Source organism: Sphingomonas antarctica, from assembly GCF_965137005.1.
Taxonomy (GTDB): domain Bacteria; phylum Pseudomonadota; class Alphaproteobacteria; order Sphingomonadales; family Sphingomonadaceae; genus Sphingomonas_O; species Sphingomonas_O antarctica.
Genome location: NZ_CBCRXM010000009.1, coordinates 1 through 55020, shown reverse-complemented (window position 1 = coordinate 55020; position 55020 = coordinate 1). Strand labels below are relative to the sequence as shown.

General features: G+C 64.4%; 58 protein-coding genes and 2 riboswitches (1 of these 60 only partly in view). Of the genes, 26 read left to right on the top strand and 32 right to left on the bottom strand.

What is annotated here, in order from left to right:
* The 5 genes from ccmE to ACM9ME_RS10335 form a co-directional block, all read left to right on the top strand.
* Positions 1-335, top strand: the 3' portion of a protein-coding gene (gene ccmE / locus ACM9ME_RS10355; RefSeq protein WP_415643383.1) for a cytochrome c maturation protein CcmE. The gene continues 97 nt to the left of window position 1, outside the view; 335 of the gene's 432 nt are visible here — the last part of the coding sequence; the start codon falls outside the window, past its left edge; its stop codon occupies positions 333-335.
* Positions 332-2254: a heme lyase CcmF/NrfE family subunit gene (locus ACM9ME_RS10350; RefSeq protein WP_415643382.1), complete on the top strand. Its 1923-nt coding sequence runs from the start codon at positions 332-334 to the stop codon at positions 2252-2254. The genes ccmE and ACM9ME_RS10350 overlap by 4 nt, the downstream gene beginning before the upstream one ends.
* Positions 2251-2766, top strand: a complete 516-nt coding sequence (locus tag ACM9ME_RS10345; protein WP_415643381.1) for a redoxin family protein — start codon at positions 2251-2253, stop codon at positions 2764-2766. Before ACM9ME_RS10350 ends, ACM9ME_RS10345 begins: the two co-directional genes overlap by 4 nt.
* 152 nt (positions 2767-2918) lie before the next feature.
* Positions 2919-3263 (top strand): cytochrome c-type biogenesis protein, encoded by a 345-nt coding sequence (locus ACM9ME_RS10340; RefSeq protein ID WP_415643447.1) that lies wholly within the window; start codon positions 2919-2921, stop codon positions 3261-3263.
* On the top strand, positions 3260-3907 hold the full coding sequence (locus tag ACM9ME_RS10335; protein ID WP_415643380.1) for a tetratricopeptide repeat protein: 648 nt from the start codon (positions 3260-3262) through the stop codon (positions 3905-3907). Before ACM9ME_RS10340 ends, ACM9ME_RS10335 begins: the two co-directional genes overlap by 4 nt.
* Positions 3908-3989: 82 nt before the next feature.
* Here the strand turns inward: ACM9ME_RS10335 and ACM9ME_RS10330 are convergent, their stop codons facing one another.
* Positions 3990-4907, bottom strand: a complete 918-nt coding sequence (locus ACM9ME_RS10330) for a TraB/GumN family protein (protein WP_415643379.1) — start codon at positions 4905-4907, stop codon at positions 3990-3992.
* A 26-nt stretch (positions 4908-4933) separates the two neighbouring features.
* Here ACM9ME_RS10330 and ACM9ME_RS10325 point away from each other — a divergent pair, with 26 nt between their 5' ends.
* The 3 genes from ACM9ME_RS10325 (at position 4934) to ppdK (ending at position 11049) form a co-directional block, all read left to right on the top strand.
* Complete coding sequence (locus ACM9ME_RS10325; RefSeq protein ID WP_415643446.1) at positions 4934-5809, top strand: glycine--tRNA ligase subunit alpha; 876 nt, start codon at positions 4934-4936, stop codon at positions 5807-5809.
* Positions 5810-5942: 133 nt separating this feature from the next.
* Positions 5943-8318 (top strand): glycine--tRNA ligase subunit beta, encoded by a 2376-nt coding sequence (gene glyS / locus ACM9ME_RS10320; protein WP_415643378.1) that lies wholly within the window; start codon positions 5943-5945, stop codon positions 8316-8318.
* A gap of 79 nt (positions 8319-8397) precedes the next feature.
* Positions 8398-11049, top strand: coding sequence for a pyruvate, phosphate dikinase (ppdK, locus tag ACM9ME_RS10315; protein WP_415643377.1), 2652 nt, complete (start codon positions 8398-8400; stop codon positions 11047-11049).
* Here the strand turns inward: ppdK and ACM9ME_RS10310 are convergent.
* The 8 genes from ACM9ME_RS10310 to ACM9ME_RS10275 are packed head-to-tail and all read right to left on the bottom strand — an operon-like array spanning position 11032 to position 18321.
* Positions 11032-11244 (bottom strand): hypothetical protein, encoded by a 213-nt coding sequence (locus ACM9ME_RS10310; protein ID WP_415643376.1) that lies wholly within the window; start codon positions 11242-11244, stop codon positions 11032-11034. The genes ppdK and ACM9ME_RS10310 overlap by 18 nt on opposite strands.
* A 35-nt stretch (positions 11245-11279) precedes the next feature.
* Positions 11280-12275 (bottom strand): type II secretion system F family protein, encoded by a 996-nt coding sequence (locus ACM9ME_RS10305; protein WP_415643375.1) that lies wholly within the window; start codon positions 12273-12275, stop codon positions 11280-11282.
* A gap of 4 nt (positions 12276-12279) precedes the next feature.
* Entirely contained in the window at positions 12280-13260 is a 981-nt protein-coding gene (locus ACM9ME_RS10300) for a type II secretion system F family protein (RefSeq protein WP_415643374.1), read from the bottom strand.
* Between the two features lie 4 nt (positions 13261-13264).
* On the bottom strand, positions 13265-14533 hold the full coding sequence (locus ACM9ME_RS10295) for an AAA family ATPase (protein ID WP_415643373.1): 1269 nt from the start codon (positions 14531-14533) through the stop codon (positions 13265-13267).
* On the bottom strand, positions 14533-15153 hold the full coding sequence (locus tag ACM9ME_RS10290; protein ID WP_415643372.1) for a CpaD family pilus assembly protein: 621 nt from the start codon (positions 15151-15153) through the stop codon (positions 14533-14535). Before ACM9ME_RS10290 ends, ACM9ME_RS10295 begins: the two co-directional genes overlap by 1 nt.
* An 11-nt stretch (positions 15154-15164) precedes the next feature.
* A complete protein-coding gene (locus ACM9ME_RS10285) occupies positions 15165-16778 on the bottom strand; it encodes a type II and III secretion system protein family protein (protein ID WP_415643371.1) in 1614 nt (537 codons plus the stop codon).
* Positions 16779-17810, bottom strand: a complete 1032-nt coding sequence (gene cpaB / locus ACM9ME_RS10280; RefSeq protein ID WP_415643370.1) for a Flp pilus assembly protein CpaB — start codon at positions 17808-17810, stop codon at positions 16779-16781.
* A 55-nt stretch (positions 17811-17865) separates the two neighbouring features.
* Positions 17866-18321 carry an A24 family peptidase gene (locus ACM9ME_RS10275; protein WP_415643369.1) on the bottom strand — a complete coding sequence of 152 codons (456 nt, stop codon included), beginning with the start codon at positions 18319-18321 and terminating at the stop codon, positions 17866-17868.
* Between the two features lie 48 nt (positions 18322-18369).
* On the opposite strand from ACM9ME_RS10275, the gene ACM9ME_RS10270 reads away from it, so the two are divergent.
* Positions 18370-19449 carry an NAD(P)/FAD-dependent oxidoreductase gene (locus tag ACM9ME_RS10270; protein WP_415643368.1) on the top strand — a complete coding sequence of 360 codons (1080 nt, stop codon included), beginning with the start codon at positions 18370-18372 and terminating at the stop codon, positions 19447-19449.
* A gap of 3 nt (positions 19450-19452) precedes the next feature.
* Here ACM9ME_RS10270 and rnhA read toward each other — a convergent pair whose 3' ends face one another.
* Genes rnhA through ispH form a run of 3 tightly spaced genes read right to left on the bottom strand, consistent with a single transcriptional unit; the run spans position 19453 to position 21765 of the window.
* The gene (rnhA, locus tag ACM9ME_RS10265) at positions 19453-19896 is read right to left on the bottom strand and encodes a ribonuclease HI (protein WP_415643367.1); all 444 of its coding nucleotides are present in this window, start codon (positions 19894-19896) and stop codon (positions 19453-19455) included.
* A complete protein-coding gene (gene thrB / locus ACM9ME_RS10260; protein ID WP_415643366.1) occupies positions 19893-20819 on the bottom strand; it encodes a homoserine kinase in 927 nt (308 codons plus the stop codon). The genes rnhA and thrB overlap by 4 nt, the downstream gene beginning before the upstream one ends.
* A 1-nt stretch (position 20820) precedes the next feature.
* Positions 20821-21765, bottom strand: coding sequence for a 4-hydroxy-3-methylbut-2-enyl diphosphate reductase (gene ispH, locus ACM9ME_RS10255; RefSeq protein WP_415643365.1), 945 nt, complete (start codon positions 21763-21765; stop codon positions 20821-20823).
* Between the two features lie 77 nt (positions 21766-21842).
* Here ispH and ACM9ME_RS10250 point away from each other — a divergent pair, with 77 nt between their 5' ends.
* From ACM9ME_RS10250 to gcvPB, 5 genes are all read left to right on the top strand, one after another.
* A complete protein-coding gene (locus ACM9ME_RS10250; RefSeq protein WP_415643364.1) occupies positions 21843-22478 on the top strand; it encodes a hypothetical protein in 636 nt (211 codons plus the stop codon).
* 58 nt (positions 22479-22536) lie between these two features.
* A riboswitch (glycine riboswitch) is annotated at positions 22537-22623 on the top strand.
* 1 nt (position 22624) lies between these two features.
* Positions 22625-22705, top strand: a riboswitch (glycine riboswitch).
* 38 nt (positions 22706-22743) lie between these two features.
* Positions 22744-23856, top strand: coding sequence for a glycine cleavage system aminomethyltransferase GcvT (gcvT, locus tag ACM9ME_RS10245; RefSeq protein WP_462933486.1), 1113 nt, complete (start codon positions 22744-22746; stop codon positions 23854-23856).
* A gap of 13 nt (positions 23857-23869) precedes the next feature.
* Positions 23870-24244, top strand: coding sequence for a glycine cleavage system protein GcvH (gene gcvH / locus ACM9ME_RS10240; RefSeq protein ID WP_415643362.1), 375 nt, complete (start codon positions 23870-23872; stop codon positions 24242-24244).
* Between the two features lie 3 nt (positions 24245-24247).
* Entirely contained in the window at positions 24248-25606 is a 1359-nt protein-coding gene (gene gcvPA, locus ACM9ME_RS10235) for an aminomethyl-transferring glycine dehydrogenase subunit GcvPA (RefSeq protein ID WP_415643361.1), read from the top strand.
* On the top strand, positions 25603-27225 hold the full coding sequence (gcvPB, locus tag ACM9ME_RS10230; RefSeq protein ID WP_415643360.1) for an aminomethyl-transferring glycine dehydrogenase subunit GcvPB: 1623 nt from the start codon (positions 25603-25605) through the stop codon (positions 27223-27225). Before gcvPA ends, gcvPB begins: the two co-directional genes overlap by 4 nt.
* 130 nt (positions 27226-27355) lie before the next feature.
* Here the strand turns inward: gcvPB and ACM9ME_RS10225 are convergent, their stop codons facing one another.
* The 10 genes from ACM9ME_RS10225 to ACM9ME_RS10180 form a co-directional block, all read right to left on the bottom strand.
* Positions 27356-27766 carry a SufE family protein gene (locus ACM9ME_RS10225; RefSeq protein WP_415643359.1) on the bottom strand — a complete coding sequence of 137 codons (411 nt, stop codon included), beginning with the start codon at positions 27764-27766 and terminating at the stop codon, positions 27356-27358.
* A gap of 172 nt (positions 27767-27938) precedes the next feature.
* The gene (locus ACM9ME_RS10220; protein WP_415643358.1) at positions 27939-28172 is read right to left on the bottom strand and encodes a hypothetical protein; all 234 of its coding nucleotides are present in this window, start codon (positions 28170-28172) and stop codon (positions 27939-27941) included.
* 22 nt (positions 28173-28194) lie between these two features.
* Positions 28195-28467, bottom strand: coding sequence for a hypothetical protein (locus tag ACM9ME_RS10215; RefSeq protein WP_415643357.1), 273 nt, complete (start codon positions 28465-28467; stop codon positions 28195-28197).
* 13 nt (positions 28468-28480) lie between these two features.
* Positions 28481-28759: a hypothetical protein gene (locus ACM9ME_RS10210; protein ID WP_415643356.1), complete on the bottom strand. Its 279-nt coding sequence runs from the start codon at positions 28757-28759 to the stop codon at positions 28481-28483.
* Positions 28756-29046: a hypothetical protein gene (locus ACM9ME_RS10205; protein ID WP_415643355.1), complete on the bottom strand. Its 291-nt coding sequence runs from the start codon at positions 29044-29046 to the stop codon at positions 28756-28758. The genes ACM9ME_RS10210 and ACM9ME_RS10205 overlap by 4 nt, the downstream gene beginning before the upstream one ends.
* Before the next feature lie 10 nt (positions 29047-29056).
* The gene (locus ACM9ME_RS10200; RefSeq protein ID WP_415643445.1) at positions 29057-29344 is read right to left on the bottom strand and encodes a hypothetical protein; all 288 of its coding nucleotides are present in this window, start codon (positions 29342-29344) and stop codon (positions 29057-29059) included.
* Between the two features lie 69 nt (positions 29345-29413).
* Positions 29414-29791 carry an envelope stress response membrane protein PspC gene (pspC, locus tag ACM9ME_RS10195; protein ID WP_415643354.1) on the bottom strand — a complete coding sequence of 126 codons (378 nt, stop codon included), beginning with the start codon at positions 29789-29791 and terminating at the stop codon, positions 29414-29416.
* 31 nt (positions 29792-29822) lie between these two features.
* Positions 29823-30050: an envelope stress response membrane protein PspB gene (pspB, locus tag ACM9ME_RS10190; RefSeq protein WP_415643353.1), complete on the bottom strand. Its 228-nt coding sequence runs from the start codon at positions 30048-30050 to the stop codon at positions 29823-29825.
* A 1-nt stretch (position 30051) separates the two neighbouring features.
* On the bottom strand, positions 30052-30720 hold the full coding sequence (gene pspA, locus ACM9ME_RS10185) for a phage shock protein PspA (RefSeq protein ID WP_415643352.1): 669 nt from the start codon (positions 30718-30720) through the stop codon (positions 30052-30054).
* Positions 30721-30821: 101 nt separating this feature from the next.
* Positions 30822-30965 (bottom strand): hypothetical protein, encoded by a 144-nt coding sequence (locus ACM9ME_RS10180; protein WP_415643351.1) that lies wholly within the window; start codon positions 30963-30965, stop codon positions 30822-30824.
* A 170-nt stretch (positions 30966-31135) separates the two neighbouring features.
* Here ACM9ME_RS10180 and pspF point away from each other — a divergent pair, with 170 nt between their 5' ends.
* Together pspF and ACM9ME_RS10170 are read left to right on the top strand one after the other, a co-directional pair.
* Positions 31136-32194 carry a phage shock protein operon transcriptional activator gene (gene pspF, locus ACM9ME_RS10175; protein ID WP_415643350.1) on the top strand — a complete coding sequence of 353 codons (1059 nt, stop codon included), beginning with the start codon at positions 31136-31138 and terminating at the stop codon, positions 32192-32194.
* Positions 32195-32222: 28 nt separating this feature from the next.
* Positions 32223-32840, top strand: coding sequence for a superoxide dismutase (locus tag ACM9ME_RS10170; protein ID WP_415643349.1), 618 nt, complete (start codon positions 32223-32225; stop codon positions 32838-32840).
* A 12-nt stretch (positions 32841-32852) separates the two neighbouring features.
* Here the strand turns inward: ACM9ME_RS10170 and ACM9ME_RS10165 are convergent, their stop codons facing one another.
* The 7 genes from ACM9ME_RS10165 to miaA all read right to left on the bottom strand — a co-directional run bounded on the left by ACM9ME_RS10165 (position 32853) and on the right by miaA (position 39865).
* Complete coding sequence (locus tag ACM9ME_RS10165; protein WP_415643348.1) at positions 32853-33428, bottom strand: PEPxxWA-CTERM sorting domain-containing protein; 576 nt, start codon at positions 33426-33428, stop codon at positions 32853-32855.
* A 112-nt stretch (positions 33429-33540) separates the two neighbouring features.
* On the bottom strand, positions 33541-34608 hold the full coding sequence (gene ilvC / locus ACM9ME_RS10160) for a ketol-acid reductoisomerase (protein WP_415643347.1): 1068 nt from the start codon (positions 34606-34608) through the stop codon (positions 33541-33543).
* 45 nt (positions 34609-34653) lie between these two features.
* Entirely contained in the window at positions 34654-35169 is a 516-nt protein-coding gene (gene ilvN / locus ACM9ME_RS10155) for an acetolactate synthase small subunit (protein ID WP_415643346.1), read from the bottom strand.
* Positions 35166-35531: a hypothetical protein gene (locus tag ACM9ME_RS10150; protein WP_415643345.1), complete on the bottom strand. Its 366-nt coding sequence runs from the start codon at positions 35529-35531 to the stop codon at positions 35166-35168. The genes ilvN and ACM9ME_RS10150 overlap by 4 nt, the downstream gene beginning before the upstream one ends.
* The gene (locus ACM9ME_RS10145; RefSeq protein ID WP_415643444.1) at positions 35528-37273 is read right to left on the bottom strand and encodes an acetolactate synthase 3 large subunit; all 1746 of its coding nucleotides are present in this window, start codon (positions 37271-37273) and stop codon (positions 35528-35530) included. The genes ACM9ME_RS10150 and ACM9ME_RS10145 overlap by 4 nt, the downstream gene beginning before the upstream one ends.
* A gap of 41 nt (positions 37274-37314) precedes the next feature.
* Positions 37315-38868 (bottom strand): collagen-binding domain-containing protein, encoded by a 1554-nt coding sequence (locus ACM9ME_RS10140; protein WP_415643344.1) that lies wholly within the window; start codon positions 38866-38868, stop codon positions 37315-37317.
* 100 nt (positions 38869-38968) lie between these two features.
* A complete protein-coding gene (miaA, locus tag ACM9ME_RS10135) occupies positions 38969-39865 on the bottom strand; it encodes a tRNA (adenosine(37)-N6)-dimethylallyltransferase MiaA (protein ID WP_415643343.1) in 897 nt (298 codons plus the stop codon).
* 25 nt (positions 39866-39890) lie between these two features.
* Between miaA and serB the strand changes: the two genes are divergently transcribed.
* The 7 genes from serB (at position 39891) to ACM9ME_RS10100 (ending at position 47823) form a co-directional block, all read left to right on the top strand.
* On the top strand, positions 39891-40700 hold the full coding sequence (gene serB, locus ACM9ME_RS10130) for a phosphoserine phosphatase SerB (RefSeq protein WP_415643342.1): 810 nt from the start codon (positions 39891-39893) through the stop codon (positions 40698-40700).
* A 413-nt stretch (positions 40701-41113) separates the two neighbouring features.
* Positions 41114-42364: a lipoprotein-releasing ABC transporter permease subunit gene (locus ACM9ME_RS10125; RefSeq protein WP_415643443.1), complete on the top strand. Its 1251-nt coding sequence runs from the start codon at positions 41114-41116 to the stop codon at positions 42362-42364.
* Positions 42357-43028 carry an ABC transporter ATP-binding protein gene (locus ACM9ME_RS10120; RefSeq protein ID WP_415643341.1) on the top strand — a complete coding sequence of 224 codons (672 nt, stop codon included), beginning with the start codon at positions 42357-42359 and terminating at the stop codon, positions 43026-43028. The genes ACM9ME_RS10125 and ACM9ME_RS10120 overlap by 8 nt, the downstream gene beginning before the upstream one ends.
* On the top strand, positions 43025-43501 hold the full coding sequence (locus ACM9ME_RS10115; protein ID WP_415643340.1) for a glutathione peroxidase: 477 nt from the start codon (positions 43025-43027) through the stop codon (positions 43499-43501). Before ACM9ME_RS10120 ends, ACM9ME_RS10115 begins: the two co-directional genes overlap by 4 nt.
* On the top strand, positions 43498-43740 hold the full coding sequence (locus ACM9ME_RS10110) for a hypothetical protein (protein WP_415643339.1): 243 nt from the start codon (positions 43498-43500) through the stop codon (positions 43738-43740). Before ACM9ME_RS10115 ends, ACM9ME_RS10110 begins: the two co-directional genes overlap by 4 nt.
* Before the next feature lie 48 nt (positions 43741-43788).
* On the top strand, positions 43789-47247 hold the full coding sequence (gene dnaE, locus ACM9ME_RS10105; protein WP_415643338.1) for a DNA polymerase III subunit alpha: 3459 nt from the start codon (positions 43789-43791) through the stop codon (positions 47245-47247).
* A gap of 60 nt (positions 47248-47307) precedes the next feature.
* On the top strand, positions 47308-47823 hold the full coding sequence (locus ACM9ME_RS10100; RefSeq protein WP_415643337.1) for a PEPxxWA-CTERM sorting domain-containing protein: 516 nt from the start codon (positions 47308-47310) through the stop codon (positions 47821-47823).
* Here ACM9ME_RS10100 and ACM9ME_RS10095 read toward each other — a convergent pair.
* Positions 47820-48557 carry an isocitrate lyase/PEP mutase family protein gene (locus ACM9ME_RS10095; RefSeq protein WP_415643336.1) on the bottom strand — a complete coding sequence of 246 codons (738 nt, stop codon included), beginning with the start codon at positions 48555-48557 and terminating at the stop codon, positions 47820-47822. The two genes, ACM9ME_RS10100 and ACM9ME_RS10095, sit on opposite strands and share 4 nt — an antisense overlap.
* Positions 48558-48626: 69 nt before the next feature.
* Between ACM9ME_RS10095 and ACM9ME_RS10090 the strand changes: the two genes are divergently transcribed.
* Complete coding sequence (locus ACM9ME_RS10090; protein ID WP_415643442.1) at positions 48627-50210, top strand: long-chain fatty acid--CoA ligase; 1584 nt, start codon at positions 48627-48629, stop codon at positions 50208-50210.
* On the top strand, positions 50207-51604 hold the full coding sequence (locus ACM9ME_RS10085; protein WP_415643335.1) for a tetratricopeptide repeat-containing sulfotransferase family protein: 1398 nt from the start codon (positions 50207-50209) through the stop codon (positions 51602-51604). Before ACM9ME_RS10090 ends, ACM9ME_RS10085 begins: the two co-directional genes overlap by 4 nt.
* On the opposite strand, the gene rimO is transcribed toward ACM9ME_RS10085, so the two are convergent.
* Entirely contained in the window at positions 51601-52965 is a 1365-nt protein-coding gene (gene rimO, locus ACM9ME_RS10080; RefSeq protein ID WP_415643334.1) for a 30S ribosomal protein S12 methylthiotransferase RimO, read from the bottom strand. The two genes, ACM9ME_RS10085 and rimO, sit on opposite strands and share 4 nt — an antisense overlap.
* 146 nt (positions 52966-53111) lie before the next feature.
* Between rimO and ACM9ME_RS10075 the strand changes: the two genes are divergently transcribed.
* Complete coding sequence (locus tag ACM9ME_RS10075; protein ID WP_415643333.1) at positions 53112-54038, top strand: PEPxxWA-CTERM sorting domain-containing protein; 927 nt, start codon at positions 53112-53114, stop codon at positions 54036-54038.
* Between the two features lie 10 nt (positions 54039-54048).
* Here ACM9ME_RS10075 and surE read toward each other — a convergent pair whose 3' ends face one another.
* Positions 54049-54819, bottom strand: a complete 771-nt coding sequence (gene surE, locus ACM9ME_RS10070; protein WP_415643332.1) for a 5'/3'-nucleotidase SurE — start codon at positions 54817-54819, stop codon at positions 54049-54051.
* Between the last annotated feature and the right edge of the window lie 201 nt (positions 54820-55020).

Sequence of the window (55020 nt, the reverse complement as noted above, 5' to 3'; positions counted from 1 at the left end):
TCAGTTATTTCTACGCGCCCACCGACATTCAGCGCGATCATGTCGCCGACGGACAGGCCGTGCGCCTGGGCGGGATGGTCACCGTCGGCAGTCTCAAACACGACGCCGACGGCGTGACGCAACGTTTTGTCGTGCATGACGAGGGCGCCAGCGTCCCGGTGGTGTTCCGCGGCATCGCCCCCGACCTGTTCCGCGAAGGCGCGGGCGTGGTCGCCGAAGGATCGATGGCCAAGGGCATTTTTGTCGCGACCAATCTCCTCGCCAAACATGACGAGCGTTACATGCCGCCGAAACAGGCGGGTGCGATGCACGAGACAAAGACGCTCGCGAAATGATCCCAGAGGCTGGTCTTGCCGCCCTGTGGCTCGCGGCCACATTGGCGCTGCTTCAGTTCGCGCTGGGCGCACAGGCGGTCCGCGACAGCAGTGCCGGCGCGTTGCGTACGCTGCGCGCGGTCACCGTCGTCCAGGGACTATTCGTCGCCGTCGCGATGGGCCTGTTGATCGGCTGTTTCCTCAACTCCGACATGTCGGTCGCCCTGGTCGTCGCCAACAGCCATTCGGCCAAGCCGTGGCTGTACAAATTCTCGGGGACTTGGGGCAATCACGAAGGCTCGATGCTGTTGTGGGTGACCATCCTCGGTCTCGCCGGCGCGGCGGTGGCGCTGTTCGAACGCTCGGTTAGCGACCGGATGTTCGCCGCGACGCTGTCGGCCCAGGCGGCAATCAGCTTCGGCTTTTATGCCTTCCTCCTGTTCGCATCGAACCCGTTCGCGCGCCTGACGCCCGCGCCCCTGGACGGACAGGGGCTCAACCCGCTGCTGCAGGACCCCGGCTTGGCGTTCCACCCACCGACGCTTTACATCGGCTATGTCGGCATGTCGGTGGCGTTCAGCTTTGCCGTCGGCGCGCTGGTGACGCGGGAGGTCAATCGCGATTTCGCCCGCGCGATGCGGCCGTGGGTGCTCGGCGCATGGATTTTCCTGACGCTCGGCATCACCGCCGGGTCGTATTGGGCCTATTACGAACTGGGCTGGGGCGGCTGGTGGTTCTGGGACCCGGTCGAAAACGCCTCGCTGATGCCGTGGCTCGCGGCGACCGCGTTGCTCCATTCGGTCAGTGTCCTTGCCACGCGCGACAGTCTGCGCGCCTGGACCGTAATGCTCGCCGTGGTCGCATTCTCGATGAGCATGGTCGGCACCTTCCTGGTCCGCTCGGGCATTCTCACCAGCGTGCACAGTTTCGCGGTCGATCCGACGCGCGGGGCGTTCCTGCTGATCCTGCTCGTACTGTATATCGGCGGCGCACTGGCGCTGTTCGGCGCGCGCATCGCGACCGTGAAGGAAGGGCAGCAATTCGATCTGGTCAGCCGCGAAGGCTTCCTCGTGGCCAACAACCTCGCACTGTCGGCGATCCTCGGCATCGTCCTCATCGGCACGCTTTACCCCTTGGTCACCGAGGCCATGGGCACCAAAGTCTCGGTCGGCCCACCCTATTTCAACGCCGTCGCCGGGCCGATCGCGTTGCTGATGGTCATCGGCATGGGCTTTGGCCCGCTCGCGCGCTGGCGGCGCGATGACTTCGGCGTGATGGTGCGCCGTGCCGCGCTGCCGATCTTCGTCACGGCGCTGGCGTTATTGGGGGCAGTCTTGTTCCTGCCGCCGATCGGTTGGTTGCCGTTCCTCGGCCTCGTGCTGGCGATCGGCGTCGGCGTGGCGAGCGTTGCGCCGCTGTGGGGTCGCAACCTGCGCCGCACGCCGCTGTTCACCTGGGGCATGGTCATCGCGCATCTGGGTATCGCCGTCAGTCTTGCCGGGATGAGCACCGAACGCGCGTTCATCAAGGAACGCCTGATCGCCGCGCGGATCGGTGACGAAACCACGGTCGGGCCGTACACCGTAAAACTCGCGGGGATCGAACCGGTCGCGGGGCCAAACTGGACCGCGCTCGAAGCGAGCCTCGAGGCACGGCGCGGGTCGGGCACGCCTTTCACCCTGAAGCCGCAAGCCCGGATGTTCTCCGACCCCCCGACCGAGACGACCGAAGCCGCCATTGCCACGCGGCTCGACGGCCAGCTCTACCTCGTTCTCGGCAAGGGCGACGGCACCGGCCGCTGGCAGTTGCGCTTGTGGTGGAAACCGATGGTCACGCTGATCTGGCTCGGCGGCGCGATGATCGCCATCGGCGGCGTCCTGTCGCTGATCGGGCGCCGTAGCCGCTCGCGGGCCTATCATATCCGCACGGCGTACGCATGAAACGCTGGGTCATCTGGCTGCCGCTCGCCGCCTTCGTGCTGTTCTTCGGCGTGGTCGCGCTTCAGCTTTATCGTCCCGACAATCGCGAACATCCGTCGCAATTCGTCGGGCATCCGTTTCCGATTGTTCAGCTTCCCGCCGCCGCCTCGTCGCGTCCGACATTTACCGCCACCGGCGGCCCGCGCCTGGTTAATGTCTTTGCCAGTTGGTGCATCCCGTGCATCGCCGAAGCGCCCGTGCTCGAAGGCATGACGATGCAGGGCGTGCCGATCGACGGCATCGCGATCCGCGACCGGCGCGAAGACGTCGACGCGTTCCTCGCGCAGAACGGCAACCCCTATCGCAGCATCGGCCTCGACGCCGACAGCCGGGTGCAATTGGCGATCGGCAGTTCGGGCGTCCCCGAAACCTTCATCGTCGATGCCAAGGGCGTCATCCGCCACCAGCATATCGGCGCGGTCAGCGAAGCCGACGTGCCGGATTTGCTCGCAAAACTGCGGGCCGCGCAATGAAATTTCTTTCTTTCGTTCGCGGCTTCGCGGCTTCGCGTGAGTCAAATTGGTTTACACGAAGCCGCGAAGCCGCGAGGATTCTTTCGAGCCTTGGTGCGGCACTCCTCATTTTCGGCATCGTGGGCCTGCCTGCGGCGCTGGCGGACTCCAACATGCCCAAGGCCGCGCTGGCCGATACGCAATTGCCCGACCCGAAACAGGAAGCCGCGGCCAAGGCGCTGATGGAATCGGTGCGCTGCCTCGTCTGTCAGGGCCAATCGATCGCCGACAGCGACGCTGAGCTGGCCGCCGACATGCGCGCGATGATCCGCGACCGCGTGCAAAAGGGTGAAAAGCCCGAAGACATCCGCCGCTGGCTGATCGCGCGGTACGGCGATTGGGTCAGCTATAAGCCGGTGCTCGACGCCGCGACCGCGCCGTTATGGCTCGCGCCGCTGATCCTGATCAGTGTCGGGCTGTGGCTGGCGCGGGGACGTTTCCGGCGGCGCCGCACATGATCGGCTGGCTGATTTTTTTCGGCATGGCGCTGGCGGCGTTGGTGCTGCTGTGGCGATTCGGGCGCGTTGGCGGCACGGCGCGCGATCTGACCTTGTCGGCACTTTTCCTCGCGGCGGCGGGCTATGCGTGGCAGGGCAACCCCAACCTCGCCTCGGTACCGCGTCAGACGCAGGAAAAACCCGGCGTGGTCGATCCCGGCGATGCTAATTTGCGGCGTGGCTTGAATGCCTCGCAATTCGGCGGCGACAATCAGTGGCTCGATTATTCGGACGCACTGCTGCGGATGAACAGCCCGCGCCTGGCGGTGATCGCGATCAAGAGCGGGCTCAAGGAGCATCCGCGCAGCGCCGATCTGTGGACCGCCCTCGGCAACGCCCTGGTCGCGCAAGGCGAAGGGCTGGTCTCACCCGCCGCGACCTTCGCCTATGAACACGCCGCCGAACTCGATCCGGCGCATCCCGGGCCGCCGTTCTTCTACGGCCTGATGGTCGCGCGTAGCGGCAATACCAAGGCGGCGGGCGAAATCTGGCGCGGGCTGCTGGCACGCGCACCCGACGGCGCGCCATGGAAAGCCGATCTGGAGCGTCGCCTCACGGAGATTGGTGAAGCACCTATTCCGAAGACGGATAAACCAGCGGAGTAAATCCGCTGGCTCGTCGGGCCTTCGGACCGCCGGCCGGCACTCGCGGTCTCGACGATAGCTTACACTATCGGCGTGCCGCTCATCACTGCACCCGCCAAACCCTGAAGCCGCGCTTCGCCAGCAGAGTCTGCACCGAATGCGCGCCGGCCAGATGTCCCGCACCGACCGCGACGAAGACCGTGCCGGGCTGCTTCATGCGATTCGCCAGCCACGTCGCCCAGCGCGCGTTACGCTGATTGATTAAGGCATCCGCGAGTGGACCGGACGTCTTCAACTCGTCGTCGAACGTCGCCGCGATCATCGCGGTATCGCCCGAACCCCAGGCGCGGATCATCTTGGCGAATTCCTTCGACGCATTGGCCTGATCGTCGAGGATGCCGAGCAGGAATTCACGCTGCGTTGTTTCGGGCAAGGTGTCGAAATAGCCCAGCTGCTCGGCCGGCGTTTCCAGGCCCGAAACCGATTTGCCCGCATCCGAAAAACTTTTCTTCAAGGTGTCCTCGACCCCGTAATCGGTCGACAGACCGATGTCGCGCAGCCCGGCGGAGGCAAGCGTCAGCGCCGCCGCCCAAGTTTCATATTGGTCGAGAATTGCCAGCGGAACGCCCGCTTTCTTCGCCTGCGCCTCGACATCCTTGCGCCGGTTGGCGGGAACGCGATCGACCAGCGGCGGCAGATTGGGCGACTTGCCGATCCGCGACATCAATGCGACCATCGCCGCCGGATCCTTGTCGAGCACCGTCTCCAGCACCAGTCCCTGGCTCTTGGCGATCGCCGCGTTGAGCGCGGGGGTGTGCCAGCTCAGATCCTTGGGCAGCAAATGGATCGATCCGAACAGATAGATCGTCGTGTCCTTGTCCGCCATGCGCCACAGGGCCGGGCGCGCCACCCGCGCGTCGGCGGTGGACTGGCAGGCCGAAAGCAGGGCTGCGGCGATCAGGGCAAAACGACGGATCATCGCGCCGATATAGGGGCGAAGGCGTAAACGAACAGCCCGCAACCTTGACCCTGTCGCCGCCACTCCGCATGGCGCAGCGCAGCATGGCGCTTTCGTTTCAAGACCTGATCCTGACCCTCCACCGCTATTGGGCGGACCGGGGCTGCGTGATCCTCCAGCCCTATGACATGGAGATGGGGGCGGGGACGTTTCACACCGCGACGACACTGCGCGCGCTCGGCCCCAACCCGTGGAACGCCGCGTTCGTCCAGCCGTGCCGCCGCCCGACCGACGGCCGCTATGGCGAGAATCCCAATCGGCTGGGCCATTATTACCAATATCAGGTGATCCTGAAGCCCAGCCCGTCCGACCTGCAGGACCTCTACCTCGGCAGCCTGGAGGCGATCGGCCTCGACATGCGCCTCCACGACATCCGCTTCGTCGAGGATGACTGGGAATCGCCCACGCTCGGCGCCTGGGGGCTCGGCTGGGAAGTCTGGTGCGACGGGATGGAAGTCACCCAGTTCACCTATTTCCAGCAAATGGGCGGGTTCGATTGCAAGCCGGTGGCGGGAGAGTTGACCTACGGCCTCGAACGCCTCGCGATGTACATTCAGGGCGTCGACAATGTGTACGACCTCGACTTCAACGGCGCAGGCGTGACGTATGGCGACGTGTTTCTCGAAAACGAGAAGCAGATGTCCAAATGGAATTTCGAAGTCGCCGACACCGACAGCCTGTTCGACCAGTTTAAGAAGCATGCGGCGGAGTGCGAGAACTCGCTCAACGCAGATCTACCGATCCCGGCCTATGAACAAGCGATCAAGGCCAGCCACGTGTTCAACACGCTCCAGGCGCGCGGCGTCATCTCGGTCGCCGAGCGCCAGGCCTATATCGGCCGCGTCCGCGATCTGGCGAAGGGCGCGTGCGCCAGGTGGATGGAAACCAACGGGTGGTCGGCGTGATGGCCCATCCCTCAACATGTCGCCCCTGCGCAGGCAGGGGCCTAGATAACCCCTCAACCAGTGGCTTCGCCTCGATTACGCGAGATCATCTGGACCCCTGCCTACGCAGGGGCGACAGCCGGGAGTGGCTGTCGTGAGCGACTTCCTCCTCGAACTCCGCTCCGAAGAAATCCCCGCGCGGATGCAGGTTCAGGCCAAGGCCGATCTGAAGCGCCTGTTCGAAGCCGAACTCGCCAAACATGGCCTCAAGGCCGCGAGCATCGAAGCCTTCGCCACGCCGCGCCGGCTCGCGCTGATCGCGCGCGACCTGCCCGACGCGACCGAAGCGGTCAGCGAGGAACTGAAAGGTCCGCGCACGTCCGCGCCCGAACAGGCGCTCGACGGTTTCCTGCGCAAGACCGGCCTGACCCGCGCCGATTTGACCGAGCGCGACGGCGTCTGGTTTGCCAATCTCGACAAGCCCGGCCGCGCGACGGTCGAAGTTCTCGCCGACGCCATCCCCGCGATCATCCGCGCCTTTCCCTGGCCCAAATCGATGCGCTGGGGCGCGGCGTCGCTCTCGACCGAAAGCCTGCGCTGGGTGCGTCCGCTGCAAGGCATCGTCGCCTTGCTCGGCGAAACCATCGTGCCGTGCAGGATCGACGGCATCAATGCTGGCGCGACGACGCTCGGCCACCGCTTCGTCCACCCCGGCCCGATCACCATCGGCGGCGCCAACGACTACGTCGAAAAACTCCGCGCCTGCCACGTCATCGTCCACTTCAGCGAACGCTGCGCGATCATCCGCGACGGCGCGCGTGACGCCGCCAAAACCGCAGGCCTGACGCTGATCGAGGATGAGGGACTGGTCGCCGAAAACGCCGGCCTCACCGAATGGCCGGTGCCTTTGCTCGGCCGCTTCGACGCCAGCTACCTCGCGGTGCCGCAGGAGATCATCCAGCTCACCGCGCGCGTGAACCAGAAATATTTCGTGTGTGCGGACGCGGATGGAAACTTGGCCAACGCGTTCGTCTGCACCGCGAATATCGACGCACCCGATGGCGGCGCGGCGATCGTCGACGGCAACCGCAAGGTCATCGCCTCGCGCCTCGCCGACGCCAAATTCTTCTGGGACAATGACGTCCGCGTGCCGCTGGACCAGCAGGCGCAAAAGCTGTCACAGATCGTCTTCCACGAAAAGCTCGGCACCGTCGCCGACAAGGTCGAGCGCGTCGCGAAACTGGCGCGGTGGCTCATCACCGAAAACATCGTCACCCCCGCGAAGGCGGGGGTCCATCTCTCGAAGTCGTCGGATGTGGAAACTCACCAGATGGATTCCCGCCTTCGCGGGAATGACGATGATGTTTCCAAACTCGCCGACCTCGCCGAACGCGCCGCCCGCCTGTGCAAGGCGGACCTCGTCACCGGCACCGTCGGCGAATTCCCCGAACTGCAAGGCGTGATCGGCGGCCACCTCGCCCGCGCGCAGGGCGAGGGCGACGCCGTCGCCGACGCGATCCGCGATCATTACAAACCGGTCGGGCAAGGCGACGACGTGCCGACTGCGCCGGTGACAGTCGCGGTGTCGCTGGCGGATAAGCTGGACAGCTTAATTCTATTCTTTTTCGAAGGTATCAAGCCGACTGGCTCTAAGGACCCGTTCGCTCTCCGCCGTGCTGCGTTGGGAGCAATCGAAATTATACTACAAAACCAAACGAGGATTTCACTGCGTCGCGTAGTGGCAGAGCACGTCATTCTTGAAGAGACACGAGCGTACGACCGACACAAGGTCGAAGGTGAGCCAAACGTGGGTCTCACGGCTCGCCGCCTCTTCGACGACGCTTATGCCCTTGGGCTATCGAGCGTGATTGATCAGATCCCGCCTCAGATCAAAGGTGGGACGCGGGAGGTGATCGAGAAGGCGATCGCCGTAGCCCGAGAATTGACGACGTTCTTCGCCGACCGCCTCAAAGTCCAGCAGCGCGAAGCTGGTGTCCGCCACGACCTGATCGACGCGGTGTTCGCGCTTGGCGGGGAGGACGATCTCGTCCGTCTGCTCGCCCGCGTCCGTGCGCTGCAAGCCTTTGTCGAAACCCCCGAGGGCACCAACCTCCTCTCCGGGTACAAGCGCGCCGCGAATATTCTCAAGAAAGAGGGTTACGACTCCACCCCAAACATCGTCACCCCCGCGGAGGCGGGGGTCCATCTCCCGAACTCCTCACTGGTGGACGTTACCGAGATGGATTCCCGCCTCCGCGGGAATGACGAGGCAGGGAACATGGATGCGGAGGATTACCTTCGTGCGTCGATCGATCCCGCCGAGGCGCGCGCCAAGGCCGCTATCGAGATCGAGGATTTCGGCGCGGCGATGCTCGCTCTGGCAATGCTGCGCGGCCCCATCGATGGCTTCTTCAAGGGCGTGATGGTCAACGATCCAAACCCGAATATTCGCGCGCGCCGCCTTGGCCTGCTCGGGCGTTTCCGTGATGCGGTTCACACCGTCGCCGATTTCTCGAAGATCGAGGGATAGTCGTTTCGTATGCGTAACAAAATGCCCGTGACTTTTGGGCTAAACTTTGGCTAAACTTTCGACCGCCGGGAGCAGTGAATTGACCGAGTACGTATACCGCTTTGGCGGCGGGGTGTCCGAAGGCGGGCAGGACAAGAATCTGCTCGGCGGCAAGGGCGCCAACCTCGACGGCATGGCGGGAATCGGACTGCCCGTGCCCCCCGGTTTCACGATCAGCACCGCGATGTGCACGCGCTACTATGAGGAAGGCGAGCGCTTCCCCGACGAATTGCGCCCGCAGGTCACGCTCGGCCTCCATCACATCGAAACGGTCACCGGCAAGAAGTTCGGCAACCCCGCCGACCCGCTGCTGGTCAGCGTCCGCAGCGGTGCGCGCGTGTCGATGCCGGGGATGATGGACACCGTCCTCAACCTCGGCCTCAACGATGCGACGGTGGAGGGACTGGCCGCGGTGTCGAATGACGCGCGCTTCGCCTGGGACAGCTATCGCCGCTTCGTCCAGATGTATGCCGATGTCGTGCTCGGCCTCGATCATGGCTCGTTCGAAGAAGCGCTAGACGTGGCTAAGGAGGATCGGGGCTATACGCTCGATACCGAGCTCGAGGCCGACGACCTCCGCGCGCTGGTCGCCGAATATAAGTCGCTGGTCGAAAAACTGTGGGGCAAGCCGTTTCCGCAGGACGTCCACGACCAGTTATGGGGTGCGGTCGGCGCGGTGTTCGGCTCGTGGCAGTCGGAGCGCGCGAAAGTTTATCGCCGGATCAATTCGATCCCCGGCGACTGGGGTACCGCGGTCAATGTCCAGGCGATGGTCTTCGGCAATATGGGCGAGACCTCCGCGACGGGCGTGGCGTTCACGCGCAATCCATCGACCGGCGAGCGGGCTTATTATGGCGAATTCCTGATCAACGCGCAGGGCGAGGATGTCGTCGCGGGCATCCGTACGCCGCAATATCTCACCAAATCGGCGCGTGAGGCAGCCAGAGCCAAGCCCGCGTCGATGGAGGAAGCACTCCCCGAAACCTACACCGAACTCGCGCGCGTGTTCGACCTGCTCGAAACGCATTACCGCGACATGCAGGACATCGAATTCACGGTGCAGCAGGGCAAATTGTGGATGCTCCAGACGCGCTCGGGCAAGCGCACGGCCAAGGCGGCGCTGAAGATCGCTGTGGATATGGCCGAAGAGGGCTTGATCACGCGTGACGAAGCCGTGGCGCGCGTCGACCCGTCGGCGCTCGACCAGTTGCTGCACCCCACACTCGATCCGGCGGCGATCCGCGATGTCATCGTCACCGGCCTGCCCGCCAGCCCCGGCGCGGCATCGGGCGCGGCGGTGTTCGACAGCGCGACCGCGGAAAACCGCGCGGCATTGGGCGAACCCGTCATCCTCATCCGCACCGAAACCAGCCCGGAAGATATTTCGGGGATGCACGCCGCCAAGGGCATCCTGACCGCGCGGGGCGGGATGACCTCGCACGCCGCTGTGGTGGCGCGCGGCATGGGGCGTCCCTGCGTTTCGGGCGCGGGCGGACTGTCGATCGACGCGAAAGCGCGCACCGCCAAGGCTGGCGGGCGCACGATCAACGAAGGGGATCTGATCACCATCGACGGCTCGTCGGGCGAAGTCATGGCGGGGCATGTCGCCACGGTGCAGCCCGAACTGGCGGGCGATTTCGCGACACTGATGGTGTGGGCCGATGGCGTGCGGCGGATGCGCGTTCGTGCCAATGCCGAAACCCCCGAGGATGCCCGCGTCGCGCGCGAATTCGGTGCCGAGGGCATCGGCCTGTGCCGCACCGAGCACATGTTTTTTGATGCTGCGCGGATCTCTGCGGTGCGCGAGATGATTCTGGCGGAAAACGAGGCGGGAAGGCGTGTGGCGCTGGCAAAGCTGCTGCCCGAACAGCGCAAGGACTTTGCCGAATTGTTCGAAGTGATGGCCGGCCTGCCCGTCACCATCCGACTGCTCGATCCGCCGCTCCACGAATTCCTCCCCCATGAGGATGCGGAGTTCGAAACCGTCGCCGCGGCGGCGGGTGTGCCCATTGAAACGCTCAAGCGACGCGCGGCGGAACTGCACGAATTCAACCCGATGCTCGGCCATCGCGGCTGCCGCCTGGGCGTGACCTTCCCCGAAATCTACGAGATGCAGGCGCGGGCGATTTTCGAAGCGGCGCTGATGCTTGACGTCGCGCCCGTGCCCGAAATCATGATCCCGCTCGTCGCCACCAAGCGCGAACTGGAACTGATGAAAGCGGTCGTCGACAAGGCCGCCGAAGCTGTATTCGCTGAAGCCGGCCGTCGCATCGAATACCTCGTCGGCACGATGATCGAACTTCCCCGCGCTGCCCTTCGCGCGGGCGAAATCGCCGAAGCCGCGCAGTTCTTCAGCTTCGGCACCAACGACTTGACGCAGACCACACTGGGCGTGTCGCGCGACGACGCGGCGCGGTTCCTCGGCGCCTATGTCGATCAGGGGATTTACGCGCGCGATCCGTTTGTCAGCATCGACGTCGAAGGCGTCGGCGAACTGGTGCAACTGGCGGCGGATCGCGGCCGGGCGACCCGGCCCGACATCAAGCTCGGCATTTGCGGCGAACATGGCGGAGACCCGTCCTCGATCGCCTTCTGCGAACAGGTCGGCCTCGATTACGTCAGCGCGTCACCCTACCGCGTGCCGATCGCGCGACTGGCGGCGGCGCAATCGGCGTTAGCGGCGAAGGTCTAGATCACCGATCTTGGTGCCAGGACGATACTCGTCGACCAGCCGCTGATGCTCGAGTTTGAGTGCGTCATAACGGATGCGCTCGTCCTCATATTTGCGCCGCCACTTGCGTCCTGACGAAAACAGCACCGCGCCGAGAATCAGGCCAACGACGAAGACGGCGACATAGACGAGGGTCTGGTTTGGATCGATGGTCATGCGGCCTCAATCCGCCGCATGACTGATCGTTCCACCTATTTGTTGAGGAGGTTGTCCTTGATCGAACAGGCTGCAGGCCCGAGGATCACGACGAACAGCACCGGCAGGATGAACACGATCAGCGGCACGGTCATGATCGCCGGCAGGCGCGCGGCCTTTTCTTCGGCGCGCATCATGCGTTCGTGACGGAATTCGGCCGATAGCACCCGCAGTGCTGATGCCAGCGGCGTACCGTATTTCTCGGTCTGGATCATCGTGGTGACGACGCCCTTGACCGAGTCCAGGTCGACGCGCGTGGCAAGGTTCTCGAACGCCATGCGCCGGTCGGTGAGGAAGCCGAGCTCGATCGCGGTGAGGGCGAATTCCTCGCCCAATTCCGCATAGGCCCGGCCCAATTCCTTGGACACGCGTGAGAAGGCCGCATCGACGGTCAGACCGGCTTCGGCGCAGATCACGAGCAGGTCGAGCGCATCGGGCAAGCCCTTGCGGATCGCGGCGGTGCGCTTGCTGATCTTGTTCTTCAGCCAGATATCGGGCGCCTTGTACCCGCCGATCAACGCCGCGGCGCAGATCGCGTAACGCTTGAAGGCGCCCCATTCGGGAAAACCGCCCAAGCCGTACACATAGAGCAACATACCACCGCCGAGGATGATCGGCAGGAACATCCGCCCGAAAATCACCGCGACGGCCCATTCCTTCGACCGGATCCCGGCTTGCAGCAGCTTGATCTGCGCGACCTTGAGCTGTTCGTCCTGCAGTACCTTGAGTCCCGACAACAGCGACCGCATCCGGTCGGTCGTCTCATTCTTGGTGGTCAGGCGCGCGCGGCGTTTGCTGCTCGACGCGACGATGCCGGCTTTCAGTTGCTCGCGCCGCTCGTTGAGCGCCTTGACGCGTCGAGCCATCGGGTCCTTGACCTGCGTCGCGGCATAGATCGCCATCATCGTCGCGAAGGCGGCCACGGCCGACAGCAACGTCGCGACATAGATGATATCGATGCCGAAGAATGTCGGGTGATTGGCTGGCGGCATAGCGTCAGATCTCGAAGTTGATCATCTGGGCCATGATGAACGCGCCCATGCCCATCCACACCATCCCGCCGCCGCCGACGGCCATCAACCGCGGATCGATGAAGAACTTGCCCATGTATGACGGGTTGATCCAGTTGATCAGCAGGAACACGATGAACGGCAGCGACCCAATGATGTAGGCCGATGCCTTCGATTCCGACGCCATCGCCTTGATCTTCAACTTCATTTGCGCCCGACCGCGCAGCACGTTGGCGAGGTTCGAAAGCGTTTCGGCCAGATTACCGCCGGTTTCGCGCTGGATCTGCAGCGATATCACGAAGAACTGGAATTCGGGCGTACCGAGACGATCGGCGGTGTCCTGCAATGCCGCGTCCATGGTCTTGCCGATCTTGATCTTGTCGCTGACGGCGCGGAATTCCTCGCCGACCGGTGCCGGCAGCTCGGTCGCGACGACGCCCAGCGTTTCCGAGATCGGCAAGCCCGAACGCAGCCCGCGGACGAGCAATTCGATCGCATCCGGGAAGCGCTTGGTGAATTTTGCGACGCGACGATTGATCATCATCGTCACGGCCTTGTGCGGCACCGCCAGGCCGAGGAACAGGCCAGCGCAAAGGCACAGCAAGATCGGCAGGCCCTTGAGCATCATCAGCCCGGCGATCACCAAGGCGATGAGCAGATTATAGGTAAAGAACTTGCCCAGCGTCCAATTCTTGCCCGTTTGGTCGAGGCGCTGCTGAAGCTTGGCGGTGTTGGGCAGGAATTTTTTCGCGAGCCCTTCCATCGTGCCGCTGCCCATCTGGGTCGCTACGGCGCGGCGCATCTGGGCCTCGACAGCACCCGCCGCCGTGCCGGTATGGCGGTCCCTCACCGCCGTCAGACGGCGATCGGTGGCCTTGGCGACCGACGGACCGCTGAACGCAAAAAACAACAGGGCGAACGTGCCCAGCACGCAGCCGAACAGCATGACCAGCGGCATCGTCTCCATCGCGTCAGCCCGCCTTTTTCTTGGACAGCATCGCGCCCAGGCCACCAAGCTTGCCCATCAGCGACGGCTTCTTCGCCACACTGGCGGTGTCGGGAGCCAGTTCGTCGGCCGACGAGACGAGACGTTGGGCGATTTCCAGAATGCCCGCGGCGACCTTGGTCCCCTTGCCAGCCTCGGCCACGGTCTTGCCAAGCTTCGCCGCTTGGACCGCGACTTTGATGTCGAGCGGAACGACCAGATCGACCTTGCGCTCGACCGACGTCTCGAACTCCTTGCGCGACACTTCGCCGCCCGCCGGGGCGACGCGGTTGGCGACCAGCAGCACTTGCGTCTGCGGCGCGTTTGCCTTGAGCCACGCCAAAATGCGGATCACATCGCGCGCCGCCGCCAGGGTCAATTCGCAGACGACCACCGCGACACTGACATCGTGCATCAGATGCGGATGCGCGACCAACATGTTGCGCGGCAGATCGACGATGGTCGCCTCGAATGCCGTGCGCAATTCTTCCTGAAGCTGATAAAAGGCGGCCCCGTCGGTCAGCAATGGCTGATTGATCGGCGCTTCGGCGCTGAGCACCGACAATTTGTCGTTTGCCTTGACCATCGCGCGTTCGATGAACAGGCCATCGATCCGGCTGGGGTTTTCGATCGCGTCGGTCAGGCCGCGTCCCGGCTCGAGGTCGAGCTGGAGCGCGCCGGTGCCGAAGTGCACGTCGAGATCGAGCAGCGCGGCCGAACGGCCATGCGTCTGACCCATCAACCAGGCGAGCGAGGTGGCGATCGTTGACGCGCCCGATCCGCCGCGCGCGCCGATCACCGCCGCCATCATGTGCGGGCGTTCGAGCGAGGCTTCGACGTTCTTGGGTGCGGAAAACACCGCTTGCGCGCTGGCAAACGCGTCGCGCAACGCATCGGGACTGAGCGGCTTGAGCAGATAATCGTGCAGCCCGCTGGCGACCAGGTCGCGGTACAGGCGAACATCGTTGACCTGACCGGCGGCGATCACGACCGTGCCGGGTTCGCACACTTCGGCCAGGGCGTTGATGTCGTTGAGCGGATCGCCGCTTTCGGACAGATCGACGAACAGGATTTGCGGACTGGCGGAGACCGACAAGGCCTGGACCGCGTTGCGCAGGCCGCCCTTGTTGACCTTTTCGGCCTGCCAACCGAGCTCGCCGACGATCGGCCGCAGCGACTCCGCTGTCGCTTCGTCGCAGACGAAGGCCGTGAACGGTTCGCGCAGCCCGCGCGACGGGGACCAGGGCGCGTTCATCAGTTGCCGTTCCTCGTTGATTCGTTCTTGAGCGGAGCACCGCCGCCGCCGGTCGGCGCGGCCTTGCGCAGTTCCTTGATCGCGCGGCCGCCCATATTCGCGTCGGTGACGCTGCCGCTGGTCCGTCCGCGCACCAGATCCTCGGGATTGGCGACCATCGCGGCGAGGTTGGAATTCATCGCGCAACCGTAATTGGACATGCTGTTCGCGCCGAATTCGGGTTGCGACGTCCGGCTCCAGTCCGGGCAATTGGGCACGTCGGCTACCGCGCGGCTGACGACCACACGAACCTGACCGGCGCCGATCTCGCCCGTCGTCACCGGAGCGGTGCTGTCGAGCAACAAACCGTAATGCGCGGCCAATGCCTCGATGTCGTGACGGCTGCCGGCATCGGCGCCGTCGATGGCGATCTTGTCGCCATAGCCGACACGCAATGTCTGGAACCACCCGTCGAGGCGGTCGCGATCGGTCGACGACAGGCCACTGGCGGGGACGTCATAGACATAGTCGGTGCGGTGCACGACCGGCTGATGAACCGATTCGAGTCCGCGATTTTGCGTCCCGCCGCATGCGGCGAGCGCGGTCAGCGCGAAAAGCGGCAGGAATTTGATGGCGCGCATGGGGGCGATCCTCACTTGCTGAAGCCGGGGGCGATGAAGGCCGATGCGACCTGCTTGCCCTTGCCCTTGGCGGGCGCGACCGGCTTGAACATCGAAATGGGCGGCGATACCGGATTGACGGTGGTCGGCGGCGCGGTCGTTGGCTTGGGACGTTGTTCGCCCGTGTGGCCGCCAAAGCTCTGGCCGAGCAGCACGCGCTCCGCATCGTTGGGGGCGACATAGCCGTCGGTCGGCAGCTTGATGTTCGCCGCGTCGGTCGGCCGCACCAGATACGGCGTGACGACGATCATCAGCTCGGTCTCGTTGCGCTGGAACTTGCTCGACCGGAACATCGCACCGAGGATCGGAATGTCGCCCAGGCCCGGCGCTTTGGAGACCGAGTTGACGTTCGAATTGCGCATCAGCCCGCCGATCATGAACGATTGTCCCGAACCGAGTTCGACCGTCGTCTCGGCGCGCCGCGTAGTGATCGCGGGGATGTTGAAGCCGTTGAGCACGATCGCGCCATCGGACGACAATTCGGACACTTCGGGACGCACGCGCATCGAAATGCGGCCGTCGGCCAGCACGGTCGGCGTGAACGCCAGGCTGACGCCATATTGTTTGTATTGGATGGTGATCGAACCGAGCGCCTGGCTGATCGGGATCGGGAATTCGCCACCCGCGAGGAAGCTGGCGGTTTCGCCCGAAAGCGCGGTCAGATTGGGCTGCGCCAATGTGGTGACGAGGCCGTCATTTTCGGCAAGGTCGAGCGCCGATGCGACATCGACGCCGAACAGGCGACCGAGGAAGCCGAGGCTGGTCTTGCCCGCGCCGATGCCCAGTTTGGAAAAATCGGCGACGGTCGCGCCGCGCGTCACGAACTGGCCGGTGCGCGGGTCGAACGGCAGCGAGATCGAACCTGCGGGCAGACCGAACACCGACGACGCGTCGAGTTTCTGCAGCGCCGCGGTCGAGGCATAGCCGATTCCGGTGTCACCAAAGGCGCGACCCTGGGCAACATTGAACTGGAATCCACCAGTGGTGTCGCGGGTCAACAGATTGACGCCGATTTCCTTGACCAGCGCGCGGCTCACTTCGGCGATCTTGACCTGCAGATTGACCTGCAGCGGCGTCGCCGATTTGAGGCGGCTGACGACCTGTGTGCCTTCGCCGACGAACGCCTGGACCAGCCGTTCGGCTTCCGCCGAATCGTCCGGACCGGCCACGGTGCCGGTGAGCAGGACGAGGCCGTTCATCGGCGTGCTGACGATCGCGGCATCGGGCAAGGCGAGACGCAGCATCTGGTCGAGCGAATTGCTGTTCGAACCGACGCGGACGTTGGTCGAATAAACGACCTGGCCGCCCTTGGTGGTCGCGAACACCGTCGCTTCGCCCTTGGTCTTGGCAAAGACGTAAAGCTGGGTCGGCGAACGAACCTGCACGTCGGCGACCTTGTCGTTCGACACGAAGATATCGCTCATCGGTGCGGGCAGGTTGACCAACTGGCCACGCCCTTCGGACAGAACCAGGTCGCCGAGCGGGCGCTGAATGCCTGCGGGGGCGGTGACGCCGGCGGTGGGCAGTGTGGCGGTGGCCAGCGCAGCCGCGCCGACGAAGCCGCGGAGGATCGTCTTCACACGCATTTACTTGGCCCCCAACTGGACTTCGGTGACAGTATTGCCGCGCGCGACACGCACGACCGGCCCCTGTGGCATCGCCTTGGCCATAGCGCTGACCATCGCGCTCATCGCCGTGCCGGCATCGGCCGGATTGGCTGCGGGCGAAACGGTGTTGTTCGACGGCGGGACGGTGCGCCGCTGAAAGCGCGAGACGTCGGCACCGGTCACATACGTCGTGTTGCTGTCCTGTGGCCGCTGTGCCGCCTGCTCCATGATCGCCGCCGTGGTTTTCGGATCGGCGTCCTTGGGCAGCGTCACATCGCCCGAGGCGATAGCGCGGTCGAGCTCGGCGTTGTTGTCGGCGATCGAGCGCAGGCTCAGCGACAATTGGCCGATGGTCTGTGCCACCGCGATCTTTTCGGCGAGGCGCGGGGTGACTTCCAGCGTCACGCTCGACGCCACCGCGACCTTCTTGTTGCCCTTGTCGTCCTCGTCGGGAACGACTTTCTGGTCGGTCGCCAGCACGCGGACGTTGCGGATGAAGGTTTCGGAGGCTTTCAGCTCGGGTCCCTGGCCCGACACGCTTTGCGTCAGCACGAGATCGACCCGGTCGCCCGGGAACACGAAGCCGGCGACACCGGTCTGGTTCGACACTGCGACGGTCACGGCGCGCATCCCGGCACCGAGCGCGGCGGCGAGGAAGCCACGGTCGCCCGGCTTGACCAGGGACCCCTGGGTCAGCGGCTGTCCGGCGGTGATGTCCGCGCGGACGACAGTGCCCGCGAGGCTCGCCGGGTCGGCCGATCCCTTGATGTAATAGGCGTTCTCGACCAGATCCTTCGGCCAGGGCTGATAGCGAAAGCTGTCGGGCTGGATGATCGTGCCGACGGGCAGCATGCGCGTGGCGACCAGGACTTCGGGGCCGACCGGCGCGGCGACGACCATCGCCTGCGCCTGCGGAGCGGCACTTTGGCCGAACATATTCTTGGCCATGACCGCGGCCATTGCCGCAACCACCAACGCGCCGACCAACAAGGCAATCTTCTTAGGCTCCATGACGGAACGCCCCTCCGACCCAAAATTCAATAAGCGAACTATTGAACAGCAATGGTTAAAATACGGTGCGAACTATGCTCCACGCCCCCGCCGCCGCGATCGCGACGCCATACGGTACCTCCAGCGGACGATCGGTCGGGCGGAGCTTGTGAAACAACAACATAGCGACGGTCAGCACGCCGCCGAGGATCGCCATGAGTGTGAGCAACGATAAAAACGGCGTGACCGGAAACCACAGAGCCAGCGCGCCGATAAGCTTTACGTCGCCGCCGCCCATCGCGCCGATTGCGAACAATCCGGCGAAAGCGCCGAACACGGCGAGCGCGAAAGCGAGTTGCAGCGCCGCCCCCGGCCATGGTGACAGCCCTGTTGCCCACCAGAATAATGGCGCCGCCAACGCGATGCCCAGGTTTAGCGCATTGGATATGGTGCGGCTGCGAATGTCGGTGGCGGCTGCGGCGATCAGCGCGGTGAGCAGACCGGCGAGCAGCAAAGTCTGGACTTCTGGCATGCCCGAATGGACTAGACGCTACCAATCAAGAAACCGTAACTGCCAACCATGATCTTCGATTTTGCTGTGATCGGCGGCGGTATCGCCGGGGCGAGTGTGGCCGCCGAACTCGCGCCGCACGCGTCGGTCGTGGTTTTGGAGGCGGAGGACACGCCCGGTTACCATTCGACCGGACGCTCGGCGACGTTCTGGCACGAGACGCTGGGCGGGGTGCTGGTGCAGCAGCTGACCACGGCGTCGGGGCCGTTCCTGCGCGCGGGCGGCTATCTGTCGCCGCGCCTGACCCTGAATGTGGCCGAGACGGCGTCCGAGGACCGGCTTGCCGCGATGGCGGCGAGATTTGCCGGGACGCCGGTGCGTCTGACGCAGATCGGTCGCGAGGCGTTGTTGAAATGGTTGCCTGATGCCGCGCCCAGTCTGATCGGCGCGTTGATCGAAGAGGATTCGGCCGATCTCGACGCGGCGGCGCTGCATGCGGCGAGGCTCGGTGAGTTCCGCAAGAGCGGGGGGACGGTCGAAACCGATTTTCGCGTCGATGCGATCCGGCGTGGGGATGGCCTGTGGCACGTCGCAGCGGGCGACCGGGCCATCGCCGCGCGGGTCATCGTCAACGCCGCCGGTGCCTGGGCGGATACCGTCGCCGGGCTGGCGGGTGTCGCGCCGCTGGGCATTACCCCACACCGCCGCACGATCGTGCAGGTGCGCGTCGATCAGGACCTGCCTGCCGACCTGCCGTTCACCATCGACGTGGCGGGCACATTCTACTTTCGCGCAGAGGGCGGCGCGCGCGTCTGGGTGTCACCGCATGACGAAGCGGCGGTCGAGGCACACGACGTCGCGCCGGAAGAACTCGACGTCGCCATCGCCGTCGACAGGCTGGAAACGATGACCGGGTGGCACGTCCTGGCGGTCGAGCGCAAATGGGCCGGGCTGCGCAGCTTCGCGCCCGATCGCATTCCCGTTTATGGGTTCGATCCGCTGGTCGAAGGCTTTTTCTGGTGCGCCGGGCAGGGTGGCACGGGGATACAAACCTCGCCCGCTGCGGCGGAACTCTGCGCCGCGCTCTTGCTCGGCCAGACCCCACCGTTCGATGCGCAGCCCTATTCGCCCGCGCGGTTCAGCGGCTGACGGTCAACGCCTGGCATCCGCGGCGTCGCTCGCCAGGCGGTCGGCGCGTTCGTTGTCGGGGTGACCCGCATGACCTTTGACCCAGACCCATTCGACGCGGTGCGGTTCCGCGGCGGCGCATAATGCTTGCCACAGCTCGACATTCTTGACGGGTTTCTTGTCCGCGGTGCGCCAGCCGTTCTTGCGCCATCCGTGAATCCACTTGGTCAGCCCGTCCATGACGTAGCGGCTGTCGGTGGACAGCGTCACGCGGCACGGGCGGGTCAGCGCGTTCAGTCCCTCGATCGCCGCCATCAATTCCATGCGGTTGTTGGTGGTGTGCGCCTCGCCGCCCGACAACTCGCGCTCTTTTGCGCCCATGCGGATCAACGCGCCCCAGCCGCCCGGCCCGGGATTGCCCTTGCACGCGCCGTCAGTGGCGATTTCGACGTGCGGGAGTTCGGTCATGCGAGGTAGTGGCGCAGACGGCGAACGTAAGCGAGCGGGTCCTTACGCGTCACCAAAGCGTCGGCGGGCGTGTTGAGCCAGTCCCACGAGCGTGACAGCGCGAACCGCAAAGCTGCCCCGGCGGCGAGGATCGGGAAGGCGGCCTGTTCGGCTTCGGTCAACGGGCCATAGCCTTGTATCAGTGCATCGCCGATTTCGGAGCGATAGGTCGGGCCGGCTGGATCGAATGCCCAGGCACCGTGCATCACTGCCAGATCGTAAGCGCGCAGATCGGTGCAGGCGAAGTAGAAGTCGATCAGCCCGGTCACTGCGTCGCCGCGCATCAGAACGTTGTCGGGGAACAGATCAGCGTGAACCGCGCACACGGGCAGGTCGGTCGGCCATGCTGCTTCGATGCGATCGAGCGCGGACGACAGTTCGTCAAACAGCCCGGGCGCGATGCCATCAAGGTCGGCACCGCAACGGGCGAGCAACGGACGCCACGTCGCGATGCCCATCGAGTTCGGCCGCTCGCCTCGAAAATCGTCCACCGCGCGGTGCATGTCTGCCAACGCAGCCCCCGCCGCCTGCGCCTGTGCCGGTGTCGGCGTCGTCAGCGATATGCCCGGCAGAAACTTGATCAGGCAGGCGGAACGACCGCACAGCTGCTGAATCTCGACGCCCTCACGATCCTTGATCGCCGGCGGGACGGGCAGGCCCTTCTCCGCGAGGTGATCGAGCAACGCCATGAAGAAGGGCAAATCATCCGCCGCGACACGCTTTTCATAGAGCGTCAGAATGAAGCGGTCGGTGGTCGTATCGACGAGGTAATTGGTGTTCTCGACCCCCTCGGCGATCCCTTTGGCCGAAACCAACTCGCCGACATCGTAACGCTTGAGGAACTCGCCCAGCGCTTCGGCCGAGACGTGGGTGTAGACCGCCACTTCAGGCGGCGAGGCCGTGCGGCAGTTTGAATGCGATGTTTTCGACCGTTGTTTCAACCTCTTCGCGCGTCAGCGTGAAGCGCGCGTTGAGCCAGGCAATAACCTCATCGACCAGCAATTCGGGGGCCGACGCTCCGGCCGTCAGGCCCAGTGTCGTCACCCCGTCGAGCCACGCCGGGTCGATATTTGCCGCGCGGGGGATCAGCAGTGATTTGGCACCCCCGCGCTCGGCAACCTCGACCAACCGCAGCGAATTGGACGAATTCGATGCGCCGATCACCAGAACCGCGTCGCACCGCCCGGCCATCGCCTTGACGGCTTCCTGCCGGTTCGATGTGGCGTAACAAATGTCCTCGCCGCGCGGACCCTGGATCGCCGGGAAACGCGTCTGCAGCGCTGCTACGATTTCCGCCGTGTCGTCGACCGACAAAGTCGTCTGCGTCAGAAAAGCCAGATTGTCCGGATCGGGCACGGCAATCGTCGCGACATCGGCGACCGTCTCGACCAGCGTCATCGCGCCTGCGGGCACTTGACCAAAGGTGCCGATAACTTCGGGATGGCCGTCATGGCCGACAAAGACGATGTGACGACCCGTCGCGACCAGCCGTTCGGCCTGACGATGGACCTTCGACACCAACGGGCAGGTCGCGTCATACCATTGCAATCCCCGCGATGTCGCATCGGCGGGCACGGCCTTGGGCACACCGTGCGCCGAGAAAATGACTTCGGCCCCATCGGGCACTTCGCTCAATTCATCGACGAAGATCGCGCCCTTGGCCTTCAGAGCATCGACGACGAATTTATTGTGGACGATTTCATGACGCACATAGACGGGCGCGCCGTGACGCTCGAGCGCCAGTTCGACGATGCGGATCGCGCGATCGACGCCAGCGCAAAAACCGCGCGGCGCGGCGACGAGGAGGTGGAGGGGTGGTCGTTCAGTCACGCGACAGGCGCTTACGCGATTGCTTGCACGCGCGAAACCCGCCTAAAGCGCCTCCACTGTTCGAAAGGTCTGTCCCGTTGAATAAATTGCTGCCGCTCGCCGCCGTCGTGCTGCTTTCCGGGTGCGCCCACAAGCTTGGCGAGTTCAACGAAGCGGGCGGAATCAACGCCACGCGTTCGACCTGTCCCGCAGTCGCGATTCCGGCGGCGACCGGCGACATCACATTGTTCGATCCGCCTGCCAGCCGCGATGCGCGCGCGATCGACGTGACCGCCTACATGACCAATGTCCGCGTCAGCTGCGCGCCGCAGGGCGATCAGGTCGTCGCGCAGGCCGATTTCGACGTGATCGGCCACCGCCGCGATACCAGTCAGGCACGCGACGTGACGCTCCCTTATTTCTCGACGGTCGTGCAGGGCGGCAACACCGTCATCGCCAAGCGCATCAGTCGCGTCGCGCTGCATTTCGATGCGGGCCAGGCCGACGCACGCACACGCGGCAGCGGCGGCGCGGTCGTCTCGCTCGCCGCCGCGACTTTGCCCGAAGCGGTGGTCACCAAGATCAACCGCAAGCGCAAGGCCGACGATGCCGATGCGTCGATCGACCCTATGGCGGCACCGGACGTGAAAGCGGCCCTGGCGCGCGCGAGTTTCGAACTGCTCGTCGGCTTCCAGCTGACCCAGGAGCAATTGCGCTACAACGCGACGCGATAAGGCGTTGACTCGAATCGGGGCGACAACCATTCGTCGTTCCAGCCTCTTCCTTCGGGAAGGCGGCCGCGCGGGAGAGTCCCCGATAAGGGGCGCCGAAGGAGCAACCGCCCCGGAATCTCTCAGGCAACCGGACCGCGCGGACGTTAACAGGCAACTCTGGAAAGAGTCCGGCTCGCCGGGCCGCCGACGGGGCAAAGCTCTCAGGCATCCGTGACAGAGGGGGCAGGCGGCGGGATGTCCTCGTCTGCTTGCATCTGTCGTGGAGTTGCCCGTGGACGAACCTGTCGAGACCCCGACCGAAACACTGCCGCTGGATGGCTGGCACCGGGCGCAGAGCGCACGGATGGTGGCGTTCGCCGGCTATCACATGCCGATCCAATATGACGGCATCATCGCCGAGCATTTGTGGACGCGCACGCACGCCGGGCTGTTCGACGTCAGCCATATGGGCCAGCTGCTTATCGGTGGCGCGGGCGCTGGCGAGGCGCTCGAAACGCTGTTGCCTAGCGACATTGTCGCCATCGGGCAGGAGCGGCAGCGTTATTCGCTGTTGCTCGACGAGAGCGGCGGGATCCTCGACGATCTGATGATTACGCGCAGGGACGACGGCTATTACATGGTGGTCAATGGTGCGACCAAGTGGGACGATATCGGCGTCCTGCGGGAATTTCTGCCCGACGAGATTACGATCAACCACCTCGACGACCGCGCGCTGATCGCGCTGCAGGGGCCGGAGGCGCATGTCGCGCTGGAGCGGCTCGTGCCCGGCGTCGCGGCTTTGTATTTCATGCAGTCGGGGGTGTTCGGCGATCTGTGGGTCAGCCGTTCGGGCTATACCGGCGAGGACGGGTTCGAGATTTCGGTACCCGCCGCGCAGGTCGAAAGCTTCGTCGCCGATCTGGTCGCGCAGCCCGAGGTCAAGCCGATCGGGCTGGGCGCGCGTGATTCGCTGAGGCTCGAGGCGGGGTTGCCGCTGTACGGGCATGACCTCGACGAGACGATCGATCCGGTCGAGGCCGGGCTGACGTTTGCGATCCAGAAGCGGCGGCGCGACGCTGGCGGCTTTCCCGGGGCGGAGCGTATTCAGGCGGGATTTCGCGATGGGCCGAAGACCAGGCGTGTCGGCCTGATCATCGATGGACGCCTGCCCGCGCGTGAGGGCGCGACGATCCATGCGGGCGGCGTGACGGTCGGCCGGGTCACGTCGGGCGGCTTTTCGCCCAGCCTCAATCACGCGATCGCGATGGGCTATGTCACGCCCGAACATGCCGCAGCGGGAACGCTGCTCGAGGTCGATGTGCGCGGCAAGCGCCTCGCCGCCTCGGTCGCGCCGATGCCGTTCGTACCCCACACCTATCACCGCCAGCCCAAGGCATAAGGGAGCCTTTCCGATGCGTTATTTCACCAAGGATCATGAGTGGATCGAAGTCGACGCCTCGGGCGAGACCGCGACCGTCGGCATTACCGACTATGCCCAAGGGCAACTCGGCGACATCGTGTTCGTCGAAGTGCCGGCCAGCGGCGCGCGCCTCGACAAAGGCGGCGACGCGGCGGTGGTCGAGAGCGTCAAGGCGGCGTCGGACGTCTATTCGCCGGTGACCGGCACCGTCAGCCAGGGCAACCCGGCGCTGGAAGGCGACCCCAGCCTGGTCAACACAGCGCCCGAGAGCGACGGCTGGTTTTTCACCATCGTGCTGGAGGACAAGGACGAATTATCGGCTCTGATGGACGAGGCGGCGTACAAGTCGTTCGTCGAGACGCTCTAGCCCATGCGTTATTTGCCCCTGACCGATGCCGACCGTTCGGCGATGCTCGAGACGATCGGCGCCGATTCGATCGACGCGCTGTTTGTCGATGTGCCGGTGGAAGCGCGGCTGGACGGGCCGATCCACGGCCTGCCGAACCATGCCACCGAAATGGCGGTCGAGCGGCACATGCGGATGCTGTCCAAGAAGAATCTGGCGGCGGCGGATGCGCCGTTCTTTCTCGGCTGCGGGGCGTATCGCCATCACGTTCCGGCGTCGGTCGATCATCTGATCCAGCGCGGCGAATTCCTGACGGCGTATACGCCGTACCAGCCCGAGATCGCGCAGGGCACGCTGCAGATGCTGTTCGAATTCCAGACGCAGGTCGCGCGGCTGTTCGGCTGCGATGTCGCCAATGCGTCGATGTACGACGGCTCGACCGCGTGCTGGGAAGCGATCGGCATGGCCGGGCGCGTGACCAAGCGGAGCAAGGCGGTGCTGTCCAGCGGACTGCATCCGCATTACGTGTCGGTCGCCAAGACGATGGCGAAGTATACCGGCGACACGCTGGATATCGCCGCGCCTGAACTGGTGGCGGAAACCGATGCCGACCGCGTGATCGCGGCGATCGATGGCGAGACGTCGTGCGTCGTCGTCCAATATCCCGACATCCTCGGTCGCGTTGCGGATTTGAGCGCGATTGCCGAGGCGGCGCATGCGGCGGGCGCGCTGCTGATCGCCGTTGTGACCGAGCCGGTGGCGCTGGGGATGCTCAAGTCGCCGGGTGAGATGGGCGCGGACATCGTCGTCGGCGAGGGGCAATCGATCGGCGTCGGATTGCAATTCGGCGGGCCTTATGTCGGGCTGTTCGCGTGTCAGGAAAAGTTCGTGCGGCAGATGCCGGGGCGGCTATGCGGGGAGACAAGGGACTCCGATGGAAAGCGTGGGTTCGTGCTGACGCTCAGCACCCGTGAGCAGCATATCCGGCGCGAGAAGGCGACTTCGAATATCTGTACGAATTCAGGGCTTTGTGCGCTGGCGTTCTCAATTCATATGACCTTGCTAGGCGAAAAAGGGCTGAGGGGACTCGCCGGGATCAACCATGCCAAGGCGGTCGCCGCGGCGGGTGTGCTGAGTGCCATTCCCGGGGTCGAGCTGGTCACCCCGACGTTCTTCAATGAGTTCACACTCAAACTGCCCAAGGCGGCGCGGCCGGTCGTGCGGGCGCTGGCGGACAAGGGCATATTGGGCGGCGTGTCGCTCGGGCGGCTGTATCCGGACGATGGCAGTATCGAGCATGGACTGGTCGTCGCGGTGACCGAAACGGTCAGCGACGAGGACATTCAAGCCTTTGCCAAGGCGCTGGCGGAGGAACTGGCATGAGCGCGGTCAATGCCAGCGGCTGGAAGCCGGACATGGGCCAATCGAGCGAGGGCGCGGTGCCGACTTTCACCGGCAACCGGGCGCTGATGCTCGACGAAGCGCTAATCTTCGAGGTCGGTGATTCCGAGACCACCGGTGTCGATTTGCCCGAGGTCGTCCCGGCGGCGGCCGGGACCGCTGGCGGCACGACCGATGATAGCGGCCCCGGCTTGCGCCGGGGTGACGGGCTTGCTGGCTTGCTCCGCACGTCCCCGATCGGCCTTCCCGGACTCAGCGAGCCCGAGACGGTGCGTCACTACACCCGCCTGTCGCGGCAAAATTACGCGATCGACCTGGGCCTGTTCCCGCTCGGCAGTTGCACGATGAAGCACAACCCGCGGCTGAACGAGAAGGTCGCGCGGATGCCGGGGTTTGCCGACGTCCATCCGCTCCAGCCGGTCGATACGGTGCAAGGCGCGCTGGGCGTGATCAACGAACTGGCGGTGTGGCTGATCAAGCTGACCGGCATGCACGGTGTGGCGATGACGCCCAAGGCGGGCGCGCATGGCGAGCTGTGCGGCATCCTGTGCATCAAGGCGGCGCTGGATGCGCGCGGCGAGACAGGGCGAAACGTCATCCTCGTCCCCGAAAGCGCGCACGGCACCAATCCGGCGACGGCGGCGTTCGCGGGCTATAAGGTTGAGAACATCCCGGCGACGGCGGCGGGGCGGGTCGATCTCGAGGCGCTGACCGCGCGGCTGGGACCCGACGTCGCGGGGGTGATGATCACCAACCCGAACACCTGCGGCTTGTTCGAGCGCGACATGAAGGCGATTTCGGACGCGGTGCATGCGGCCGGCGGCTACGTCTATTGCGACGGCGCGAACTTCAATGCGATCGTCGGGCGGGTGCGGCCGGGCGACCTCGGCATCGATGCGATGCACATCAATCTGCACAAGACATTTTCCACCCCGCATGGCGGCGGCGGGCCGGGGTCGGGGCCGGTGGTGCTGTCCGAAGCGCTGTCGCCTTACGGTCCGCTACCGTTCACCGAGCGGCATGCCGATGGGCACATCACGCTGGTCGAGGAAGAAACCGTCGAGGATCGTCACCCGCACAGTTTCGGGCGGATGTGCGCGTTCCACGGGCAGATGGGCATGTTCACGCGCGCGCTGACCTACATCCTCAGCCACGGCGCGGATGGGCTGCGTCAGGCGTCGGGCGATGCGGTGTTGAACGCCAACTACATCCTGCGCAGCCTGGAGGACGTGCTCGACGCGCCGTTCGCGGACAGCGGGCCGTGTATGCACGAGGCATTGTTCTCGGACGAAGGTTTCCCCGACGGGTTCTCGACGCTCGATGTGGCCAAGGGGCTGATCGACGAGGGGTTTCACCCGATGACGGTGTATTTCCCGCTGGTGGTTCACGGCGCGATGCTGGTCGAGCCGACCGAAACTGAATCGAAGGCGAATCTGGATCAGTTCATCGGCGCGTTGCGGGCGGTGGCCGAGCGGGCGCGGGCGGGTGATGTGGCGTTGAAGTCCGCGCCGCATTTTGCCCCGAGGCGGCGGTTGGACGAGACGTTGGCGGCGCGGAAGCCGGTGCTGACGTGGCGGCCAAGGGACGTCGCCCCGGCGTAGATTGGCGGGTCGGGCCGTTCCCTGGACGGCCCTTGGACATGCGGGGCATGTCCAACCAGCCACTGGGCCGCTATCAACAGTAGCGCGACCGTTCGCAGCGGCCCCGGCCTTCGCCGGGGTGACATGTAGGTTAGCTCGCCAGCCGCCGCGCGGTTTCCTGAATCAGGCCGATCATGTTGGGGATGCCTTGCGTGCGGTTGCTGCTGAGGTGGCGGCCGAGGTCGAAGGGGGCGAGCAAGGCGGGGATATCGAGCGTCGCGACTTCGGCGGCGCTGCGTTCGCCGACTGCGGCGAGGACCAAAGCGACGATGCCTTTGGTGATCGCGGCGTTGCTGTCGGCGAGGAAGTGGAGTTGGTCGCCGACCTGCTGCGGATAGACCCAGACGGAGGCGGAGCAGCCGCGGACTTTGGTTGCGTCGGTTTTCAGCGCCTCGGGCATCGGGTCCAGCCCGCGCCCGAGGTCGATCAGATACGCAATGCGGTCATCGCCTTCGAGAAAGGCATAGTCGTCGAGGACGTCGGCGAGTTGGGGGAGGGGCATTGAGCGGCTGTATCAATCCGTTGGGCGGGTGCCCAGCCGAACAGTCCGGCGGCTGGACGGGATTAGGAAGAAGAAGCTGGGTCCCGGATTAAATCCGGGACGACGTTGAATTGAGGATTATTCTTCATAACGGTGATCCGTCACCCCGGCCCCCGAGCCGGGGTCCAGCTTCCTAAAGCTCAACCCCAGCGGCGATCGCTTCCAGTTTGCGGATGCGTTCCTTGATGTCGGCCAGGTCGATGCGCGCCGCGGTCTGGGGCAGGCCGACCGACGGCGCATTGTGCGTCGTCAGTTCGGTCTGTTTCAGCGCGATCCACTGCTTGAAGCCGATCAGGCCGGTGGCGGCGAGGATCGCGGTGCCGGTGACCGCCGAGCCGGCGACAGTGACGAGTGTTGCGGAGTCCATGGTCAGTCTCCTTCCTCTTGGTTCAGCGCAGCCGCTCGATCTCACGATCGAGATCGACGGCACGGTTGGTGTCGGTGGCGATGCGTTCGAGGACGTGGAGGCGTTCCTTCAACTCCTTCACTTCCTCACGCAGCCGGACGGTTTCGGTATCGTCGGTCTGCATGGCGGCAAGGCGTTGATCGCGACCACGGCGGCCGCCCCAGAAATTGCCGGTGGGCAGGCCGTTCTTGGCGCGGACGAAATTCGCAACCGCCCCGATCCCCACGATCATGACAACCATTTCAAACGGATTCATCAGTCGTACTCCTTTAAGCCTGGTCGCGCTGCGGATCGGGGAGCTGCGCGGTGCGCAGCGCTTCGATCTGGTCGGACAGGTCAGTTCCCTTGTCGGTGGCGATGCGTTCGAGAACGCGGACACGCTGTTCGAGCCGTTCGGTATGCGCCGCATATTGGGCGGTCTTTTCGGCGGTCATCTGCGATTGCAGGTCGAGCTGACGCTCCTTGACCTTGATCCACATCTTGAAGGGCGCGATCCCGATCGCGGCGAGGGGGATCAAAACCCAGATCCAGCTGGCAACATCGCTCATCGTGCGTCCCCTTGAACCTGGTCGTGGCGCGGATCGGGCAGTTGCGCGGTGCGCAGTGCTTCGATCTGGTCGGCGGTGTCCATGCCCTTGTCGGTGACGATCCGTTCCAGCACACGCATGCGCTGTTCCAGCCGTTCGGTGTGGGCGGCATATTGGGCCGCCTTTTCCGCGCCCAGCGTGGTCTGCGCCGCGATCTGCTTGCCCTTCAGCCGTGCCCAGATGGCAAAACCGGCGAGCATGAAGGGAGAGAGCGGGATAAGGGCGAAAATGGCGTTCTGATCGAACATCTGACTGTCCCTAGTTCGAGCGGATCGAGCGCAGCTGCTCGATATCGTGGCTCAGGGTGTGCGCGCCGTCGGTCACGATGCGCTCGACATTGGCCAGGCGATCCTTGACCGAGCTCAGCTCGGCACGCAGCTGGGCGTTTTCCTGGCTGACCAGCTTGACGCGTTCGAGCATTTCCTCGTTCTTTTGCGGCAGCATCGGTTTGCCCCAGCTGCTTTCCAGCGGATAGCCGTTGCCGATCTTCATCCAGGTGGTGACGATGTAGCTGATGATGCCGAGCCCGCCGACCGCGAGGGCCATTGGAATGATCACCGTAAAGAGTTGTGCTTTTGCGGGGTCCACGATTTTTCTCCCTGATGCTCGCGGCTTTTAGCGCAGCGAGTCGATTTCGTCGGCCAGCGCGGTGTTGCGGCTGGTGTAATAGGTTTCGACATCGGCCAGGCGGCGATCGAGATCGCGGAACTTGGCGCGGACATCGGTCGCGGTGCGCGACGGCGACTGGCGGACACCCTGCCAGAATTTGGCGTCTTCCTTGTCGGTGTAGAGCCCGGCAGGCTTCGGATTGGCGATCCAGGCGATGATCAGATAGGCGATCAGCAGCGAACCCGAACCGAAGATCGTGCCCAGCACGGTGACGATGCGGATCACGCTGACGTCGATGCCGGTATATTCGGCGAGACCGGAGCAGACGCCGAGCCATTTGGCGTTCTGCTTGTCGAGGTAGAAAGAGGTGGGTCGAGCGTCCATTTGAACTACTCCTTCGAAAAATGAGGGTGAATTAGAGGCCGGATTTCCAGTTGGGATTTTCGGCGGCCATGATGCGTTCGATGGTGATCACGCGGTCTTCGAGACGGCGGGCGGTTTCATGCATCTCACCGAGCAGCGCTTCGTCTTCGCGGGGCAGGGTTTTTCCCTGTTTCCACTTGGTGATGTAGTGCAGGATCAGCCACGGCAGTCCGATGAATAACACCGGCACGACGGTGACCGCCATCATGACGTCTTCCATATCAAAGCCCCTTGTTCAGTTTGGCCTTGAGCGCTTCGAGCGCCGCATCGACCTTGTCGGATGATTTCAGTTCGGCGATTTCCTCGTCGAGCGACTTCGGCTGGCCACCGAGGTTCAGCGCATCGGCCTGGCCCTCGGCATGATCGGCTTCGCGTTCCAGGACATCGAAGCGCGACAGGGCGTCCTTGACGCGTTCGCCGGCATAAGCCTCGAACGCCCGGACCCGGCCCTTCGCCGTATCGATGCGGCTCTGGATCGCCGACTGGCGGGTGCGCGCTTCGGTCAGCTTGGTCTGGAGCTTGGAAATGTCCTTCTCCGCGATGCCCAGCGTCTCGCCCAGCCGGGCAATCTCGCCTTCGAGGCGTTCGCGGGCGTCGGTCGCCTTCTGCTTTTCCTGCAGCGCCGCCTTGGCGAGGTCTTCGCGGTCCTTCGACAGCGCGAGCTCGGCCTTGTCGGTCCAATTGTCCTCCAGCGCGGTCAGCTTGCCGACATGGCGGCGCAGCTCCTTCTGGTCGGCGATCACGCGAGCGGCGCCGGCGCGGACTTCGACCAGCGTTTCTTCCATCTCCATGATGATCATGCGGATCATCTTCGACGGATCTTCGGCGCGGTCGAGCAGGTCACCCATGTTGGCGGCGAAGATATCGCGCGCCCTGGAAAAGATGCTCATGTTGAACTCCATCGACTTGATCCTTTGCTTTGTAACTAGGCTTGCCGGGGTCGGGGAGGGAGGGGAGCACCTCCCCAACCCCGGCAAGTATTCCCCGCCGCTTAGCTGTTGGCGGGGACCGACGCCGCCGTGGGGGTGGCGGCGCGGGCAGGGCTGACCGCCACTGCAAGACAGGTCGTCGACATCAGGACGGCGCCGACGATGGCGGTGAGGGTGTTGCGGAAGTTGCTGTTGTTGGTGGTCATTGGAAGTCTCCTTAATGGGGTAGTCGTTGAATTTGTTTCCGCGTTGCTGCGGATACCAATGGTAATGCAGGAACCGTGCCAATTGATAAGTTGTTGTAATTGCTACGTTTGTTCACGACGTGCCAACTCAGGTGTTGCAAACAGTTGGTAAAATATACTAACTATCGGGAATGGCTGATCGGGTTGAACAGGTTGTCGGACGGTCGAGCGAGTTTCTCGACTGTCTGGAGCTGGCGAGCCGCGCAGCGACGCTCAATCGTCCGGTGCTGGTCATCGGCGAGCGCGGGACCGGCAAGGAGCTGATCGCGTCGCGGCTTCACCGCCTGTCGAACCGCTGGTCGGGGCCGCTGGTGACGATGAACTGCGCGGCGCTGGCCGAGACGTTGATCGAGGCCGAGCTGTTCGGGCATGAGGCTGGCGCGTTCACCGGCGCGACCAAGGCGCGGCAGGGGCGGTTCGAGGAGGCCGATGGCGGGACGTTGTTCCTCGACGAGCTGGCGACGCTGAGCTCGGGCGCGCAGGAGCGGCTTCTCCGCGCGGTCGAATATGGCGAGGTGACGCGCGTCGGGGCCAACAAGCCGATCCGCGTCGATGTGCGGATTGTCGCCGCGACCAACGAACATCTGCCGCGGCTGGTCGAGCAGGGCCGGTTTCGCGCCGATTTGCTCGACCGGCTGGCATTCGAAGTGGTGACACTGCCGCCGCTGCGCGCGCGCGAGGGCGATGTCGCGGTGCTGGCCGACCATTTCGGGCGACGCATGGCGGCGGAGCTCGAATGGGATGCGTGGCCCGGCTTCACGCGCGAGGCGGAGGATCAGCTGCTGGCTTATGGCTGGCCGGGCAATATCCGCGAATTGCGGAACGTCGTCGAGCGCGCGGTGTATCGCTGGGACCGGCGGGAGGAGCCGATCGGGGCGATCGAGTTCGATCCGTTCGCATCGCCGTGGTTGCCCGTTATGGTGGACAAGCCCGAAAAAAGCGGGACCCCGGATCAAGTCCGGGGTGACGCAGTTATTGCGAGTGAGGCTCCGTCGCCCCGGCCCCCGAGCCGGGGTCCAGCTTCGTCCCTTAAAGACGAGATGATGGCGCACGAGCGTGTTATCCTCGAAAACGCGCTCCAATCCGCGCGCTACAACCAGCGCACCGCCGCCAAGGCGCTGTCGCTAAGCTACGATCAGCTCCGCCACGCGCTGAAACGTCACGGATTGTTGGAGAAAAGCGCCGCTTAGGGCGTTCGGAGGACAAAGGAGATTTCCATTGCCCTTCGCCCTCCCCGAATTGCCGTATGCCAAGGATGCCCTGGCGCCGCACATGTCGGCCGAGACACTCGAATTCCACCACGGCAAGCATCACAAGAAATATGTCGACGAGACCAACCGGCTGGCCAAGGAAACCGGCAAGGATGGGCTGAGCCTGCTCGAGTTCATCAAGCAGGCGGACAAGGGGCCGCAGTTCAACAATTCGGCGCAGCTGTGGAATCACAGCTTCTTCTGGCAATGCCTGTCGCCCAAGGGTGGCAAGCCGTCAGGCGAACTTGCGAAGCGGATCGACAGCGATCTGGGCGGCTACGATCAATTCGCGAAGGATTTCGCGGCCGAGGCGACCAAGCATTTCGCCAGTGGTTGGGCGTGGCTGGTCGAGATCGGCGGCAAGCTGCAGATCACCAGCTATCACGATGCCGACACGCCGGTCGCGCACGAAGGGGTGCTACCGCTGTTCACGCTCGATGTGTGGGAACACGCTTATTATATCGACTATCGCAACGAGCGGCCGAAGTTCATCGAGGCGGTGTTGGGCAACATCGTCGATTGGGACTTTGTCGCGCAAAATCTCGACGGGAATGGCGCCGGTCGCGCGGATCAGCCGGGCGGCTGAATCCGCCTCAAGTCAGGCGTAAGTGACGGCCGAACGACGGCGGCGCATCGCGCCGCCGGTCAAGGCGAAGCCGCCGATCAGCAAGGCCCATTGGGCCGGCTCGGGCACTGCGGCGGCAGCGAATTGCATCGCGTTGGTGTTGGCCAACCCTTGCCCACTGACGTCGATCGTGCCCATCGGCGTGCTGACGCCGTGGTAGATGAATTCGAAGTCGAACACGTCGCGGTTCTGGCAGCAGTCTTCACGTCCGAACACCTGCAAGCGCGTGATGTTGTACGTGCGCGAAAATGTCAGCAGCAGATACGGCGCCGGGTCGCTGGTGTCCGAGATGTAGACGCCGCCGCCATAAGGCTGACCGTCGGTGAGACCGTCATTGACCTTGTCCGGGCCGGTGAAGCCGAACAGCGCGCTCGAGGCGGTTGCGACGGCGCGCGGCGCGACATTGATCAGCCCCTGAAACGCCTGAAGCTCCGCGATTTGCAGCGGCAGACCCTGGGTGTTGGTGACGCGGATCGCGGTGACGTTGACCGCTTGCGCAGGAACGGCGCAGGCGAGCGCGATAATCGAGAGCAAAGCGGCACGAAACATCAAGCGTCCCCAAGGCGCAGATTGCGCCTTGGGGACGCTTATTCGAAATTAACCATCTTCACCACTATCGTTCGATAGTAGTGAAGATACCCGCGTCCGACGCGAAAGCGATCTAGTTCTTCGCCTTGTCGACCAGCTTGTTCGCGCCGATCCACGGCATCATCGCGCGCAGTTCCGCGCCGACCTTTTCGATCGGATGCGCCGCTGCGGTCTTGCGCGACGCCTTCAGCTCGGGCTGACCCGCGCGATTGTCGAGCACGAAGTTCTTCACGAAGCGGCCCGACTGAATATCGGCGAGGACGCGCTTCATTTCCGCCTTGGTCTCGTCGGTGATGATGCGCGGGCCGGTGACGATGTCGCCATATTCGGCGGTGTTGCTGATCGAATAACGCATGTTGGCGATGCCGCCTTCGTAGAGCAGGTCGACGATCAGCTTGGTTTCGTGGAGGCATTCGAAATAGGCCATTTCGGGCGCGTAACCCGCCTCGACCAGCGTTTCGAAACCCGCCTGGATCAGGTGCGTGATGCCGCCGCACAGCACCGCCTGCTCACCGAACAGGTCGGTTTCACATTCCTCGCGGAAGTTGGTTTCGATGATGCCGCTGCGCCCGCCGCCGACGGCGGAGGCATAAGCGAGGGCAATGTCGTGCGCGTTGCCGCTTGCATCCTTGTCGATCGCGATCAGGCAGGGGACGCCGCCGCCGCGGACATATTCGCTGCGCACCGTGTGGCCCGGACCCTTGGGCGCGATCATGATCACGTCGAGGTCGGCGCGCGGCTCGATCAGCCCGAAATGGACGTTGAGCCCGTGCGCGAAGGCGATGGTCGCGCCCTGTTTCAGATTGGCGTGGAGATCGTCGGCATAAATCGCCGCCTGATGCTCGTCAGGGGCGAGAATCATGACGATGTCGGCCCAGGCCGCCGCGTCCTTGTTCGATTTGACCGCGAAGCCCGCGTCGATCGCCTTTTTCGCGGTCGCCGAGCCTTCGCGCAGGGCGATGGCCACGTCCTTGACGCCGCTGTCGCGCAAATTCTGCGCGTGGGCATGGCCTTGCGAGCCATAGCCGACGATGGCGATCTTCTTGTCCTTGATCAGGTTCAAATCGGCATCACGGTCGTAATAAACGCGCATTGGTTTCCCCATCTCGTCGCCCCGGCGAAGGCCGCGGCCGCTATTCATACTCATGCCGCCAGCGGTCCCGGCCGGCGCCGGGACGACGGCAAACTATAAAGCTTCTCTTCCCCGCGCCATCGCGACGATGCCGGTGCGGGCGACCTCGACCAGCCCGATTTCGCCCATCAGGGCAATGAAGCGGTCGATCTTGGAACTGGAGCCGGTCAGCTCGAACACAAAGCTGCCCGTCGTCGTATCGACAGGCTTCGCGCGGAAAACATCCGCCAGGCGGAGCGCCTCGATACGATTTTCACCGCTGCCCGCGACTTTTACCAGCGCGAGTTCGCGTTCGATATGCTCGCCCGCCAGCGTCAGATCGACGACGCGGTGGACGGGCACCAGCCGGTCGAGCTGCGCCACGACCTGTTCGATGACTTGCGCCGGGCCGGTGGTGACGATGGTGATGCGGCTGACCGCATCGTCGTCGCTGATATCGGCGACGGTCAGGCTCTCGATATTATAGCCGCGCGCGGAAAACATGCCCGCGATGCGCGCGAGGACGCCCGATTCATTGTCGACGGTGACGGAGAGCGTGTGCCGCTCGACGGGGCCTGAGGCGATTTTCATGAGCGGGCCTCTCGGCGCAGGAAGATGAGGAAAGCGGCGGCCCAGGGCAGGTCGAGTAATGAGGTGACGAACTGACTGGTCGGGATCACCGCCGACGACCATGCGGCGAGCATGAGCACGACAAACCCCAACTTCCCAATCACACCAAGTTTGACGATCCCGTGGTGCCGGTCGGGTGCGTTTGCAACCATCGCATAGCCGACGCCGAACACGGCAATGAACCAGCCCATTGCGCGCACGGGCAAAGTTCCGGGATCGAAGTCGTGCCCGATATCGTCTCCGGGAAAAATCATCAGTGCGAGACCGATGATGACGTTGAACGCCGCCGCGACCCAGAACAGGATGGACCAGCCGCGCATCACACCAGCGCCTTCGCTTCGTCTTCCATCTCGCCGACGACTTCGTCCGAATGGAGGAGCATTTCGGTATGCGCCGCGCCCGAGGGGATCATCGGGAAGCAGTTGGCGAGTTTCGACACGCGGCAATCGACCATCACCGGGCCGTCATGCGCCAGCATCTGCTGGATGCCCGCGTCGAGATCGGCCGGGTCCTCGATCCGCAGCCCCAGCCAGCCATAGGCTTCGGCCAGCCGCACGAAATCGGGCAGGCTTTCGGAGTAGCTGGAGGCGTAGCGCGACTGGTAGGTCAGTTCCTGCCACTGGCGCACCATTCCCATATATTCGTTATTCAGGATGAAGACCTTGACCGGCGCCTTGTACTGGGTGGCGGTCGCCAGTTCCTGGATGTTCATCTGGATCGACGCTTCACCGGCGATGCAGATGACGAGTTCGTCGGGGTTGCCGATCTGCGCGCCGATGGCCGCGGGCAGGCCGTAGCCCATCGTGCCAAGGCCACCCGAGGTCAGCCATTTGTTGGGCGCGTCGAAGCCGAAATGTTGCGCCGCCCACATCTGGTGCTGGCCGACTTCGGTGGTGACGATCGGGGCGCGGTGTTTCGTCGCCGCATACAGCGCGCGGACCGCGGCCTGCGGCATGATCTCGTCGGTGCGCGCCTCGAAGCCCAGCGAATCGCGCGCGCGCCAGCCGGCGATGCGCGACCACCAGGCGTCGAGATCCTGCGGCTTGAATCCGCGGTCGCGCCACACCGCCACCATGTCGCGCAGCACGTTGCCGACGTCACCGACAATGCCGAGATCGGTGCGGACGATCTTGCCGATCGAACTGCGGTCGATATCGACATGGATGCGCTGGCTGCCCGGGGAGAACGCGTCGAGGCGGCCCGTCACGCGATCGTCGAAGCGCGCGCCGAGGCAGACGATGAGGTCCGCATCGTGCATCGCCAGATTGGCTTCGTACGTGCCGTGCATGCCAAGCATACCGAGGAATTGCGGATCGCCCGCTGGCACGGCGCCGAGGCCCATGAGGGTCGAGGTCACCGGTGCGCCGGTGAGCGCGGCGAGTTCGCGCAGCATCTTGCTCGCCGCCGGACCCGCGTTGATGATCCCGCCGCCGGTATAGAGGATCGGGCGTTCGGCCGCCGCGATCATCTCGACTGCGCGGGCGATCAACGCGGGGTCGCCATCGACCTGCGGGTGATAGGAGCGGTGGCGGTTGCTTTCGGGCCGCGCATAGGTCGCGGTGGCGACCTGCACGTCCTTGGGAATGTCGATCACCACCGGGCCGGGGCGGCCGCTGGTGGCGATGTAAAAGGCTTCGTGGACCACCTCGCTGAGCCGCGCGGGGTCCTTCACCAGATAATTATGCTTGGTGCAGTGGCGCGTGATGCCGACGGTATCGGCTTCCTGAAACGCGTCGGTGCCGATCAGCGTCGTCGGCACCTGCCCGGTGATCACAACCATCGGGATCGAGTCCATCAGCGCGTCGGTGATGCCGGTGACCGCATTGGTCGCGCCGGGGCCGGAGGTGACAAGAACCACGCCGGGCTTGCCGGTCGAACGGGCATAACCCTCGGCGCCATGCGTGGCGGCCTGTTCGTGGCGGACGAGGATGTGGCGGATGCGCCCGTCCTGAAACAGCGCGTCGTAAATCGGCAGCACCGCGCCGCCAGGATAGCCGAAAATCGTATCCACGCCCTGGTCGACCAGAGCCTGGATCAGAATTTCAGCGCCGCTTTGCTCTCCCACCATGGCCTCCGGCTAGCCAGCCGGAGCGGGCAAGTCAAAAATTATGCTGCAACTGCGAACCCACGACGGCGACGTCGTACGACGCCACCGACAAGGCCAAAGCCGCCAATCATCAGCGCCCAATTGGCCGGTTCGGGAATTACGCCGGTCAGCAGGCCGTTATTCCCGTTATTGCCGTTATTGCCATAGGTGCCGAGGTGAACCTCGTTGGTCTGATTGAAGTTCTTCGCGACAACCGAGCCTTCGATCACATTGGCTTGCAGATCGGCGAGATAGGCCAGTACCGTGCCCTGAAACTGGCGGGTGAGCACCACCGACGATGCGTCGGCGAAGTTCCAGATGACGTTCTTGTTATACTGGCTGGCATTGCCGGTGAAATTCGATGCCATCGAATAGCTGCAGGTCAAATTCGTCGTGCAGGCGGAATTGGTGCTCTTCACGTTGATGATGATCGGCGTGCTGGTGTTCGCGAAATCGTACGCAAATTCGTTCTTCGAAAAGATCGACTGGTCGACGTTGAACACGGTGTAACCCGATGTCGCCGTGCTCTTGAAGGTGAACCCCTGACTGCCACTGATCAGCGTGCCGGTATGTCCGGCCTGAGCAAGGTAAGTCAGGCTGTTCGACAGCGCGGCGAAATTGTCGAACATCGTCTGTGTGTCACCGGCGACGCTGGCGACGGTCGGTGCGCCGGGCGACACAGGTGCAGCTACGCCCGCGCAATTGGCATAGTTCGCGCCGCAATTCGCGTGAATTGCGCCCGGCCCGCCATTGTTGTTCTGCACCGAGATCGAGCCGCCGGCATACAGGTTGCTGCCCGTCGAAATACCGCTCTGGCCATTGACTGAGCCACCGGCCTTCACGGTCAGATTGTTCGCGTTCATGTTCAAGTTCGAGATGTTGCCGAGCACGGTAACATCACCGTTGGTCGAGCTGTTATCGCCATTAGCGCCCAGCGAACCGCCGATTTGCGCCGTGCTGCCCGAGGTGATGTCGGCCGACTTGAGATTGCCGCCGACGCGGATGGTGTTGTTGCTGCCGCCCTGGATGCGCGTCGAATTGCCGCCGATCCAGACGTTGTTGCTGCCGCCCAGGCTAAGGCCATTCTGGTCGTTATAGCTCCCGGCGATGCGGAGCGCGGTGCCGGTGCTCACGGATATCTTGCCCGACACGCTGCCGCCGACGTTCACCGTGCCGTTGTTCTCCTGAACCTCGATGCCGTTGCTGCTGCCAACGACATAGGCGCCATAGCTGCCGCCGACCTGGTTCTTGATCTGCACCTGGGCGTTTTGATTGCCGCCGACCGTGACGGTTGCAAAGGTCGATGCGACCGTGCTCTGACCGTTCGACGCACCAAAGCCGATGTTGAAACCGTTGCCGCCATTCAGATTGCCGCCAACCCACGTCTTGCCTTCGATCTCACCGCCGCCATTCGTCAAATTCGCTTTGACGAAGACATTGAGCTGACTGAGCGTCACGAGCGCGACACCCGCCGCCTGTTTGTCTGCCGCGGTCGGCGCGCCGGCGATCGCCGGAACCGTCATCGCAGCAGTAGTGAGCAGCGCGCAAAGCGCAGCAGGACGAACAAAACGCATGATCACGACCCTAAATTAGAAAGCACCACTATGGAGCGGTGCTGCCCCTTACTATCCTGCGATATAGAAAATTCCGCGCATTTCGCAACTGCGAGATAAGTCAGCCGTCCTGTTTCGGGACGAACACAAGACGTGGCCAGTCGCCCGGAAATTGTCCGCGCATCCAGGTTTGCTGGCGCTTGATATAAGCTCTTGTATCCATGCTAATTTGTTCGACCGCTTGGTCGTGTGTCAGTTCGCCCGAAAGATATTTGAGCACAGGCGGTACTCCGATTGCTCGCATCACCGGGAGGTTCGGATCGAGAGTTCGGGCGCGCAACGCGGCAACTTCTTCGATCGCGCCTCCGGCCAGCATCGCTTCCACGCGTGAATCGCTTTGCCGCACGACGTCCTCCCGCGGTGGGTCCAAAATGAGTGGATTGAGGGATATTTGGGCGGCAATCCCGCCGACCCGCTCGCTTTGCCAATCGCTCAGCGATCGCCCGGTCGACCGCATCACTTCGAGCGCGCGGGCGACGCGGGTCGTGTCGCTCGGACGCAGTCGTGCGGCCATGTGCGGATCTTCGAGCGCCAAAGCGGCGTGCGCGTCCGCGACATCGAGCGCGCGGACTTCGCTTCTGAGCGCGGGATCGATGGCCGGTACCGGGGCAATGCCATCGAGTAGAGTGCGGATGTACAGGCCGGTGCCACCGACAAGAATCGGGTGCAGGCCCGCTGCCCAAATATCGGCGAGCGCCCCGCGCGCCTGTGCCGCCCAGTCCGCCGCCGAACAGGCCGTGGCACCATCGACATGGCCGAACAGGCGGTGCGGGACTGCTGCTTCCTCTTCTGCCGACGGACGCGCGGTCAGCACGCGCAGGTCGGCATAGACCTGCATCGCGTCGGCATTGACGATCACGCTGGGACGCTCCGCCGCCAGCCGCATCGCCAGCGCCGACTTGCCGCTCGCGGTCGGCCCTGCAATGAGCGTGAGGGGCGGGAGGTCGGCTTTGTTCATCGCGACGATCGTTGACCAGCGTGGTTTGGCCGCGTCCGTTATCGCCGATGCGGCGCGGGCGATAGGCGGGACGGCTGGCGCTGTCGTCGAAGGCGTCGCTTGCGACCTGCGATTTTCGGGCGATCCGGTGGCGGCGCGTATGACGCTGGAGGGTTTCGTGAACCTCGACGTCATTGTCCAACGCGCGGCGGACCGTCACCGCAAGCTGCTCGTCGCTGATATGGATTCGACGATGATTACCGTCGAATGCATCGACGAACTGGCTGACTATGTCGGACTGAAGGCCGAAGTCTCCGCCGTCACCGAGGCGGCGATGCGCGGTGAACTCGATTTTGGGGAAGCCCTGGCAGCGCGGGTCGCGCTGCTTGAGGGACTGCCTCTCGCCAAGGCCGAGGAGTGTTTGCGCGAACGGGTAAAGCTCATGCCTGGGAGCGTCGAATTGGTTACGGCATTTCGCGCGGCCGGAGGCTATGCGGTGCTCGTGTCGGGCGGGTTCACGCTGTTCGCGGAACCGGTCGGGCAGCAGGTCGGCTTCGATCGGGTGGTCGCCAACACGCTGCTCCACGAAAACGGCGCGTTGACCGGGAGGACCGCGCAGCCGATCGTCGACTCTGCGACGAAGAAAACGGTGTTGCTCGACGAGCTGACGAAGCGTGGCCTGCCAGCGTCGGCCAGTCTGGCCATCGGCGACGGCGCCAATGACATCGCGATGATCGAAGCGGCGGGGCTGGGTGTGGCGTATCATGCCAAGCCAAGGACCGAGGCCGCGGCGGATGCGCGGGTCCATTGGGGCGATTTGAATGTGGTGCGGTATGCTTGGGGGTTGGCTATCTAGGTCGCATGTCGCCCCTGCGCAGGCAGGGGCCCAGATGATCTCCCGACCTCGCGGCTTCGTCTCAATTTGAGCGTTTATCTGGACCCCTGCCTGCGCAGGGGCGACATGGCTTATTTGCTGACAGAAGACCCCGAAACGGCGAATGCCCGAGGCGTTTCCACCCCGGGCATCCGCGTGACGATTGCTCGTCAGCCCCCTTCTTGTTCTTTTCCCGGCTCGACGCTCGCGCGGAGCCGGAAACTCCCTGAACCGGGCCATTGGCCTTCAATCCAGAATCGGGTCGGTATGCGAGCCGTCGGGCTTTGGCCATGTGAAACTGGCCCTGAAGCAACGATTTGGATGCAGGTGTGTCGAATCGAACACAGCGCCGTCGCGCTTGCCGCGTGCCGAGAGCGGCCCTAGTGCCGCGACCCATGCTGCTCAGCCCCTATGAACGCATGATCGCGCGGCGTTATTTGCTGCCGGGCAAGGGCGAGGGATTCATCTTCCTCGTCGCCTCGATCAGTCTGGTCGCGGTGATGCTCGGCGTCGCGGCGCTGATCGTCGTGATGAGCGTGATGTCGGGGTTTCGCGCCGAATTGTTCGACAAGATCGTCGGGCTGAACGGTCATGCCGTCGTGCAGGGCTATGGCGGGCGGCTGGAGGATTGGCGCGACATCATGGCGCAGGCCAAGGCGACGCCCGGCGTGACGTCGGCGACCGCGCTGATCGAACAGCCGTTGATGGCGAGCCACGACGGGCGCGTCGAAGGCGTGCTGGTGCGCGGGATGCCGGTGGGCGACATCGCGACCAACCAATCGCTGCACACCAAAGTTCTGTCCGGTTCGCTGGCCGATCTGAAACCGGGCAGCGGCAATGTCGCCTTGGGTGCGCGGCTGGCCGAGCAATTGGGTGCGCAGGTCGGCGGATCGGTCAGCCTGATTTCGCCCGATGGACAGGCCAGTCCGTTCGGCAGCGTCCCGCGCATCGTCAGTTACCGCGTCGCCGCGATCTTCGAAATCGGCGTGTATGACTACGACAAGGCGTTCGTCGTCATGCCGATCGAGGATGCGCAGACACTGTTGCTGCTCGGCGATGCGGTGGGGATGATCGAGGTCAAGACGACCGACCCGGACAAGGTCGGCCCGATCCTCGCGCCGCTGGCCAAGGCGACGACGGGTCGCGCGGTGGTGACCGACTGGCGCCAGATGAACGCGACATTGTTCGAGGCCCTGGCGGTCGAGCGCGTGGCGATGTTCGTCGTGCTGTCGATCATCATCCTCGTCGCGGTGTTCAACATCCTGTCGTCGCTGATCATGCTGGTGCGCGCCAAGACGCGCGACATCGCGATCCTGCGGACGATGGGCGCGTCGCGCGCCAGCCTGGTGCGGATTTTCGTGACGGTGGGCGTCAGTATCGGTGTGCTCGGTACACTCGCCGGTGTCGTGCTCGGGTTCATCTTCCTGTTTTTCCGGCAGGACGTGGTCAATTTCGTTCAGCTGGTGACCGGCCAGAATTTATGGGACCCGTCGATCCGGTTTCTCACCGAACTGCCGGCCAAGGCCGATCCGCTGGAGATCGTCGGGATCTGCGCGATGGCGCTGATCTTCGCGTTCCTCGCGACACTCTATCCCGCGTTCAAGGCGGCGAGCACCGATCCGGTGCAGGTGCTGCGTTATGAGTGAGGTGCTGGGCACGTCGGACCTGCGCCGCTCATTCACGCAAGGGACCGCGACGATCGAGGTTCTGCGCGGCGTCGATCTGAGCGTGCAGAGCGGCGAGATCGTCGCGCTGCTGGGGCCGTCGGGGTCGGGCAAGTCGACCTTGTTGCAAGCGGTCGGTCTGCTGGAGGGCGGGTTCGAAGGGTCGATCCGCATCATGGGTCAGGAAGCGTCGAAGCTCGATGGCGATGCGCGCACCGCTTTGCGACGCGACCGCCTGGGCTTCGTGTATCAATTCCACCATTTGCTGCCCGACTTTTCGGCGCGCGAGAATGTCGTGCTGCCCGGACTGATCGCGGGCGCGACGCATGCGGAGGCGATTGCGCGTGCCGACAGTCTGCTGAGTGCGCTGGGACTGGGCGAGCGGCTCGACCACAAGCCGTCGAAATTGTCGGGCGGCGAACAGCAGCGGGTGGCCGTCGGTCGCGCGCTCGCCAATCGGCCCGCTCTGGTGCTGGCCGACGAGCCCACGGGCAATCTCGACGAAGCGACCGCCGACACCGTGCTTGCCGAATTTCTGCGGCTGGTGCGCGGCGAAGGCAGCGCGGCTTTGGTCGCGACGCATAACGAACGGCTGGCGGCGAAGATGGACCGCGTGGTAAGGCTGCATGAAGGGGTGCTGACATGAACGCGCACGATTTTACGGTGAAGCAGGCCGACGGCACGCCGCTCGACCTCAAGACTGTCGAAGGACCGATCTTGGTCGTGAACACCGCTTCGAAATGCGGGTTTACGCCGCAATATGAGGGCCTGGAGGCACTGCACCGCGAATATGGCGCGCGCGGGCTGACGGTGCTCGGTTTCCCGTGCAATCAGTTCGGGTCGCAGGAACCGGGCGATGCCGCCGAAATCGCCAATTTCTGTTCGCTGACTTACGATGTCAGCTTCCCGGTGCTCGGCAAGGTCGAGGTCAACGGATCGGGCGCCGACCCGTTCTGGAAATGGCTGAAGCACGAAAAGCCGGGGCTGCTGGGCCTCGAAGGCATCAAGTGGAATTTCACCAAATTCCTGATCGACAAGCAGGGCAAGGTGGTCTCGCGCCATGCCCCCACCGAAAAACCCGAAAGCCTCAAATCCGAAATCGAGGGACTACTCGCATGACCGACTGGACTGCGCCTGCGAAGCTGATCGAACGCACCGACGAGGGGTCGGAACTGGCGTTCAAGTTCGAGGAACGCGGCCGGGGAACCTTGGCCGAACTGGTCACCAAGGTGTGCGGCATGGGCAGTGCCGAGCGGGCGCGCGTGGTCATCGATGCGGGGACGCAGGGTACTTTCAACGTCGGCCAGATCCTGGCGATGCGCGGCGATGCCGGATTTCCCGCCGATAATTGTGGATAAGGTCCGCGCCGGCATGGCGAGGCGGGCCGCCGCCTGATACGCACGGGCATGGCATTCGCGCCCTACGTCCCGCTTCGCAATTTCTCCGCTTACACGATGCTGGAAGGCGCGATCGACCCGAAGGCGATCGCGGCGACGGCCAAGGCGCGCGGTTTCCCGGCCGCGGCGATCTGCGACCGCAACGGCCTGTACGGCGCGATGCCGTTTGCCGAGGGATGCACCAAATCGGGGGTCCAGCCGATCATCGGCACGCTGCTGAGCGTCGCGCGGCCGGAGGGAACGGCCCCTGGGATCGACTGGCTGGCGCTCTATGCGCAGGATGAGAGCGGCTATGACAATCTGTGCGCGCTGGTCAGCCAGGCGCATCTGGCGCGACCGGTCGACGAGCCGCCGCATGTATCCTTCGCGGCACTGACCAAGCATTCGGCTGGGCTGATCGCGCTGACCGCGGGCGGGGAGGGCGCGCTGGTGCGCTTGCTCGCCGACGGGCAGGGTCCGGCCGCGCGCGACTATCTAGAGCAGCTGCGCGCGGTGTTCCGCGACCGGATCTATGTCGAGGTGTCGCGCCGCGGCGATGCGATCGAGGGGCAGGCCGAGGCCGCCCTGGTCGGGCTCGCCGACGACATGGAAGTGCCGGTGGTCGCGACCAACCCCGCGCACTACGCCAATGCCGAATTCCATGCGGCGCACGACATCATGCTGTGCATCGCCGGCAGCGCGTATGTCGACAGCGACGACCGCGCGAAATCGTCGCCCGAGGCGTGGATCAAGCCGATCGAAGCGATGCAGGCGCTGTTCGGCGATTTGCCCGATGCGCTGGCCAACACGCTGGTGGTGGCGCGGCGCTGCGCGGTGTCGGCGCCCAATCGCAAGCCGATCCTGCCGAGCCTGGCGGGGGATCGCACGGCCGAGGCCGAGCAATTGCGCGTGGATGCGCGCGCGGGGCTGGAACTCCGGCTGGAGCAGGCCGGCAATGTCGATGTGCAAATCTATCGCGACCGGCTCGAATTCGAGCTCGACGTCATCGTCGGCATGGGTTTTCCCGGTTACTTCCTGATCGTTGCCGATTTCATCAAATGGGCGAAGGAACAGGGGATTCCGGTCGGTCCGGGTCGCGGTTCGGGCGCGGGTTCGGTGGTGGCGTGGTCGCTGACCATCACCGATCTCGATCCGCTCAAGCTCGGCCTGCTATTCGAGCGTTTCCTCAATCCCGAACGCGTGTCGATGCCCGACTTCGACATCGATTTCTGCGAAACCCGGCGCGAGGAAGTGATCCGCTACGTCCAGGGCCGCTATGGCCGCGATCACGTCGCGCAGATCATCACCTTCGGGCGGTTGAAGGCGCGCGCGGTGCTCAAGGACACCGGGCGCGTGCTGCAGATGAGCTATGGCCAGGTCGACCGCCTCGCCAAGCTGATCCCCAACCACCCGACCGATCCGTGGACGCTCGACCGTTCGTTGAACGGTGTCAGCGAATTGGCCGCCGCCTATAAGAACGACGAAGAGGTCAAGCGCCTGTTCGACTTGGCGATGAAGCTCGAGGGGTTACCGCGCCACAGCTCGACCCATGCGGCGGGCGTGGTGATCGGCGATCGCCCGCTCGACCAGTTGGTGCCGCTGTATCGCGACCCGCGTTCGGACATGCCGGTGACGCAGTTCGACATGAAATATGTCGAGGCGGCGGGGCTGGTGAAGTTCGACTTTCTCGGATTGAAGACGCTGTCGGTGTTGCACCGCGCGCTCGACATGATCGAGGCGCGCGAGGGGCATCGGCCCGATCTCGACCGGCTCGGCTGGGACGACGAAGCGGTCTATCAACTGCTCCAGCGCGGCGACACGGTCGGGGTGTTCCAGCTGGAATCCGAAGGCATGCGCCGCGCGCTGGCGGGGGTGAAGCCGAGCAGTTTCGCGGACATCATCGCGATCGGCGCGCTGTATCGTCCGGGCCCGATGGACAATATCCCGATGTTCGGCCGTCGCAAGAACGGGCAGGAGGATATCCTCTACCCGCACCCGTTGCTGGAGACGGTGCTGGCCGAAACCTATGGCGTCATCGTCTATCAGGAACAGGTGATGCAGGCGGCGCAGATCCTCGCCGGCTATTCGCTGGGTGAGGCCGATCTGTTGCGCCGGGCGATGGGCAAGAAGGTCCAGGCGGAGATGGATGCGCAGCGCCAGCGCTTCATCGATGGCTGTGCGGCCAACGAAATCGAACCGCGCAAGGCGTCGGAACTGTTCGACTTGATCGACAAGTTCGCCGGCTATGGCTTCAACAAATCGCACGCCGCGGCCTATGCGGTGCTGAGCTATCAAACCGCATGGCTCAAGGTGCATTACCCGCATGATTTCTTTGCCGCGTCGATGGCCTTCGACCGGACCAACACCGACAAGCTGGCAATCTTCGTCGACGATATGCGCCGCTCGAACGTCGCGATGCTGCCGCCGTGCATCAATGCCAGCGGGGCGGATTTCACCGTCGAAACGACCGAGGATGGCCTGGCGGTGCGCCATGCGCTCGCCGCGCTGAAGGGTGTCGGTGAAGGCGCAATGGAGCAACTGGTCGCGACGCGCGAAGCGGGCGGCAAATTCAAGTCGATCGACGATTTTGCCGACCGCGTGCCCCCGCGCATGCTCAACAAGCGGCAGCTCGAAGCCTTGGCGGGCAGCGGCGCCTTCGACGGCATCGAGCCAAACCGGGCGGGCGTGTTTGCGGTCGCCGAAACGATGCTCGCCGTCGCCAATTCGGCGGAAGAGCGACGCACCGGCGGGCAGCACGGCCTGTTCGGTGGAGAGGCCTCCGTCACCGCGATCAAGCTGCCCAAATCGGCCAGTTGGTCGCTGGCCGAGCGGATGACGTCGGAGAAGGAGGCGTTCGGTTTCTATTTCTCCGCGCACCCGGTCGATCGTTATCGCCACGCCGCGTCGGCGCATGGCGCGCGCAGTCATGCGGCATTGTGCGCGGCGGCGTCTCCCGAAGAGGGGGCGCGAACTGCGGGCGTGCTGGCGGCGCTGGTCGAGGATGCGCGCTGGCGCACGTCGGCGCGCGGGCGGCGGTATCTGATGGCGACGCTGTCCGATGCGAGCGGGCAATATGTCGCGACGTGTTTCGACGATGCGCCGAGCCTGGCGCTGGAAGAGGCCGCGCGCAGCGGGGCGTGCCAGTTGCTGCAGGTCGAACTCGATCGCCGCGCGGGCGAGGAGACACCGCGCGTGACGATTCGTGGTGCGCGGTCGCTCGACGGGCTGGCGGGCGAAACCAGACTGTCGATCAGGCTGGTGATCGACAAGGCGGGCGATCTGTCCGCGCTGGCGACGTTGCTCGCAACGCGGGTCGGCGGACGCGGCGAGGTGCATGCCGAGGCGCGCTTTGCGGAAGGGATCGCGCAACTCACGCTGGGCCGCAATTTCCGGCTGGACGGCGAAGTGATCGACCAGCTCGGCGCCGTCGCCGGTGTGGTGGCGGTCGAGACGTTGACCAACGTCCCGAAACTGGCGCTCGCGTCCTGATTAACTATCTTGCCACCAACAGTTTCGAGCGTCAGGCTCTCCTTTTTTGGGAGACTGGTGATGATGCGTAAGATCGCTGCGCTGGCGGTGCTGATGATGCCGGTTCCGGCGTTTGCTGCGGATTTTTCGTTTGTCCGCTATGATGGTTCGGACCGTCCGTTTACCTTCAATATCGCGACATCGCCGACGCCGGATTTTTCGTCGGCCAAGACCTTCGAAATCGATGGCGTGTCGACGCACGAAACGGGGCAATTCGGTCAGCCATTGGTCTATGATGCCGATTACACGTTTTATTCCGACGCCGATGGCGGCGGATTCCTGAACGGTTTTGTCGCTTATTACAGCGCGCAGTTGTTCGGCGGCACGACCGCGGCGCCGACCTTCTACAACGGCGTGTTCGACCTGTCGGATTTCGGCGGCGGGCCCCCCGTCGGCACATTGACGATCACCAACGGCGCGACGCTCCCGACGGGTGGTGTGCCCGAGCCGGCGAGCTGGGCGCTGATGCTGGCCGGGTTCGGCGCGGCGGGCGTGGCGCTGCGCCGCCGCCCGCGGCATCTCGCGCTGTCCGCTTAGTCGAGCGAGGTGGCGAATTCCGCCGCCGCCGCATCGAACGCGGTCCAGGCCTTCCACGCCAATGCGCCGCCCAGGCTGATCCGGCGGGCGCCCGCATCGGCTGCGGCGCGCGCGGTCAGTCCGCCGTAAAGCAGTACGTTGACGGGCAGCGGCGCGACCGCTTCGACGATCCGCGCGATGTCCGTAGGGTCGGTGACACCGGGCGCGTAGAGGCAGTCCGCACCCGCTTCGGCAAAGGCCTGCAACCGCTCGATGGTGAAGCCCAGGTCGTTGCGCCCGACCAGATAGGCTTCGCAGCGCGCGACCAGCAACGCGTCGCCACAGGCGAATTTGGCGGCACGAACGCAGGCCACGGCATTGTCCAAATCCCGCAAGTCGTTGCCGCGCGCGCGGTCCTCGATCGACAAACCCGCAATCCCCGTTCTGACCACACGCTCGACATTTTCGGCGACCTCTTCGGGCTCGTTCGAAAAGCCGTTCTCGAAATCGGCGTTGACGGGCAGGTCGGTCGCGCCCGCGATCAGGGCACAGTGGACCAGCGCGTCCTCGGCGGTGATCTCGTAATCCTGCTTGCCCAATGCCCAGGCGGCGGCGGCGCTGGACGTCGCCAGCGCGGGAAATCCGGCGGCTTCGAGGCGCTTGGTGCTGCCGATATCCCATGGGTTGGGGAGGAGGAAACAGCTGCCGTCGTGCAGGCGCCGGAACGCCTCGCGCTTGCTTGCGACATTTCCCATCGACGTCCTCCCGTTGCGTGTGCCCGCGATGCCGTGACATAGATGACGGCAGGAGACGTGTGAATGGCGATGCTGGGTGGAATGCAGGACTGGGCGCTCAGGGTCACGCACCTGATCGATCATGCCGAACGCGAGGCGGGCGGGCGCGAGATCGTCACGCGCTGGGCCGACGGGCGGATCGAGCGGACCAATTGGTCGGGGATCGCGGTCGAAGCGCGCAAGCTGGCGTCGGCGCTGGCGAGGCTGGGAGTGCGGCCGGGCGACCGGGTGGCGACGCTGGCGATGAACCATCATCGGCATCTCGTCGCCTGGTATGGCGCGATAGGGTGCGGCGGGGTGATCCACACGGTCAACGTGCGACTGTTCGACGAGCAATTGGTCTACATCATCAATCATGCCGAGGACCGCGTGCTGTTGTACGACAGACAGTTCCAGCCGGTGATCGATCGCATCCGGTCGCAGCTGACCACGGTCGAACATTTCGTCGTGTTCGATGACGACTCTGGTTATCCGGCGCTGATCGCGACTGGGGATGCGGACTATCGCTGGCACATGGGTGACGAGCGCGACCCGTGCATGCTGTGCTACACCAGCGGCACGACCGGAAATCCCAAGGGTGTGCTGTACGAGCACCGCTCGACGATGCTCCACGCGATGGCGGAGGTGGCGCCCGCGGTTTTCAATCTCGGTGCCCGCGCGGTCGTCCTGCCGATCGTACCGATGTTTCACGCCGCTGCGTGGGGCCTGCCATTCGCCGGAGCACTGGCAGGCGTGAAATTCGTTTATTCGGTAACCAACGACGCGGCCGTGTTGTGCGATCTGATGAATCGAGAAAAGGTCACGCATTCGGCTGGCGTGCCCACCGTCTGGCTGGCGATGTTCGGGCATATCGACGCGACGGGCGAAGCGCCTCGCCATCTGCAACAAGTGACGATCGGCGGGTCGGCCGCGCCGCGTGCCATGATCGAACGGATCATGGGCATGGGCATCGAGGTCAAACATCTGTGGGGCATGACCGAAACCTCGCCGATCGGCACCGCCGGTGCGCCGCCGCCCGACTGGGACGATTACAGCCACGATCAGAAGCTCGACCGCATCTCCAAACAGGGTCAGGTGCCGTTCGGCGTCGAACTGCAGGTGATCGACGATGACGGTGTGGCGTTGCCGCGTGATGGCCAGACCTCGGGAAGGCTGCAAATCCGTGGGCCTTGGGTCGTGAAGCGTTACTTCAAAGCCGAGGAGGACGCCGTCGAGGACGGCCAGTGGTTCGACACCGGCGACGTCGCGATCCTCCATTCCGACGGGACGATGCAGATCACCGACCGCAGCAAGGACGTGATCAAATCGGGCGGCGAATGGATTTCGTCGGTCGAACTGGAAAATGCCGCGGTCGGTTGCGAGGGCGTGGCCGAGGCGGCGGCAATCGGCGTGAAGCATGACAAATGGGACGAGCGCCCGATCCTGCTGGTGGTGCGCAAGCCCGGTGCGGACGTCTGCGCGGTCAAGATGCGCGCGCATTTGACCCAGCATGTCGCCAAATGGTGGTTGCCCGACGAAGTCCTGTTCGTCGACGAATTGCCGCACACCGGCACCGGCAAAATCCTGAAGACCGCGCTGCGCGAACAGTATCGCGATTACCGCCTGAGCTCGTGACCGACGCGGCAACGCTGCTGGCGCAGGGGAGCGCCTTGCGGCGGGAGGGCAATTTCTCGGCGGCGATCCGCTTGCTCGACCACGCGGCGCGGCTGACGCCCGGCGATCCGGATATCTGGCTCGAGCGCGGCTACGTGTTCGATTTCGGCGGGTCGCTCGACAATGCGCTCCACAGCTATGCGGAGGCGGCACGGCTGGGCGGGGGCGCGGCGCCCTTGGCGGGCTATGCTTCGGTGGCAGTACGGAAGGGCGATTACGACGGTGCGAGGGCCGCCGCCGGGGCGGCGCTGCAACTCGCGCCGGGCGAGCCGACGGCCGAGATCGCGCTCGCCCGCTGCGACGTCGAAGCGCGCGGGTATTCGGATGCGGAGGATCGTCTGCAACGGGTGCTCGCACGCAGCGATATCGCACCGGAAGAACAGATGATCGCGGGCGGATTGTTGGGCGACGTGCTCGACAAGCTCGATCGCCCGGCCGAGGCTTTTGCGGCATATGCCCGATCCAAGGCGCTGTTCGCCGAAGTTCATGCGGAGCGGTTTGCCGGTCAGCTGCCGCTGACCCAATTCGTCGACGAAATCGCCAAAACATTTGCCAGCGTTGCGCCGGAGGCGTGGAGCGCCGCACCCGCCACGATTGCCGGCGCTACGCCCAATCACGTATTTCTGCTCGGCTATCCGCGGTCGGGAACGACGCTCGTCGAAAACATTCTGGCCAGTGCGCCGGGCGTCGCCGCGTCGGAAGAAAGTCCGACTTTGCGCGAAGCAGATCGCGAATTTCTCGATCCGCCGGACAAACTCGTCGGGCTGACGCGTTTGGATGCCGCAGGTCTCGCTCCGTGGCGCGAAGCCTATTGGCGGCGGGTCCGTGCGGGGGGCATCGCGCCCGACGCGCAGACGTTCGTCGATATGGACCCGTTGAAGGGCAGCCGCCTGCCGATGATCGCGCGACTGTTTCCGCAGGCGAAAATCGTCGTGATGCGCCGCGATCCGCGCGACGTGGTGCTGAGTTGTTTCCGGACGAGCTTCGCGCCGACGGCGGCGGCGTATCAGTTCACGACGCTGGCGGGTGTCGCGCGGCATTACGATGCACTGATGCGACTTCAGCGGGATTGCCTCGCGGCATTGCCGCTCGCGGCGCATGAGTTGCGTTACGAGGCTTTGGTCGGCGATTTCGACGCGACGACGCAGGCGTTGTGTCGCTTTATCGGGATCGACTGGAGCGACGATTTGCGCCGCTTCGACAAGACCGCCGAGCGGCGCGGGGTTTCGACCGCTAGCCAGACGCAGGTGCGGCGCGGGCTGTATGACGGGCGCGCGCAGTGGCGGCGGTATGAGTCCGAACTGGCGCCGGTCATGCCGATCCTGCAACCGTGGATCGACGCCTTCGGATATTAGGCCGGCACGCCGTAAAGATCGTGCTCGTCGGCATCCTCGATCGTCACCTGGACGATGTCGCCGCTGGCCAAGCCGCCTGCATCGCGCAGCAGGACGTGGCCGTCGATTTCGGGCGCGTCGGCTTGTGACCGTCCCGTCGCGCCGCCTTCGTCGTCGACCTCGTCGATGATGACGGGAAGGGTGCGGCCGACCTTTGCCGCGAGCTTGTCCGCGCTGATGCGCGCGGTCAGTTCCATCAGGCGCGCGTAGCGTTCTTCTTTGATGTGCTCGGGCACCGGATCGGGCAGGGCATTGGCCGCAGCACCCTCAACGGGTTCGAAGCGGAACGCGCCGACGCGGTCGAGTTGGGCTTCGGTCAGCCAGTCCATGAGGTATTGGAAGTCCGCCTCGGTTTCGCCGGGGAAGCCCACCACGAAAGTCGAGCGGATCGCGATGTCGGGACAGATGTCGCGCCATTTGTGAATGCGTTCGAGCACTTTCGCCTCGTTGGCGGGCCGGCGCATGCGCTTCAACACGTCGCGGCTGGCATGCTGGAACGGGATGTCGAGGTACGGCGTGATCAGCCCCTGGGCCATCAGCGGAATGACCTGATCGACGTGCGGATACGGGTAGACGTAGTGGAGGCGGACCCACACCGGCGTCTCGGGCGTCGAGAGCGTGCCGAGCGCCGCCGACAAATCGGTCATGTGCGCGCGGACTTCGTTGCCGTGCCAGGCGCGTGGCAGATGCTTGATATCGACGCCGTAGGCCGACGTGTCCTGGCTGATCACCAGCAATTCGCGCGTGCCCGCCTGAACCAGCTTTTCCGCCTCTCGAAGGATCGCATCCGGGCGGCGGCTGACCAGATCGCCGCGCAATTGCGGGATGATGCAGAAGCTGCAGCGATGATTGCAGCCTTCGGAAATCTTCAAATAGCTGTAGTGACGCGGGGTCAGTTTGTCGGCGAGCCAGGTTTCCTCGACCGCGGCGCCGGGGACCAGATCGAGATACGGCGAGCGCGCGGGCGGGGCGGCCTCGTAAACCGCCGAGACGACCTGTTCGTACTGATGCGCGCCGGTGATTGCGAGGACTTGCGGGAAGCGCGCGCGGATCATATCCGCTTCCTTGCCCATGCAGCCGGTGACGATGACGCGGCCGTTTTCGGCAATGGCTTCGCCGATCGCTTCGAGGCTTTCTTCCTTCGCACTGTCGAGGAAGCCACAAGTGTTGACCAGCACGACGTCCGCGCCGGCGTAATCGGGCGACACGCCATAGCCATCGCTGCGCAGCTTGCCGAGAATGCGCTCGCTATCGACAAGGTTCTTCGGACAGCCGAGCGAAACCATGCCGACCTTGGGCGGGGTGGGGAGAATTGTGGCCATGACGGGAAGAAGATTGCTTAGACGCCTTTGGCAAATTTTGCTACCTCGGGTGCAACGCCGTCCAAGATTGCCCGAGAGCGCGGTCATCAAAAACTTGACCTGTATCAACCACGCTGCTTGGTGTGTCATGGAATCGGGGGATCACCATGAATAATCTACGCGTTGCGGGGGCAGCAGCTGCTGTCCTTATGCTGAGCTCGACTGCTGCGTTCGCCGACACGGCCGTCAGCGTGAACTGTGTTGCGACACATTTCGGCAGCGGGCAGACGAACTGCTCGGGGAACGGCGGCGCAGGGAGCGAAGGCGGCTATCAGTCGGGCGCGACAAAGACCGCGAGCGGATCGGCAATCGGGGCGAACGGATATACCGCGACGATGAGCGCGCGGGCATCCTACGGATCGCTCGGAATCAGCGGCGATTTGAGCGGATCGTCGAATGCACTCATCGGCGGTGCACCGCTGTTCAGGGTCGACGGCACTTCACACGCTGAATGGACTGACGGCTTCACGATCGTCGTTCCCGGTCAGGCGAACGGTACCAGTGCCTTGGTCAAGGTCACACAGATCATCGACATTCATGATCTGTCGGCGACGGTCGGTGGCCTCTATCCGACGACGAGCAGCAAGGTCTCGTTCTTTTCAAGTGTCAAGAACAGCGATGTGAGTTTGGCCAATGCGTGCGGCACCGCCAGCGCCAGCACGCTCGGCCAGGACGCCCAATGCCAGTCTAATACCACCCTTCTTCACGTCGGGCGGAATGTTATCGAACAGCAAATCCTTCTGCCGGTCGGACAAATCCGGTATTTGACCGCTGTGCTGGATGGCGTTTCGATTTATTACAATCCGTATGCCTCCGCGTTGAGCACGGGCAGCACGTCATTCGACGCGTTCAACACCGCACACACCTATCTGACCGTCCTGACGCCCGATGGGAGCGTTACTTCCACGAGCGGCCAAAGCTATGTTTTGCCCGCAATCCCCGAACCGGCGACATGGGCGCTGCTGCTCACGGGCTTCGGCGCAATCGGCAGTCGGTTGCGACGGCGGGTGGGGCGGGGGTTGCGCACGGCGTAACGCTGGCGTTTCAGGACTGTGTGAAAGCATCCTCGAGCATCGTCATGCTGGCATAATGCGTCAGGTCGAGGTGCAGCGGCGTGACGGTGATGAAGCCGTCGGCGATCGCCTCGAGATCGGTGTCGTGGCCGGGCGTGTGCGGGACGCTGCCGAGACCGAACCAGTAATAGGGGTAACCGCGCGGATCGGTGCCCTGGACGATCTGGCTGCGGCCGTAATCGTGAAAGCCCTGCGTCACGACCTTGACCCCGCGCACGGCATCGGGTGCGAGCGCGGGGAAGTTGACGTTGACGAGGGTGCGCGGGTTCATCGGCGCGTCGATCAGCGGTTTGAGGACGCGTGCGCCCCACGCCTCGGCCGCGGCGAAGGGCACGGCGTCGCCCATGCCTTCGCGGGCATCGACCTGGCTCAGCGCGATCGAGCGGACGCCCGCGAGCGTGCCTTCCATCGCGGCGGAGACGGTGCCCGAATAGGTGACGTCCTCGGCCAGGTTCGCGCCGCGGTTAACGCCTGACAGGATCAGATCGGGCTTCAGGCCGCCGTCGACGACCTGCAGCGCCATCATCACGGCATCGGTCGGCGTGCCGCTGACCGAGAAGCGGCGGTCCTCATGCTTGCGTAGGCGGACGGGGCGGGAGAGCGTCAGCGAATGGCCTGCGCCCGATTGCTCCTCGCTGGGCGCGACGATCCAGATGTCGTCGCTGAGCGTGCGGGCGATGGTTTCGAGCACGTCGAGCCCGGGCGCGTGAATGCCGTCGTCATTGGTCAGGAGAATGCGCATGGGGGCGCCGTAGCTGTTCGCAGCGGTTTGGGGCAGACTTATTTCAATTGATCGGGGGTCGGTGACCGAATGTCTGCAATTGGGTGGTTAGTTCTCGGTCTGCTTTCAGGCGTCAAGGTGACGTAAGCTGCTGTTCCGCCTTGTGTCAAAACCGTTCGGTTGTGACACCAGCGATGACGAGGCAGCGAGCGTCCAGCCCAG

Excerpts from the sequence above, each read along its gene's own strand:
- ACM9ME_RS10125 (WP_415643443.1), top strand. The coding sequence starts at position 41,114 with ATGCTGCTCAGCCCCTATGAACGCATGATCGCGCGGCGTTATTTGCTG.
- ACM9ME_RS10345 (WP_415643381.1), top strand. The coding sequence starts at position 2,251 with ATGAAACGCTGGGTCATCTGGCTGCCGCTCGCCGCCTTCGTGCTGTTC.
- ACM9ME_RS10075 (WP_415643333.1), top strand. The coding sequence starts at position 53,112 with ATGAATAATCTACGCGTTGCGGGGGCAGCAGCTGCTGTCCTTATGCTG.
- ACM9ME_RS10225 (WP_415643359.1), bottom strand. The coding sequence starts at position 27,766 with ATGCCCCTCCCCCAACTCGCCGACGTCCTCGACGACTATGCCTTTCTC.
- ACM9ME_RS10335 (WP_415643380.1), top strand. The coding sequence starts at position 3,260 with ATGATCGGCTGGCTGATTTTTTTCGGCATGGCGCTGGCGGCGTTGGTG.
- ACM9ME_RS10110 (WP_415643339.1), top strand. The coding sequence starts at position 43,498 with ATGACCGACTGGACTGCGCCTGCGAAGCTGATCGAACGCACCGACGAG.
- ACM9ME_RS10120 (WP_415643341.1), top strand. The coding sequence starts at position 42,357 with ATGAGTGAGGTGCTGGGCACGTCGGACCTGCGCCGCTCATTCACGCAA.
- pspA (WP_415643352.1), bottom strand. The coding sequence starts at position 30,720 with ATGAGCATCTTTTCCAGGGCGCGCGATATCTTCGCCGCCAACATGGGT.
- ACM9ME_RS10205 (WP_415643355.1), bottom strand. The coding sequence starts at position 29,046 with ATGTTCGATCAGAACGCCATTTTCGCCCTTATCCCGCTCTCTCCCTTC.
- pspF (WP_415643350.1), top strand. The coding sequence starts at position 31,136 with ATGGCTGATCGGGTTGAACAGGTTGTCGGACGGTCGAGCGAGTTTCTC.
- ACM9ME_RS10115 (WP_415643340.1), top strand. The coding sequence starts at position 43,025 with ATGAACGCGCACGATTTTACGGTGAAGCAGGCCGACGGCACGCCGCTC.
- ACM9ME_RS10275 (WP_415643369.1), bottom strand. The coding sequence starts at position 18,321 with ATGCCAGAAGTCCAGACTTTGCTGCTCGCCGGTCTGCTCACCGCGCTG.
- pspB (WP_415643353.1), bottom strand. The coding sequence starts at position 30,050 with ATGGAAGACGTCATGATGGCGGTCACCGTCGTGCCGGTGTTATTCATC.
- ACM9ME_RS10165 (WP_415643348.1), bottom strand. The coding sequence starts at position 33,428 with ATGTTTCGTGCCGCTTTGCTCTCGATTATCGCGCTCGCCTGCGCCGTT.
- ACM9ME_RS10180 (WP_415643351.1), bottom strand. The coding sequence starts at position 30,965 with ATGACCACCAACAACAGCAACTTCCGCAACACCCTCACCGCCATCGTC.
- gcvPA (WP_415643361.1), top strand. The coding sequence starts at position 24,248 with ATGCGTTATTTGCCCCTGACCGATGCCGACCGTTCGGCGATGCTCGAG.
- ACM9ME_RS10305 (WP_415643375.1), bottom strand. The coding sequence starts at position 12,275 with ATGCCGCCAGCCAATCACCCGACATTCTTCGGCATCGATATCATCTAT.
- ilvC (WP_415643347.1), bottom strand. The coding sequence starts at position 34,608 with ATGAATAGCGGCCGCGGCCTTCGCCGGGGCGACGAGATGGGGAAACCA.
- ACM9ME_RS10325 (WP_415643446.1), top strand. The coding sequence starts at position 4,934 with ATGGCGCAGCGCAGCATGGCGCTTTCGTTTCAAGACCTGATCCTGACC.
- ACM9ME_RS10290 (WP_415643372.1), bottom strand. The coding sequence starts at position 15,153 with ATGCGCGCCATCAAATTCCTGCCGCTTTTCGCGCTGACCGCGCTCGCC.
- ACM9ME_RS10300 (WP_415643374.1), bottom strand. The coding sequence starts at position 13,260 with ATGGAGACGATGCCGCTGGTCATGCTGTTCGGCTGCGTGCTGGGCACG.
- rnhA (WP_415643367.1), bottom strand. The coding sequence starts at position 19,896 with ATGACCGAACTCCCGCACGTCGAAATCGCCACTGACGGCGCGTGCAAG.
- ACM9ME_RS10285 (WP_415643371.1), bottom strand. The coding sequence starts at position 16,778 with ATGCGTGTGAAGACGATCCTCCGCGGCTTCGTCGGCGCGGCTGCGCTG.
- ACM9ME_RS10095 (WP_415643336.1), bottom strand. The coding sequence starts at position 48,557 with ATGGGAAATGTCGCAAGCAAGCGCGAGGCGTTCCGGCGCCTGCACGAC.
- gcvH (WP_415643362.1), top strand. The coding sequence starts at position 23,870 with ATGCGTTATTTCACCAAGGATCATGAGTGGATCGAAGTCGACGCCTCG.
- ACM9ME_RS10270 (WP_415643368.1), top strand. The coding sequence starts at position 18,370 with ATGATCTTCGATTTTGCTGTGATCGGCGGCGGTATCGCCGGGGCGAGT.
- ACM9ME_RS10295 (WP_415643373.1), bottom strand. The coding sequence starts at position 14,533 with ATGAACGCGCCCTGGTCCCCGTCGCGCGGGCTGCGCGAACCGTTCACG.
- ACM9ME_RS10210 (WP_415643356.1), bottom strand. The coding sequence starts at position 28,759 with ATGAGCGATGTTGCCAGCTGGATCTGGGTTTTGATCCCCCTCGCCGCG.
- ACM9ME_RS10215 (WP_415643357.1), bottom strand. The coding sequence starts at position 28,467 with ATGAATCCGTTTGAAATGGTTGTCATGATCGTGGGGATCGGGGCGGTT.
- ACM9ME_RS10100 (WP_415643337.1), top strand. The coding sequence starts at position 47,308 with ATGATGCGTAAGATCGCTGCGCTGGCGGTGCTGATGATGCCGGTTCCG.
- ACM9ME_RS10090 (WP_415643442.1), top strand. The coding sequence starts at position 48,627 with ATGCTGGGTGGAATGCAGGACTGGGCGCTCAGGGTCACGCACCTGATC.
- dnaE (WP_415643338.1), top strand. The coding sequence starts at position 43,789 with ATGGCATTCGCGCCCTACGTCCCGCTTCGCAATTTCTCCGCTTACACG.
- ilvN (WP_415643346.1), bottom strand. The coding sequence starts at position 35,169 with ATGAAAATCGCCTCAGGCCCCGTCGAGCGGCACACGCTCTCCGTCACC.
- ACM9ME_RS10220 (WP_415643358.1), bottom strand. The coding sequence starts at position 28,172 with ATGGACTCCGCAACACTCGTCACTGTCGCCGGCTCGGCGGTCACCGGC.
- miaA (WP_415643343.1), bottom strand. The coding sequence starts at position 39,865 with ATGAACAAAGCCGACCTCCCGCCCCTCACGCTCATTGCAGGGCCGACC.
- ACM9ME_RS10340 (WP_415643447.1), top strand. The coding sequence starts at position 2,919 with ATGCCCAAGGCCGCGCTGGCCGATACGCAATTGCCCGACCCGAAACAG.
- ACM9ME_RS10140 (WP_415643344.1), bottom strand. The coding sequence starts at position 38,868 with ATGCGTTTTGTTCGTCCTGCTGCGCTTTGCGCGCTGCTCACTACTGCT.
- ACM9ME_RS10200 (WP_415643445.1), bottom strand. The coding sequence starts at position 29,344 with ATGGCCCTCGCGGTCGGCGGGCTCGGCATCATCAGCTACATCGTCACC.
- cpaB (WP_415643370.1), bottom strand. The coding sequence starts at position 17,810 with ATGGAGCCTAAGAAGATTGCCTTGTTGGTCGGCGCGTTGGTGGTTGCG.
- surE (WP_415643332.1), bottom strand. The coding sequence starts at position 54,819 with ATGCGCATTCTCCTGACCAATGACGACGGCATTCACGCGCCCGGGCTC.
- rimO (WP_415643334.1), bottom strand. The coding sequence starts at position 52,965 with ATGGCCACAATTCTCCCCACCCCGCCCAAGGTCGGCATGGTTTCGCTC.
- ACM9ME_RS10350 (WP_415643382.1), top strand. The coding sequence starts at position 332 with ATGATCCCAGAGGCTGGTCTTGCCGCCCTGTGGCTCGCGGCCACATTG.
- ACM9ME_RS10310 (WP_415643376.1), bottom strand. The coding sequence starts at position 11,244 with ATGACCATCGATCCAAACCAGACCCTCGTCTATGTCGCCGTCTTCGTC.
- pspC (WP_415643354.1), bottom strand. The coding sequence starts at position 29,791 with ATGGACGCTCGACCCACCTCTTTCTACCTCGACAAGCAGAACGCCAAA.
- gcvPB (WP_415643360.1), top strand. The coding sequence starts at position 25,603 with ATGAGCGCGGTCAATGCCAGCGGCTGGAAGCCGGACATGGGCCAATCG.